The sequence below is a fragment of the Streptomyces sp. NPDC042201 genome (genome assembly GCF_055582185.1).
On the sequence record NZ_JBVJDS010000011.1, the window covers coordinates 113,159 to 170,496 of the forward strand.

Genomic DNA, 57,338 nt, shown 5'->3' on the forward strand with positions numbered 1-57,338 from the left:
GTATCTTCTTCTCCGTCTCGTTGCGGCTGCTGGCGCCGGCGCTCGTCTCCGTCCTCCTCCTGGAGATCGTCAGCGTCTGGAACAACTACTTCCTGCCGCTGATCATGCTCAACGATCCCGCGTGGTTCCCCCTGACCGTCGGGCTCAACCAGTGGAACAACCAGGCGGCCACCGCCGACGGCGAAGTCGTCACCCACCTGGTCATCACCGGCTCGCTCCTCACGATCATCCCGCTCGTGGTCATCTTCCTCGGCCTCCAGCGCTACTGGCGCTCGGGCCTGGCAGCGGGAAGCACCAAGGGCTGACACCCATCTCATCAGCAGCCACCACCGCAGCACCCGCGACCCGGCCCTGTCCCCACGGGCCGGCCGGACACACACCCTCAGCCAAGAACGGAGCAGCACCATGCTCATCGGACGACGCCGCAGAACCGCCACACTCGCCCTCACCGCCGCGCTCACCGCACTGGCCCTGACCGCCTGCGGCACCGGCACGGACGCCGCAGGACCTGGGACCGTCGGCGAGGCCGACATCGAGGCAGCCCTGGACAAGCCGACAGAACTCACCGTGTGGACCTGGTCGGCGAGCGTGCCCGACGTGGCCAAGGCGTTCGAGAAGAAGTACCCCAAAGTCAAGGTCCGCGTCGAGAACGTCGGAACGAGCGTCGAGCAGTACACGAAGCTGCAGAACGCCATCAAGGCCGGGAAGGGAGGACCGGACCTGGCGACCGTCGAATACAGCGCCATCCCGCAGTTCGCGCTCTCCGGCGCCCTCGTCGACCTCACCCGGTTCGGCTTCGACGACCTCAAGGACACCTTCACTCCCGCGACATGGGAGTCCGTGAACGTCGGTGGCAAGCTCTACGAACTGCCTCTCAACGCGGGGCCGATGGCGCTCTTCTACAACAAGAAGACCTTCGACAAGCACGGCATAGCGGTGCCGGCCACCTGGGACGAGTACCTGAAGGCGGGACAGGCGCTCCAGGCCGCCGACCCCGACACCTACATCGCGGCCGACAACGGCAACGTCGGACTCACGCAAAGCCTGATCTGGGCAGCCGGCGGACGGCCGTTCACCGCCGACGGCGACAAGGTGACGGTCAACCTCCAGGACAACGGATCCAAGAAGTTCGCCGACTACTACCAGCAGCTCATCGACGACAAGCTCCTTTCGCCCGTGGCCGGTTGGAGCACCGAGTGGTACGAGGGCCTGGCGAAGGGCAACATCGCCACGCTCCTCTCGGGCGCCTGGATGGCGGGCACACTGGAGTCCGGTGTCCCCGGTGGCGCCGGCGACTGGCGGGTGGCACCGCTGCCCTCCTTCGACGGCAAGCCCGCGAGCTCGATGAACGGCGGCGGCAGCCTCGCGCTGCTGGAGCAGAGCAAGAACCAGCTCGTCGCCGCCGCGTTCCAGCGCTTCCTCAGCACGGGCGAAGGCGCCGACATCACGCAGAAGGCCGGCTCCTTCCCCGCTCGTACCTCGGTCCTCGGGTCGCAGGAGTTCATCGGACAGAAGTCCGCGTACTTCGGCGGCCAGCAGGTCAATCAGGTCTTCGCCGACTCCCTGGACGCCGTCGGCAAGGGCTGGCAGTACCTGCCGTACGACGTCTACGCCGGAAGCATCTTCAACGACAAGGTCGGCAAGGCGTTCACCGGTGGCACGACGCTCGGCGAAGGGCTCAAGGACTGGCAGGACGCCCTGGTCACGTACGGCAAGAGCCAGGGATTCACGGTCGGTCAGTCATGATCCCGGGACGCCTGTGCTGGAGAGTAGTCTGTGAGCACTGATGAACCGTCGGCCCGGAGCGCGTCCGCCACGGTGACACCTCAGCGAAGTCCAGGGGCTGCCGCCCAGGAGCCGGACGGCCCGAAAGGCCGTCCGGCCGGTATCGAAAGGTGGCGCATGAACGGAGTGGACGAGGTCAGTCCACTGGAGCTGCTGCGCTCGGCGCTGCCCGGTCTCTCCGGGGCGAAGCTTCGCGTGGCCGAGGTGATCATGGCGAACCCGGACGTCGTGGGCCGCAGCTCGATCACCTGGCTCGCTGAGCAGGCGGGCACATCGGCGGCGACGATCACACGGCTGTCGACGTCGCTGGGCTTCGACGGCTTCCCCGAGCTGCGCGCCGCTCTCGCCCGGGAGCACGGCCGCGATGTGCAGGCCGGCTGGGAGAAGGACATCGGCTCGGCCATCACGCCGGACGATCCCGCCGACAAGGTGCTGAGCATCCTCGCGGGCAACCAGCTGACCGCGGCGCGCAACGCGATGGCCTCCGTCGACCTGGAAGCCCTGGAGTCGGTGGCGGACCGTATCGTCGCCGCCAAGCGGGTGCAGCTGTTCGCCGAGTGGGGCGACGCTCCCCCGGCCCACGAGCTGTACCTGCGGCTGTTCCGGATCGGCATCCCGGTCTGGTTCGGTGAGGGCGCCTACTTCTCGCAGGTCGGGGCGAGCCTGCTCAACGAGGGCGACGTGGCGCTCCTCGTCTCACGATCCGGCGAGAGCCCGATCGCGGCGAAGTTCGTCAGGACAGCGCGCGACCACGGCGCTTTGACCGCGGTGATCACGGGCAGCCCCGACTCCGCCCTCGCGGGCGCGGTCGATGTGGCCGTACACACCGGGACCGGCCTGGGCAACTCGTGGACGGACTACTTCGCGGGCCGGGCCAGTGACACGCTCGTGGGTGGCCTGCTGTGGGCCCTGGTCGCCCAGCGCGTGCCCGACCGGATCTACGAGCGGATCAGCGAGCACGATTTCCTTGAGCCGCCCTCGGCGAAACCGGCTCGCCGCAAGGCCCGGTGAACCGGCCCGGCGGGGGTTCCCGCCGGGCGGAACACCACAACACAACACACCACACCTCAGAGACCCAACACCCCGACGTCAGCTGCTGAGCATCTGACGCGGCGGGGCGGCTTCTCCGCGCCGTCCGCACGGCCACACCGTGCCGAGCGGCCACACCGTGCCGAGCCACCGGATACGCCAACGGGCCCGGGTTCCCGAGCCCGTTGGCGTACGCCCGTACCGCCCGCGCCCGTTGCCGTACGCACCTACCGCCCCGTTCCTGTTGGCGAACGCCCTTATGGTCCAGGCCCGTTGGCGTAAGCCCGTACGCCCGTGGCTGTCCTGACCTTGATCCCACCAGAGAGAGCGAAGAGCCTCCCATGCCCGATCTCAGCATCGCCGACGACGGCTTCCGCCTCGACGGCGAACCGTTCCGCATCATCTCCGGCAGCCTGCACTACTTCAGGATTCATCCCGGTCAGTGGGCCGACCGGATCCGCAAGGCCCGTCTCATGGGCCTCAACACCGTTGACGTATACGTCCCCTGGAACCTGCACCAGCCGCGCGAGGACGTGTTCAGGATGGACGAGGGCCTGGACCTTCCCCGCTTCCTCGAACTATGCGCCGAGGAGGGCCTGCACGTCCTGTTGCGTCCCGGGCCCTACATCTGCGCCGAGTGGGAGGCCGGCGGACTGCCGTCCTGGCTGCTCACTGATCCCGGCATCCGGCTCCGGACGTCCGATCCCCGCTACCTCGGGCCCGCCGAGCGGTACTTCGCACGGCTGCTCCCCCACGTACGGCCCCTGCTGTCGACCTCGGGCGGACCGGTGATCGCCGTCCAGGTCGAGAACGAGTACGGCGCGTCCGGCGCCGGGGACCGCGGCTACCTCGACCGCCTCGTCACCCTGCTGCGCGAAGGCGGTGTCGACGTACCCCTGTTCACCAGCGACCAGCCGGGCGACCTCGAGGACGGCAGCGTCCCCGGCGTCCTCAAGACCGCCAACTTCGGGGGCAACGTCGCCCGGAACCTCAGCGCGCTGCGCAGCCGGCGGCCGGACGGGCCGCTGATGTGCGCCGAGTTCTGGGTGGGCTGGTTCGACCGCTGGGGCGGCGCCCACCACACCCGGGACGCCGAGGAGGTCTCCGGCGCGCTGGACGAGCTGCTGGCCGCGGGAGCGTCCGTCAACATCTACATGCTCCACGGAGGAACCAGCTTCGGCTTCACCAACGGCGCCAATTTCAAGGGCCGTTACCGTCCCACCGTCACCTCCTACGACTACGGCTCCCCGCTCGACGAGGCAGGGGATCCCACCGACACCTATCGGAGCTTCCGCTCCGTCATCGGCAGGTACGCGCCGCTGCCCGCCGAACCGGTTCCGTCCCCCGGCGCCAAGCTCCGTGTGGAGGGCATCCGGCTTCCGAACAGTGCGTCGCTGCTCGGGCAGGCCGACCGGATCGGCGTCACCACACGTTCGGACCGCCCGCTCACCATGGAAGAACTGGGCCAGGCGTTCGGCTTCGTGCTGTACGAGACCGAACTGCCCGCCGCCGGGGCCGGAGTGCTGCGCGTACCGGGGATCCATGACCGCGCGCAGGTCTTCGTCGACGGACAGCCGGTCGGTGTCCTCGAACGCGAGCACCAGGAGCACGTCATGAGCTTCCGGTCTCCCGCCCCGGGGGCGCGTCTGGTGATCCTCGTGGAGAACCAGGGACGGGTGAACTACGGCCCCGCCCTCGGCGACCGGAAAGGCATCGTCGGCGACGCCACCTTCAACGAGGCCGTGCTCACCGGCTGGAGCTGCACGCCGCTGCCGCTGGAAACCCTCGACGCGCTGTCGTTCACAGAAGCCGGACCCGCGGTCGGCCCCGCGGTCGGGCCGGCATTCCACCGGGGAACGTTCGAGGTGGCGGAGCCTGCCGACAGTTTCCTCCACCTCGACGGCTGGACCAAGGGCAACGCCTGGATCAACGGCTTTTCCCTCGGGCGGTATTGGTCCCGCGGGCCTCAGCGGTCCCTGTACGTCCCCGCCCCGGTGCTGCGCGCGGGACAGAACGAGCTGGTCGTCCTCGAACTGCACGGCACAACGGCCGCCACCGCCGATCTCACGGACGTCCCCGATCTCGGGCCGGCCGAGGAGTGAGGAGCGAGGAGGAGCGGGAAAGGCGCGAGGGTGCAAAAGTTTTGCATGCATAGAATCAAATTCGTCGATAAATGATAATCTCTTTCAGATCGTTCCACCGATGACGCGCGACATGAGAAGGCGAGCAGGTATGCAACGGGTGTCGGTCGACTCCGATGTCACTGTCATTGGCGGCGGCCTCGCGGGGGTCGCGGCCGCCATCGGTGCGGCCAGGGCCGGTGCCCGGGTCGCGCTGGTCAACAACCGGCCCGTGCTCGGCGGCAACGCGAGCAGCGAGATCCGGGTCTGGGTCTGTGGTGCGACGGCACACGGCGCGCAGAAGTACGCCCGTGAGACCGGCATCATGGGCGAGCTGTTCCGGGAGAACCAGTACCGCAATCCCGAGGGAAACCCGTACCTGTGGGATCAGGTCGTGCTCGACGCCGTCCGCGCGGAGCCCGGTATCCGGCTCTGTCTCAACACCGACGTACGCGACGTGGAGGCCGACGGCCCCGACGACGACCGGACCGTGCGGGCTGTCACCGGATGGCAGATGGACGCGGAGCGGATCATCCGCTTCACCGGCCCGGTCTTCATCGACGCGACGGGCGACGGCCTGGTCGGCGCGCTCGCCGGAGCGTGGTTCCGCACCGGCCGGGAGGCCGCCCACGAGTTCGGCGAGAAGTGGGCACCCGCGGACGAGGACTCCGACATGCTGGGAAGCACGATGTTCTTCTATACGAAGGACACCGGGCAGCCCGTCACGTTCGTCCCGCCCTCCATCGCCAAGGACGTCGCGGCCACCTCGATCGTACGCAACCGCCCGATCAGCACCACGGCCAACGGCTGCGACTACTGGTGGATCGAGTACGGCGGCGACCTGGACGCCCTCGCCGACGCCGAGGAGATCCGCGACGAACTGTGGGCCGTGACCTACGGGATCTGGGACCACATCAAGAACTCGGGGAAGTTCGACGCCGACACCCTGACCCTGGAGTGGGTCGGCTCAGTGCCGGGGAAGCGGGAGTACCGACGCTTTGTCGGCGACCACGTACTCACCCAGCAGGACATCATGAACCAGACGCTCTTCACCGACGCCGTCGGGTTCGGCGGCTGGTCCATCGACCTGCATCCCGCCGGCGGGATGTACGCCGAGGCCGCCGGGTCCGAACACCTCTTCCCGGCGGGGGTGTACCACATCCCGTTCCGCAGCCTCTATTCCAAGAACGTACGCAACATGCTGCTCGCCGGGCGCGACATCTCCGCGAGCCACGTCGCGTTCGGGACCACACGCGTCATGGCGACCTGCGCCGTTACCGGGGAGGCCGCCGGTGTGGCCGCGGCCTTGTGCGCCCGGGACACACTCACACCCCGCCAACTGGCTGACAGCCAGCTCGAATTGCTCCAGCAGACCCTGCTACGCCACGACGCCTCCCTCCTCGGGGTCGAGTGGCGCGACCCCGCCGACCTCGCCTGGTCGGCCACCGCCGGCGCCTCCAGCGAACTGCGCGAACTGCGCGTGGAACCGGAGCCCGGCGAGCCGACGAGCCGTCAGCCGCTCGACGGCCATGATGTGGGGCTCCTCTTCCCGGTCGCCCCGGCGATCGACGGCGTCGACCTGCTCGTCGACGCCACGGAGCCGACTGCTCTCGAACTCGAACTGTGGGCGACGGACGGCGGCGAGAACCACATCCCGGTCCGCCTTCTCGACCGCGCCACCGCCCCACTGGTCCCCGGCGAACAGTGGATCCACGCGCCCTTCGCCCACAAGGCCCCCGGCGGAGTGAACGTGGTGGTCCTCATCAGGCGCAACCCCGCCACCGCGCTCGTGGTCGTCGACCGGCCGGGCCCGTACGGCGTGCTCGGACTGGTCAGCCGCACCCCGCGCACCGATGCCGGACGACCGCAGACCAACGCCTGGTCCGCCGAGGAACTGCGGCGCCGCTCCCCGGTGTTCCGGGTCCTGGGCGAGAGCGACGCCTACCGCGCCCACGAGGTGACCGGCCCGTTCCAGCGTCCGTACAACGGTCCCCGGCTGTGGTCGTCCCTCCCGCTCCACACCGACCCCGAGCCGTGGGTACGCCTGGACTGGACCGAGCCCCGGTCCATCAGCACGGTCGACATCATCTTCAACGACGACGTCGACCTCGACCTCATCAACCTGCACCACCACTACACGCCGTACCCCGTCATCCCCGAACTCGTCCGGGACTACCGGCTGGAGGCACTGTCGGCCGACGGCTGGCAGGTCCTCGCCCCGGTCACCGGCAACCGCGACCGGCGCCGCTCCCACACGCTGCCGGAACCCGTCGTCGCCACCGCGCTGCGGCTGACGGTGACCGCCACCAACGGATCCGCGTGGGCGACCGTCGTCGCCCTGCGCGCGTTCGACGCCGCCCAGTAGTTCTCTCACCACGACACCGGTGTCCGGGACGGACCCGGTGTTCGAGCCGCAGGAAGGGCAGAGGAAGCCATGATCCGACAAGCCATGATCCGACGCAGAACACTGCTGGCCGCCGCAGGTGGCGGCCTCCTGAGCAGCGCCCTGGCCACGGGCACCGCCCGCGCCGACGCCACGGCGACCGTAAACCCGTCGGTGACGTATGGAACTTGGGAAGGCTGGGGCACCTCCCTGGCCTGGTGGGCAAACGTCTTCGGCGAGCGGGACGACTTCGCCGACATCTTCTTCACCACCGATTCGGTGCCGTACAACGGCAGAACACTCCCCGGCCTGGGCCTGAACATCGCCCGCTACAACCTCGGGGCGTGCAGCTGGAACAGTGTCAACGGCACGAAGATGCAGTCCTCCGTCAACATTCCCGACTTCAAGAAGATCGAGGGCTACTGGCAGGACTGGAACAACGAGGACGTCACCTCATCGGCCTGGGACTGGACCGCGGACGCGACGCAGCGGGCGATGCTCATCAAGGCGACGCGGCGGGGTGCGAAATCGGAGCTGTTCGCCAACTCCCCCATGTGGTGGATGTGCAACAACCACAATCCGTCCGGCGCCTCGGGCGGCGGCAACAACCTCCAGCTCTGGAACTACCGCCAGCACGCCTCCCATCTCGCCGCCGTCGCCCTGTACGCCAGGGACAACTGGGGCGTGAACTTCAGCACGGTGGAGCCGTTCAACGAGCCGAGTGCGGCCTGGTGGAGTTCGGGCGGCAGCCAGGAGGGCTGCCACATGGACGCGTCTGTTCAGTCGGCCGTACTTCCTTACATGCGAAGCGAGTTGGACAAGCGCGGTCTGACGAGTACGAGGATCGCGGCGTCGGACGAGACGAACTACGACCAGGCCCGCGGCCACCTGGAACCAGTTCGGCCCGGCAGCGAAGGGCTATGTGGACCAGGTCAACGTCCACGGCTACCAGGGTTCCGGCGGCCGCCGCGACCTCCTCTACGCGGACGTGGTGACGACGGCCGGCAAGGACCTGTGGAACTCCGAGAACGGCGACAATGACGCCAGCGGCTGGTCCCTCGCGAACAACCTGCTCCTCGACTTCCGCTCGCTGCACCCGACCGCCTGGGCCTACTGGCAGGTGCTGGACCCGAACCCCGCCTGGGCGCTGATCGCGTACGACCGGAACACGCTGGAGGCCGGTGCCGTACAGCCGAAGTACTACGTGATGGCGCAGTTCAGCCGCCATATCCGGCCGGGCATGACGATCCTCCAGACGGCCGTGAACCACGCGGCCGCCGCCCTCGACAGGTCGGCGAACCGCCTGGTCATCGTGGCGGCCAACACATCGACATCGGCCCAGACCTTCACCTTCGACCTCTCCCGCTTCACCACGGTGGCGGGCGGCTCGGGCGGCCTGGTCCCCCGGTGGAACACGGCGTTCGGCGGGGCGGGCGACCTCTACGCCTCGTACTCGGACACGTATCTCTCCGGCAAGACGGTGAGCGTGCAGCTCGCGGCGAAGTCGGTGCAGACCCTGCAGGTGGACGGGGTGGTGGTGTGACGATGCGCCGGGGGTCAGGCGTATGAGGCCCTCGTGGGTCCGGGGCCGTACGACGGCTCGCATCGTGAACCAGGGGCCCGCAGGAACGTGAGCGTCCGAAGGCGAAGCACACCTTGGGCTGGGGGGGCTGGTCAGGCGGCGGTGGCGGGGGTGTGGAAGTAGTGGCCCTTGTCGAGGTCTTCGAGCAGGCCGGGGTGGGTCGGCTGCCAGTCCAGCAGTTCGCGGGTCAGGGTGTTCGACGCCGGCATGTCGAGGCCGAGGAAGGCACTCAGCCAGGTGAAGTGCTCGGCCGCGGCCTCGGGGGCCACGGAGGTCACCGGCACGTCGAGGTGGCGGCCGATCACCTCGGCGACGTCCCGGATCGCGACGCCCTCCTCTGCGACGCCGTGCAGCACCGATCCGGCGGGGGCCTTCTCGACCGCCAGACGGAACAGCCGTGCCGCGTCAAGGCGGTGGACCGCCGGCCAGTGGTTGGCGCCGTCGCCGATGTAGCCGGAGACGCCCTTGGCGCGGGCGATGGCGACCAGGGTGGCCATAAAGCCGTTGTCTCCGTCGCCGTGGCAGGTCGGGGAGAGCCGCACCACGGATGAGCGCACGCCGCGCGAGGCGAGGGTGAGCACTGCCTGGGCGGTGGCCGATCGGATCGACATCGGCGAGGCATCGATCGTGGGCATGTCCCGCTCGGCCGCCACACGCCCGGGCGCGAGGCCGGCCACGCCGGAGGCGAGGACAAAGGGACGGTCGGTGCCGGCGAGCGCGTCGCCGAAGGTATCGACGGCGCGGCGATCGGCCTCGGCGGCGCCCTGGAAATCGCCGGTGAAGGCGATGTCGTGCTTGAAGGCGAGGTGGATCACCCCGTCCGACGCAGCGGCCGCGTCCCGCAGGACGTCAAGATCGTCGATGGTGCCGCGGACGACCTCCGCGCCGGCGGCGGTGAGCGCGTCGGCGGAGGCGTCGGAGCGGGCGAGGCCGACGACCTGGTGCCCCGCGTTGATGAGCTCGGGAACGACGGCGGAGCCGATCCAGCCCGACGCGCCAGTCACAAAGATGCGCATGGAGAAACCCCAAAGGTGTTGATGTCAGTTACTGTCATCGACGCTACACCCGATGTCAGCCGCTGTCATCACGTAGGATCTGGGCATGGGTAGGTGGGAGCCGAACGCGCGCGAGCGCCTGGCGAAAGCAGCGCTGGAGCTCTACAGCGAGCGCGGGTTCGAGCAGACCACCGTGGCGGAGATCGCCAAACGGGCCGGGCTCACGGAGCGGACCTTCTTCCGGCACTACGCCGACAAGCGCGAGGTGCTGTTCGCCGGCTCCGGCGAGCTGCAGGAGCTGTTCGTACGGGCGGTCGCCGACGCTCTGGAGTCCGCGGCGCCGATCGACGCGCTGGCGGTGGGCCTGGACGCGGTCTCCGAGATGTTCGCCGACCGCCGTGACTACGCGCGTACGCGACAGGCTGTGATCATGGCGAACGCGGAGCTCCAGGAGCGCGAGCTGATCAAGCTCGCCTCGATGTCGGCCGCGCTCGCCGACACCCTGCGCCGACGCGGCGTTACGGAGCCGGCCGCGAGCCTGACCGCCGAGGCGGGGGTCGCCGTCTTCAAAGTCGGCTTCGAGCGCTGGATCGTGGCGACCGAGGAACGCGAGATGTCGCGGTTGATGCGGGAATCACTTGACGAGCTCAAGGCGGTGACTGCGGGCGGCTAGGTGTACGCCAAGGCCCACGCCGGGGACGATCGCTCGGTACGCACAGCGGCGTTCGACGCGATGGCGACGGGCGCGTGGGACCTCGCGCCCGGCCCCCGTCGTACGGCGGACGCCCAGGCGGGCAGCGCACGGACGCGAGCCCGAACGGGGACGGACTCACCGTAAACCGGTTGAGGTCCGGAACACCGTGGACCGGCTGCGGTCCGGCACGCCGGGAGCCGGCGCGCGGTGGTGCGCCGTGGCGCGTGGTGGTGTTCACGCCCTACCCCCCAATCAGGGCGTGAACACGGTCCCGACTCTAGGTTCCGTGCGGCGGACGGGCGAGAGTCAGACTGCACAGCCGGACCGGCCGGCGGTTTCAGAAGTTCCTGTCAGGGCTTCCGCCGTCGAGGTCCTCGAGGACCTCGACGGCCAGCCACAGGTCATGACGCGCGTTCGGAACCCGTAACAGCGACCGGCGCAGGATCTGTTCGAGCCGCGTTATTCGCTTACGGGCTCCCGTCACCGACACACCGAGGGCCTGTGCCGTCGTACTCAGCCGGGTGTCGTTCCGCAGCCAGGTGCGCAGCGTCGTCTCCAGCGCGGGCGCGTCCTCATGTACGGGCCGCAACTGCGTCAGTGCCCATTGCCGTACGGCCGGCAGGCGCAGCAGCGCCTCGAAGGGTTCCTCGGCCGGAGCCGACAGCGCCAGCCCCGCCATGCCCACCGGCTCGTGGTCCGTCACGCGCGGCAACGCTCCGATCCGCAGCGCCAGATCGAGCTTCGCCTGGTCACCCACCAGCTGCAGGTCCAGCCCGAGGAGTTCCTCGACGCGACGGAGGCGCGACGCCAGGGTGTTGCGGTGGATCTTCAGATACCGGGTCGCGGCCGACGAGAAGGCCAGCCACGACCGGACCGTGTCGGTCAGCGTGCGGCCGTCGGGGTCGGTGCCCCGGGCGGGAACGTACCCGGTCAGCGGCCCCAGCAGGTGGTCGGCCCAGACGCGGCCCTGGCGGCCCGCCACGACGGGCAGCCCCAGCGCGGCGTCGAACCGCGCCCACCGCTCGGCGCGGCCACGGGCCACCGCGAGAGCGTGGAAGGCCTGTTCGTAGCCGACGGCCGTATCACGCAGCGCCAGCGCGTCGCCGGCCCCCACGACACAGCCCTCGATCTCGGCGGCGAGCGCGGCTTCCAGGGGGCGGGCGTCGGCGGGGACGGAGGTCGCCGACGCGACCACGAGCACATGGTCGGAGTAGACGGGACACCGTACGATCCACGCCCGGCCGCCGGTGAGTTCGGCGCAGATACGGATCGTCTCGGCGCGCCGGTCGACGCCGCACTCGACGACATGGAACCGGGCCGGATCGTAGAGGCGCGGCGCGAGGACGCCCGCGATCTGGTGCGCCGTCGTAAGGTTCCCGGACATCAGCAGATGCAGCACGGCTTCCCGGCCGCGCGCGTCGGCGACCTCCACGCGCCGCCGGGTCCGTTCGGTCTCCTTCGCCGACCAGCTGACCCCGAGCAGCGGCCCCGCGTCGGCCGGGGCGGCCGTCCCGAGGGGGTCCGGTCCGACGACCACGAGGACCAGTCCGTACGGGACGGAACCGGACTGGACTGTTCCGGGCTGGACGGATCCGGACTGGTCCCCGGGTATGTCGACGGCCAGCAGCGCGCCCGAGCGGCCCGGGGACTCGCCCACCACGAACGTACGCAGCCCCCGCTCGCGCATCACGCGCAGCCCGTCGGCGACGAGCGCCATCACATCGGAGTCGTACTGCCGAGATGACGCCTCCTGTACGCCGCCGGCCAGGTCCACCAGCCCGACCCAGCACCCCGTCCGGCGCGCCAGCCACCGCAGCAGCGCCTGTACGCCGTCCGCCTTGCCGGCCAGCCGGTACATGGTCAGGATGTCGGCCGCGCGCCGGGAGTCCGGGGACGGCACCGCTCGCACATCCACGCCGTACCTCTTCGCCTCGCCGGTCAGTGTGTCGGGTCCTGGCAACCCGCCACGGAAGGACACCCATTGTCCCCGCCGCAGCGGGACTTCTACCCCGGCCCCGGAGCCCGGCCCAGCGCAGCGTCGCCCGCCTGCTCGCGACTGATCCGTCGCGCCGCTCGAAGTGCCGGGGCTTCGTGACCGTTGCTGCTTTCCGTGATGCGTTCAGTGGTCAGCTGGCATAATTTCTGCGGTCCCACGACCGGACCTCACGGAGGCTTTGATGCAGACCGCTTCGTTGCCGTACATCGACGAGCACGCGACGGTCATTGCGGCGGGGGCCGACGACGTCTGGCGCGGTCTGGGTGACACACTGGACCGGTCCTTTTCCCGTCCTGGCATGGCCCTCTACGCGAGACTGGTCGGTTCCGCCGACCGCACGGCGTCCGGGCCACGGCCCCTCGCCGAGGGCTCCACGTTTCCCGGGTTTCGGGTAGCCGCCGCGGTCCCGGGACGTGAGTTGGTCCTTGAGGGGCGCCATCGTTTCTCGTCCTACGCCCTGATCTTCCGCCTCGAACACGTTGGTCCAGGTCAATCCCGGCTGCGTGCCGAAAGCCGAGCTGCCTTTCCCGGCGTGGCGGGCCGCTGCTACCGCGCGCTGGTCATCGGGACGGGCGGACATGTGGTGGGTATGCGGCGCCTGCTCTCAGGAATCCGCCGTCGATCCGAGTAGCACCAGAGCGTGTTACTACAACCGTGGCAAGGCCCTCTGCCACCGCGTGGGCAGCAAAGACACCCCCGCCCTGGACCGCTGCGTACACCCGCGCGAACATCCCTGCTGCCCAGCCAACCCCGGCCCGCCTCTACCCCGCTGAACGACCACCCGGCCTGGCCTGCTCAATGTCGGCGGCCGGATACGGTGTCCGCTTGCCAGCAGTAAGCAGGCGGTGGTGGAACCTGTCCAGCACCATGGCAGCCCGGGCGTGCCGGTCGATGATCGCGGCGAGCGCGGGCACGACCCCCTCGGACCTTTCACCCGCGATCCAGTTGTGCAGGAAGGCCTCGTGGTCCACGTTGCCGCGCACGCCGTCGGGTAGATGGTGGCGAAGCAAATGGTTCGCGATGTAGCAGCCGTCATAGGCGAGATGGTCGCTCAGGAACTCGGCCTCGTCCTCCGAGAGTTCGAACCCGGAGCTCAGGGCGAGACCGAAGTCCGCGAAGTAGATCAACCGGCCGTCGGTCAAGACGTTGTTGAAGTGGGCATCAAAGTGGACGAGCCCGCGGGAGCTCATGAATGCGGCTCCGCGCGTCAGGACTTCCTCCACCCACGCGTACGTCGGCCCGACTTCGACTTCCGGAGCGGCCTTCCGTTGGTCGCTCAGCCATACGGAGAGTGTGTGCGGGACGTGTTCCAGGAAGATCACAAGACTGGAGGAGGACCGGCCGATGGCCTCCAGCCGCTCGCGTACGGCTGACGAGCCCTCCCAGTGCGCGACCGCCCCGTCGATACCCCCGAACGCGTCGGCGAATCCGTGGGGGTGGGAGTCCGGCAGAACTCGCCAGTGGTACATCAGCGGGAAACCCTCGTACTCGTTCCCGAGGACCCAATTGGTGGTCATCGTGTGCACGGCCAGTTCGCGCCAGGCTCCGAAGCCGGATGAGCCCACCCCGTACTGATAGAACATCGGCAGTCCAAAGAGGTTCGCCGTCGACCGTGCGTTCTCCGGCCGCATCTCGATGTCCGTCAAGGGGACTCGCTTGACGAAGACTCGGACCCCACCGACCGTGAGCTCCGCCGACCTGCCCCCGATGCCCGGCCCGAGAGGGGTAGCTGCGGCCACGACTTCGCCGAGTCGACGGTCGCTCAGCAGCGACAAGTGGGTGGAGACGGATCCGTACGTGGCCAGGCGTGCGACATACCGCGGGTCAGGGTGGTCCATCACGGCTCCTCAATGCCGGAACCATCAGCATCAGCGATCTTCCGAGTGTGATCGACCCTATCCGTGGCGGCCGGTCGGCATCCTGAGCACCGATGCGTCACGGCCCGACTGGGCCGTCCATGCCTCCGCACACACACCCGCCCGGAGGGCCAAGCGGTGCGCGCCCGGCGGTCAGGTGGTCTTGGTCTGGCCGCCGTCGATGAGGAACTCGGCGCCGGTGATGTTGCCCGCCAGAGGGGAGGCGAGGAAGACCACCAGGTCGGCCACCTCCTGGGGTTCGGTGACCCGGCCGGTGGTGATGCCCATGCTCTTCGGGATCACCACGTCGATGGCCTCCTGGGCGGTGGTGCCCGCGGCGGCGGCTGTGGTGTCGGCGAAGCCGCCGGGGGCCGTCCAGAAGGGGGTACGCACCGGGCCGGGGGCGACCGAGTTGACGCGTACGCCGCGTGGGGCGAACTCCTCGGACAGGGACTTGGTGAGGTTGGTGAGCGCGGCCTTGGCGGCGGAGTAGTCGACCACCGTGGTGAAGGGGAGCCGGGCGTTGACGGAGCTGATGTTGACGATGGACCCGCCGCCGTCGGCCAGCAGATGAGGCAGGGCCGCCCGGCTGGCGCGCACGGCGCCGAAGAGGGAGAGGTTGAAGATCCGCTGCCATTCGGCGTCGTCGACGTCAAGGAAGCTGGAGCGCGCTTTTGCGGCCCCCAGGCCGTTGACCAGGATGTCCAGCCGGCCGTGGACATCCACGGCGCGTTGCACCAGCGTCGCCGGGCCGTCGGGGGTGGCCAGGTCGGCCAGGACGACGGTCACGTCGTACCGGTCGACCAGTGCCTCCAGTTCCGGGGTGGAAGTGCGGCTGCCGGCCACCACCTTGGCGCCCTCCCGGCCGAGGGTCTCGGCGACGGTCAGACCGATGCCCTTGCTGGCTCCGGTGACCACGGCAACCTTGTCCTCCAGGTGGAGGTCCATGGGGGCATCCCTTCTTGATCGATCGGTACAGACTGAGCGTAGGCAGAGGCAGGCCCGAGGGGCCTGCTGGAGCGCCGCCGAACGAGGCGACTCCTGGCTTGCCCAATCACGTACATGCCCGATCCCTTCCCCGCCGCGTACGTGCTGGGGCGGGTGGGCACCTAGGGCAGAGCCGCTGCACGTCAAGAGCCTCGCCGTCCTCGTACGCGCCGTCCGGGACGGGCTGATCACCATCAACTCGGTCCCTGTGACCGGGTCGCAGCGCCAGTAGGTCCAGGCGACGGAGTTCACGATCATGGGGACCAACAGCGCATCGGAGGATTGCTCCGCGACCTCTATCGCGCGCTCCAGGCTCGTCAGGGCGAGATCCGCCTTGCCCATGCGCACGGCTACGTGGCCGCCGAGTCGCAGGGCTTTCACCAAGGCCGCGAACCCCGCCGAGCGGTCGTCGACGCTCCCCGACACCGTGGCAGAGCGCGCTTCGGCGATCAGGTCGGGGAGGGTCTTCATCACTGTGCCGAACTCGGCCGCGTGGTCGCCTCCAACGAGTCCTGCGGCGGCTGGACGAAGACCTTCACCGACTCCCGTCTCTGCGCGGCCATCGTCGACCGCCGTCGACCGCCTGACCTTCAACGGCACGATCATCGAGACCGGCGCCGACTCCTACCGCCTGGCTACCACCCGTGCGCGAGCCGAACAGGTTCAAGCCGGCTGACGAGACACGGCCGCAGCGGCCGTCGCCTGCTGCCGATTGAGCTTCTCCGAGACGCGGTCGCGGAGAAGCTCGTACTCCTGTCGGAGCCTGCGCCATTCGGTCAGGGGCGGGCGGGGAATCGCGATGCCTCCGGTGACGATTTCCTCCGGCCCGAACTGCTCGCGGGTGAGGTCGATCTCCATGCCCATGCCCAGGCGGTTCCACCAGTGGTAGTCCACCCGTTCGCCGTTGACGTGGACCTCTCCCCGGATCAACTCACCTCCCAGCAGGTCATTGAGCACCATGGAGGTCACCCCGCACTGATCCCGGGCCGGGTTGTCCTTGGACCAGCGCGATCGGAACTCAGGCGTGCACGTCTCGGCGCTCCAACTGCTGCGAACGGCTCGTTCGATGTCGGTGAGAAGCAACGGTCTCATGCCGGTGATCCTGTCAGCAGGCACTGACAACGGCCGGGCGCTGAGCGACACGGCAACCGCACACCCTCAAGGCGGTCGCGGGACCGACTCTCACGCGTACTCAGCGGCTCCCGCGATTGCCTGACCAGAACGGAGGGGCGGCTGAGCGAACACCGGGAATCCAGTTCGTCGAGAGAAACCGTTGATCAGTCAACTGCCCTACTCTATGGTCGCGTTAATCGAACGACCGCCCCCGGTCGGGAGTGCACCACCAGGAGCCCAGCCGTCCCCGGGCGGCGCGGAACAAGGGAGATCCATCATGGTCAAGCACTACGTCAAGTACGCGTTCAGCACGCTCACCGCGGCGATGTTCGCCAGCATGGTCTGACGCTCGGCCCCGGCCTGGACCGGGAAAACAACCCGGTCCAGGCATCAGGAGACCCCTTGTTCGGCACCGCCCTCAGTCAGCTCCGCTACGGCATGGCGATCCTGCGCAACCGTCGCATCCGCCCGCAGGACCTGGAACGCATAGCCCGCGACCTGATCGCGACCCTGGCCGAGTTCGGCGAGCCCGGGGCGGACTCGGCTCTGCTCCCCGGTCAGGCAGGGTCCGTCGACCCCGCCGTACGACGGACCGTCACGGAGCGCAGCCTGCGGGCCACCGCACGGGCCGCCGCCCAGCACACGGCCCACTACCGGCGGACCTTCGACGTCCTGGAACTCGACCCGAGCACCCTCACCCCGGAGACCTGGGACCGAATACCGGTCACACCCAAAGAGGCCCTGCGCGGTCTGCCGGCCGCCTTCGTGTCCGCCGCCTCCACTCCCGCGCTGATGGCGCTGACCACAGGGACCAGCGGCACCCCCACCACCGTCTGGTACTCCAGGGCCGAGGTGGAGATCGCGGTTGCCATGAGTACGGTCTCGGCCGTGCTCGGCCTGGGCCTGCGGCCCCGCCACACCATGGCGTACGCGGGCTGCTCCCGGGCGACCCTGCCGCTGCTCAACGTGGAGGAGTCGGTGACCCGGATCGGTGCCTCGTTCGTCCAGATCGGCACCGTGGACCCGGCCGTGGCGCTGGACCGGCTGGCCACCCCGCTCGGTCTGCGGGGCAAGGCCCCGCAGATCACCCATCTGACGGTCTCCGCGTCCTACCTCTCCGCCCTCGTCGAAGAAGCGGAGAGAAGCGGCTGGCACGCATCGGACTTCGGCCTGGAATCCATCGGCGTCGGCGGTGAAGTGCTCTCCGACCCGCTGAGGGAGCGGGCCGCAGCCGCCCTGGGCGCCCGGATCTCCACGGCGTACATGATGACCGAGACCCTCCCCTCGGGCGGTACGCCGTGCACCGAGGGACATCTGCACCACACCACCGAGTTCGGGCACATGGAGATACTCGACCCCGTGACACACGAGCCGACGCCGCCGGGCGCCGTCGGCATCATCGTGCAGACGCCGTACGTCCCTTACCGGGACTGCACCCTGCTGCTGCGCTACGCGACCGGCGACCTGGTCGGGCGCCCCGAGGCCGAGCCCACGTGCGAGCTGGCCCATCTGCCCGCGACCTCGCCCATACTCGGCCGCTGGTCGGGTCCGCGGAGCATCGCGGTACCCACCCGGTCGGTGCTGAACCTGCTGGAGTCCGAGCCGGACATCCCGCTGCCGGCGCGCTACGCCCTGGTCGACCGGCCCGGGGGCCCTGTCCTCCATGTCCTGGTCCGCCGACTGCCCGCCGCCGCCCTGCTCGGGAGGCTGGAGGAGCGGGCCACAGCGGCGGGCCTCGCGCTGGACGGCATCGTGCTCCACGATGATCCGGCCACGCTGCCGCCGACCGGCCCGGTCCGCGCCGATCTGCGCGAGCACACCTTCGAGTCGGCCCGCCCCGCCGCCGTACGCGTGACGAGCCCGGCATGAGTACCGCCCTCGCCCTCGTGGGCCTCAACTGCGCCGTCGCCGCGATCACGGTGGCAGGTGCCGTCTACTTCGCGCGGGTCCGGATGCCCCGCCCCCCGGTCGGCAAGTACGAACTGCCCGACGTCGCCGTGATGACCGCCGTCGTGGTGGCGGCTCCCCTGGCGTATCTGGCAATGCCCCGGACCGCGGTGGCCGTCGTCTTCGGCCTGGTCCTCTGCGCGGCGCTCCAGTTCACCCTCGCGCCGCTGATCGGCGGGGGGCGGGCCTGGCTGGCCGCGACGGTCTCCGTGGCCACCACCGCCGGATGCGCGTTCGCGGACCTGCCGGTCGCCGTGACGGCTCTGACCGACGTACTGCTCGCCATCGCCGTGGTGGGAGTGGCCAACATGTGGGCGCAGAGCGGGATGCGCTCCGTCCACGCGGCGTGGTTCGCGGGCATGCTCTGCTGCTACGACCTGGTGGCAACCGGACTCACCTCCGTCATGGACCGGTTCGCCGCCCAGGTCATGGGACTGCCGTTCGCCCCACTGCTGGCAGTCACCCAGGGCAGACCACCGGTGGCGCTCGGACTGGGCGACCTGCTGCTCCTCGTGCTCTTCCCGCTGGTGGCGGTCAAGGCCTTCGGGCGGGCCGCGGGTCTTCTCGCGGCCGGGGTCGGACTGGCGGTGTCCGCGAGCGTCAGCCTGCTGTTCGGCCTGGGACTGCTGACGGGGGCGTTCCCGCTCCTGACGGCACTGGGACCGCTGATCGTGGTGCAGCACGTGTTGTGGTCACGGGCCAGGTCGGGCGAGCGGACCACCGCCGAGTGGCGCGCGGGAACACCGCGCACGGCGGCGGCCGATACCCCCACGGACCCCGACCCGGCGCTGCTCCAGGCGCTCGAACCGACCGGCGTGGATGCGCTGCGGGCGGAGCTGTCCCCGGGCGACTGGCTCGCGGTTGTCGACGGCCGGGCGGTGGGCAGCGGGAAGTCGCCTGGTCAGGCACGCAGGGACGCCCGGCTCCGCGGCTGTGAATCGGTGCCTGTGGTACGGCAGAACTGATCCGGGCTCGCGGGCCGGGGCGACGACGGGCAAGACCGGAGGGGCGGCGGCGGGGGCTAGGTGGCTTCGCGGCGGTCGTTGCCGTTCTTGGAGCCGGTAGCGGCTCACGCCAACTCCGCGGCCCGGGCGCCGACATCGGAAGCGCCGACGTCTTCACCGCGAGCGAGCTGCTCGAAGCGTGCCGGCAGGGCTCCGGGCCCCAGCTCCCGGCGGGCAGCTCCAGGCCCTCCCGGCGGGCAGCGCCAGGCCCTGCGCGTGCCTGACTGTCGTGCTGTACTGGCCAGATGAAGCGCAAGCACACGCGGGCGTTCGCCACCCGCGCTGAGCGGCCCGGCAAGGCGGCTTCCGATGCTGTCCCCGCCGATCGGGCCGAAGAGGTGCGCGCCAGGGTGCGGCTCATGATCGAGATCACCGCGCGGGCCGGATCGTACCGGAAAGGCCTGGTCAAAGCCGCCGAACGCCTCAGTCCTGAGGAAGCGGTGATCCTTGACGATCTGGAGCGGCACGGACTGCAGGTACCACAGTTGCGAGACGTGCTGCGCGGCGGCCATGTGCTGGTGGACGATCCGCGGCTGTACGAGAAGTGGCGGTTCACCAAGGGCAGCCATCCGCGGCTGTCCAGCCACCACCGCGACATCGACAAGAAGCTCTACCCCGACATCGGGATGCGCGGACAGGTCGTACGGGAGAAACTGCACGGCCGCACGACACAGGGCACCTGGGTGCAGCTGGAGAAGACCCCGGCCGCGTTCGGTGGGCCCAAACTGCCCCGTCCGAGCGACCTTCGGCACCTGGTGGACTACCTGGTGTACAAATTCACCGACAGTAACGTCGGGCCCTGGGGTCTGTCGCGGATGACCGAGCGGCGCCCGCTGTATCTCTCGCCGGTTCTGGCGGTGCCCACGTCCCTGACGCCGCCGATCGCGCGGTCTCTGACCCAGGCGCTGCGCCGGATCGAGGCGAACGACGACGTCACGGCCGTGTCCCAGGAACTCGCGGCCCGGTTCCCGCCACCGGACCGGCCGGATCTGGCCGGCGAGCTGGGCCAGGCGCTGTCCGGCAGGGCCGGCCGGGGCCTGTTCGGCAACTCCGACGTATGGGTGACGCAGACCCCGTCCCGTATCGCCGCCGCCGTTCTCCGTGAGAATCGCGCGGCGCCTGCCGTGGGCGGTTGGCCGGCAGGAGGTTCGTCATGAGCGACGATCAACGCGGCACTCCTTCGGCGTCACCGCCGGGGCCGGGCGAGGCGTCCGTTCCCCCAGGGCTGATCTCGGCCGTGGTGGATCTGGTGAACACCGGGCCGGTGCTGCTCGGTGCGTACACCATCGCCGAACTCACCGCTGTGGACGCGATCGTGGACTTCCTGGAGGCCCGGCCGTCGGACGACGAACTCGCCGAGGCCGTCCGCTCGTTGGCCGCACGCCAACTGCTCTTGGCGGGCTCCTCGGGCGAGGAGGTCCAAGTACGGGGAGACCTGGGCATCGCTGTGGCGTTGCAGCAGCGGGCCAGGAAGGTGCTCGACGCCCGTACGACCGGAACGGATCCGGGCGAGCCGTGGCGGATCCTGCTGCTCCCCCAGCCCGAGCGGATCTGCCTGATGGTCCGCATCGACGCGCTCGGCGTCCACCAGGTCGGCCTGTACAAGCTCGACGAGGCACTCCGTACGCTCACCGACTGGCTGCCCCGGGGACCGTCGGCGGATACCGATCCGTCGATGGACGCCGATGCCGTGCTCACCGGGTCGGAGCGTTCCGCGCTGGTCACCGTCACCCAGTACACCGCGCAGGGATCGGCCGAGACGGCAGGCACCAGCACCGACCTGATCCTGGCCCGTAACGAGGGGCGGCTGCACGTCCTTTCCCGGGATCCGCAGCACCGGGACAGGCTGGTGCCGGCCCCGGCGGGTGGCAGGGACGGTGTCCGCGACAGGCTGGTGGACCTCCTGGCCGCGTAAGGACTGCCCGCGCACGGCCAGGTGGGGTTCTCCGTCACGCCGGGCAGCTCCTGCCGGGATCCGTCAGGTAGCGGCTGCCGGGTGTGGGTCGCCGAGGTACGGGAACCGGTCCAGGGTGTCGGTGTGCGGCGTCAGACCGGTGGGCGGCGCCTCGTTCTTGGTGAGGAACGCGATGCGGACCTCGATGACGTCTTCCGTGAACGTACGGCCGTTAGGGTACGCGGCGGGCTTGGACGGGTCGAAGTGCAACACGTCCGGCAGGATCCCGTGCCCATCGAGCGCGGCCATCGCCTCCTCACGCGTGTAGTCGCCGGTGTGGCCCAGCAGGTGGACGAACTGGTCTGTCCACCGGGCCCGGTCGTTGACGGGCTCGCTGGCGTTGTACTCCTCCTTCGTGTCGTCGGTGTTGAAGAAGCTGCTCACCGACGGGTGCCCGGCCCGGTCCGCGTGAACGAGTTCACCGTCGCGCAGGACGCTGCACCGGCCCCAGATGTGCAGCTCGGGCTGAGGCGCCAGCATTGCGGTCGGCAGCTCAATCGCCATGGAGAAGACGTTGGCCGTGCTGTTGGAGTCGACGCCGGTCCACGGGGACTGCCCGCTCAGATGCGGTGCGGTGAAGTTCCGGCTGCCGCTGGTGTCGAACAGATTTTTAACACCGTCATAGTCGAAGAAGAAGGCGTCGCTGCGGCTGCCGGCGGCCACCTTGTAGTCGCCGCTCACGACCACGTTGGCCTGGGTGTCGAAGGAGACGGCGGCGTCCGACACGATCTTGGTGCCAACCGCCTCGGGCTTGCGGGACTCCGTACCGGTTGCCATGAAGACGCTGTAGGTCTGCGAGCCGTCGACTGCCGGCGGGCTGAAGACCCAGCTGAAGGCAAGGTCGGTCAGGTAGTCGCCGTCGTTGTCGATGTTCAGGCGGTATACGGCGTCGGGGTGCAGGGCATCTGCGTTGGGATTGGCGTTGAGGATGAGAACGGTCCTGCTCGGATCGCCAGCTGCCGCGAAGGCGTACAGGTCACACAGATCGAGGCGCTGGTCGCCGAGCGGCGGCCCGAGACTCAGGCCGGTGAAGTGATTGGACATGTCAGGCTTTCCTCTGCTCACTCGCTGGAAGACCGCCAGAGCGCGCGAACGGCCGCTCCGCCGCTCGTGAGGTGCACCCTCACCCGGGCTGTGCAGCCACGCTAGCCCGCCACAGCGGTCCGACCGTCGAGGGCGAAAGCGCCGCTGTCAAATGGCCCTCGAATGGGTCACCGCAGGGGCAACGACTGACGCCTGCGATGTGGAGTCCGGCTGGGTAGATGGTTACGCGGCCGGCCACGCCACCGCCCTCGGCGACTGTTCGCCGACGCGTCGTACCCGCCCTCGGATATTTCCCCGTCCGGATGATCACCAACGGCGCCGTCGACCGCACCGTCCACGGCTGGATCGCCGACGAACAGAGCCACGCCCGCCTCTTCACCGGCCCGCGCAGCGGACGCATCTCCACCGGCGTTCTCCGCGACGCCGTCCAAGAAATACGGAAAGGCGGTACCGGATTTCTCCGATACCGCTTGCGACCTACGTAAACGCTGGTCGGGACGACAGGATTTGAACCGGCTCGTCCACCCGTTCGGCAGCAGGACGCGCCTGCGGGCCGGGGCACCCCTAAGGGCTGTCCCGTAATCCGTGGCGGGCGCACGACGACAGCTACGGCACCTCGCTGCGTTGTCGGAACGCCCGAATACATCCAGTATGCGGACGTCCCTCCGCCTTGCGATGCACCGTATCTGACGCCGTGCGCTGATCCACCACGGATTACGGGACAGCCCTTAGCATGCTGACTGTGCGACCCAATCTCCCGAAGATCGAGGGCGGCCGGGTACAGGGCCTCCTGCAGCTCATCGAGGACGGCATCCACCTCGTCGTCGCTGCGTTCCTCGTACTGCTCGCGGGGCTCCTGACCGTCGGGGTCGTCCACGACGTCATCAGGTCGATCCAGGGTCCGTACCGCGAGGAGACGGTCGTTCTCTCCGCCCTGGACAACGGCCTTGTGCTGTTCATCGTGGCCGAGCTCCTCCACACCGTCCGCCTCACCATCAGGAACCAGACCCTCGACGCGGAGCCGTTCCTCGTCGTCGGCCTGATTGCCGGCATCCGCAAGGTGCTCATCGTGACGGCCGAGGCGGAGAGGTCCTTCCGGTGGAACGTCGAGGGGATCGAACTGCTCATCCTGGCGGGGCTGATCCTCGTGATGGCGACAGCAGCGTACGTGTGGCGGCGCTCGACGCGGCCGGGAGACTACTTCCCGCTCCAGGAGGCGCGGCGCTCCCCGTCGCCGGCGCCGTCACCCACCCGGGGCGCGGGTCCTGATCCGTCACCTTCCGCCGCCACGGCCGTCCGCACCCGCTGCTCCTCGCGAGCGGAGCCGACGTCCCGTTCCAGGGGTGTGCGGCTCACGGCTGTCGCGAGGTCCTGCAAGGCCCGCTTCTGCAGTTCCGCCCCGCGCCGCACCACCGGGCTCCGGTCCCCGGCCGCGGCGCCCTCCCACGCGTGGAGCGCCTCCTCCACGCGCCCCCAGTCCGGATTTCTGTGCTCGCGCACGTCGACTGCCGCCTGCTCGGTGTCCGCCTCCAGGGCCTCGGCGAACCGCTCCGCCTCGGGGACGAAACGGCTGTCGGCCCGCGGGACGTGGCTCTCCATGAGCATCGCCGCCCGGCCGAACCCCTTGAGCGCTTCCTGCGCCTCCTCCGCCTCGCGCGACGTCAGGCCCCGGGGGCGGACCGGTTCCTGCCTTGCCCGGTCGTATGCCTCCTGCCAGGCGGCACGTGCCTCCCTGCTCGCCAGCAGTGCCTTGCGCATGTCGGCGCGATGCTCCCGGGTCGGTTCGGCATGGCTGCGGAGCACCGCGGCCGCATAGCGGCCGTTGGCGGCGAGCCAGTCCGCAAGCCGGCCCGGCAGCCGGGGCGTCTCCCATGCGGGGAACACCACGTACGCCAGCATGGCCAGGGCCCCGCCGAGCAGGGTGAGCACCACCCGCTCCGGGACCGTCTGCTCCCATGCCTGGCCGCCCATGCCGAGCAGGAAGACGACGTACGCGGCAGTGAAGCACTGGGAGTAGGCGTAGCCGGTACGGACCAGCGTGTACGACAGACCTGCCGAGACCACCGCCAGCGCGCCGGACACCTGGGCGTCCGGGCCCAGAGCCCGCACCATCCCGGTGGCAAGCGCGACCCCCGTCAGGGTTCCGGCGAGACGGGCCACCGCACGCGCGTACGTCCGGTGGAAGTCCGGCCGCATCACCATCACGGAGGCGATGGGCGCCCAGTAGCCGTGGCCCAGGGGTAGCCGGGCGGCGATCAGATAGCCGAGCGTGGCCACCGCCGCCAGGCGGACGGCGTGCCGGAACACGGGCGAGTCCCGGCGGAGCTCACGGCGGACCGCCCGGACGACGACCGGGACCAGCCGGAACAGTGTCGGGCGCACCAGGAACTGGGCGCCCGCCGGGCCGGGCGGCGTGGGCGTCTTCCCGCGCGCGCCGCCGCTCCCAGCGATCTCCAACGCCTCGCCGAGCAGTTCCACGAGCCGCTCGGCGGCCTGCCGCGCGGGCCCCTCCAGCACCTCGTGCTCCTCGTCGACGCGCAGGACGTCCGCGCTCTTGGGCGGCACCTCGGCGGGAGTGCCGCGGCGGATCGAACGGGCGGAGGCGTCCAAGACATCGGCGGCCGCGTCGAGCAACTCCCGCGCGCGGTCCCGCCCGGGGCCCTCCGCCGGGGCGCCGACGTACGGGTCGGCGAGCGCGGCGACGACCGGCCGAATGCGCTCGGCGAGCCCCCGGGGGCCGTGGAGGACGGGGGGACGGGTGCGGGCCTGTGACGGCGTCACGGAGGCCGCGTCCCGGGCCGTCATCAACGGCTCCGGGTCGAACGGGGCAGTCGGGTCGTGCCGCAGCCGGCGGGCGTAGTCCGCCACGGCGGCCAGGGCGTCGGCGAGCGCGTCACGATGCGCCCCCCAACGACGGATCGGGAACAGCAAGATCAGCACGGCCTGCGCCACGCCCCCGAGTGCGATGACCCCGGCGTGCTCCAGGGCTTGCCCGACGCTCGTGGGAAGGGTGATGGTCACCAGCATGCTGCCGACCGTCGTCGCTGCGACGATCCCAGCGGTCGATCCGACGGCCCACGCCATCCCCGCGACAAAGGCCCATACGGCCAGCAGTGGGAGGAACGTCACGAGTCGCCCCGCCGCCAGGTAGCCCACGAAGGTGCTGATCGCCAGACCCGCGCCCGCGCCGAGCGCGATCACCTTGCGTGGACGCCAGGTGCGCTGGAAGGTGGCCCCACCCGCGGCGTAGGAACCGAGGGCGGCGGACGCGGCGTACGCAGGAGAGACCAGCCACAGAGCCGGCCCGACGACCATCGCCACCCCAGCGGCCGTGCGCAGCGCGAGCAGGGGCTCCAGCCGTGTCTCCTCGATCGCGAGCCCGGATCGCACGACCTCCCCGAAAGCCCGCAGCCACGTCACGGTGTGAGACTAGCCGGAACGCCCTGCCGGGACGCGTCGGCCTGGCTGAGGTGCGGCAGCCGTCGGGCAAGGAAGCCTCCCACACGGCCCGGGAACATGCTGGCGGCCGCAGCCGCTGGGACGGGGTGCTGCCACTGCGGACACTGCTGAGCGTCCGCCGTCCGTCCTCCGGGCCGGAGCGCGGGCAATCGCCGTTGTTTCAGGTCCGACCGGAGCGCGGGCGATTGCCCCCAGCCCCGGCCGGAGGACGGGCAGATCGCCACCCGTCCCCCGGACCGGTCCGGGGGAAACAGGCGGGACGGCCGGGCCGACCCCCGCCATGGGGCACAACCTCGCGACCTGGGGCTGAGCCGCCGGGGCGAGTGCGCCACCGGGAGGCGAACCACCACGTTCGCCGAAGGGCGCCGGCAGGGGTCACGTGAAGGCCCCGACTGGTTCGGGGGATCCCCAGCCGGGGCCGATCGAGAGTGGGTGCGAAGGGCGGTCGCCTCGCGGCGGGGGCTCCATAAGGCTTCAGTCGAACGATTGTCCTCATGGGCAAAGGGTGCGGCCCGGGGACACAGTTCCCTTCACACCCATATACGGACCACCGGTGAAGCACTCTCGCATGTTCCCTGGGAGCGGCTCATACCGGGATTCTCCGGACGATCGTGTGAGCGGGGCCCGGTGACGGCGCCTGTCGCGCGGTTCCCAGCGCGATCAGGTAATCAGGAACGGTGAACAAGGACGCGACCGACCCCTTCGTGCATGTCCGGGGCGCCAGTGAGAACAACCTGCGGAACATCGATGTCGACGTTCCGCGGGACGCGATGGTCGCCTTCACCGGCGTCTCCGGTTCGGGCAAGTCCTCGCTCGCGTTCCGCACGCTCTACGCGGAGGCCCAGCGGCGCTACTTCGAGTCCGTAGCACCGTACGCCCGAAGGCTGTTGCAACAGGTCGGCGCACCGCACGTGCAGGAAATCACCGGACTGCCACCGGCCGTGGCCCTGCAGCAGCGACGCGGGTCGCCCAGCTCGCGCTCGACGGTCGGCACCATCACCACGCTGTCCAATCTGCTGCGCATGCTGTACTCCCGCGCCGGCACCTATCCGCCCCGGGCCGCACGGCTGGAGGCCGAGTCGTTCTCACCCAACACCGCGGCCGGTGCCTGCCCGGAGTGCCACGGACTGGGCGTCGTGCACGACGTCGCCGAGGACCTGCTCGTCCCGGACCCCTCGCTGAGCATCCGCGAGGGGGCAATCGCCGCCTGGCCGGGCGCCTGGCAGGGCGCCAACCTGCGCAGTGTCGTGAGCGGCCTGGGGATCGACATCGACCGACCGTGGCGCAGGCTCAGGAAGAAGGACCGGAACTGGCTGCTGTACACGGACGAGCAGCCCTCCGTGTACATCAAGCCGGAGGAGGACCGCGTCGACTACGGCTACCAGGGCAAGTTCTGGAGCGCCCGCAAGCACGTCATGCACGTCCTCGCCGACTCCAAGAGCGAGAAGATACGCGAACGGGCGCTCCGGTTCGTCAGGAGTGTGCCCTGCCCCGAGTGTCACGGCAGCGGACTGCGGCCCGAGGCGCTCGCCGTGACCTTCGCCGGACGTTCCATCGCCGAGATCAACGCGATGCCGCTCACCGAGGTCGTGGCGCTGCTGCGGCCTGTCGCGGGGCGGTCCGAGGCCGACGCCACCACGTCGACCGCCCGATCCGGGGAGACGACCGAGGTCGCGGTCCGGATCTGCTGCGATCTGGTCGCGCGGGTCGACGTACTGCTCGACCTGGGCCTCGGATATCTCAGCCTCGGGCGCCGCTCGACGACCCTGTCGCCCGGCGAGGCGCAGCGCCTGCGGATCGCCACCCAGCTGCGCTCGGGGCTGTTCGGCGTCGTCTACGTCCTCGACGAACCCTCCGCAGGCCTGCACCCGGCTGACGCGGAACCGCTGCTGGACGTGCTGGACCGCCTCAAGGCGGCGGGCAACTCGCTGTTCGTCGTGGAGCACGACATGGACGTCGTACGGCGGGCGGACTGGGTGGTCGACATCGGCCCCGGCGCGGGCGAGGGCGGCGGACGCGTGCTGTACAGCGGCCCGGTCGCCGGCCTTGAGCGGGTCGGGGAGTCGGCCACGAGCCAGTACCTGTTCGGGCGCGCCCAGCCGCTCGATCACCGCCCGCGCACACCGCACGGCTGGCTGCACCTGAGCGGCGTCTCCCGCCACAATCTGCACGACGTGTCCGTCGACGTACCGCTCTGCGTACTGACGGCGGTGACGGGCGTGTCCGGTTCCGGAAAGTCGACGCTGGTGACGCAGGTGCTCGCCGAGGTCGTCCGCGACCACCTCGGACTCGTACCCGAGGAGCCCGACGAGGCGCAGCTGGAGGTCGACGTCCAGGACGCGTCGGGGGTCGAGTCGTTCGACCGGCTGGTCCGGGTCGACCAACGGCCCATCGGCCGAACTCCCCGGTCCAACCTGGCCACGTACACGGGGATGTTCGACGCGGTGCGCAAGCTGTACGCGGCGACGGACGAGGCCAGGGCGCGCGGCTACTCGGCCGGGCGGTTCTCCTTCAACGTGCCCGAAGGGCGGTGCGAGACCTGCCAGGGCGAAGGATTCGTCGCGGTGGAACTGCTGTTCCTGCCCGGCACCTACGCGCCGTGCCCGACCTGCGAGGGCGCCCGGTACAACGCCGAAACGCTGGAAGTCACCTACCGCGGCAAGAACATCGCGGAAGTGCTGGCGCTGTCCGTCGACGCCGCCGCCAAGTTCCTGTCCGCCGTCCCGGCCGCCTCCCGCAGACTGGAGACGTTGCGCGAGGTGGGACTGGGGTACCTGCGGCTGGGCCAGCCCGCGACGGAACTCAGCGGTGGTGAGGCGCAACGCATCAAACTGGCCACCGAACTGCAGCGAGCCCGCCGCGGGCACGCGCTCTACCTGCTCGACGAGCCGACGGCGGGGCTGCACCCCTCGGACATCGCGCTGCTGCTGCGACAGCTGCACCGGCTCGTCGGCGCCGGCAACACGGTCGTCCTCGTCGAGCACGACCTGGACACGATCGCCACCGCCGACTGGGTCATCGACCTCGGGCCGGGCGGCGGGGACGCGGGCGGGCGGGTGGTCGCGGCGGGCCCGCCGGCCAAGGTGGCGAGGGCCCGCCGCAGCGCCACCGCGCCCTATCTCGCGGCCCGGCTCGCGCGCTGCCATCGGCGGAACAGGTCGTAGACCCGGCCCCACGGCCCGTACTCGACGGGCATGTCCCGCCACGGAACACCGGTACGGACCCGGAACCGTATGCCGTCGATCAACTGCCGCCGAGGCCGGACAGGCGGCCGCCCCTCCCTGGCGCCCTCGGCAACAGCGGCTCCAGCACCGCCCACTGCTCGTCCGTGAGATCTTCCCGCCCCATACCGTGATCATTCACAGCCCAAGATCCATTTTCGATTAGTTGCGCCCGGAACCTGCGGTGCACCGCGTTCAGTTGAAGGACGTGCCCGTGGGTGAAGGAGCGCAGGAACGTGCCCAGGGTGGGGGCCTGCACCCCGTGCAAGGCGACCCGTAGGTCCGCCAGTCCAGCAGTGTGCCGCAGCGTCCGCCGTTCGGCGCCGGCATGCTGCGACCCGGTGTACGGGGCCCGGCCACTGCGCCGCTACATCTCCCACGAGGTCGAGACACTGGTCGGACGCGCCCTGCTGCGCGGCGACGTCCAGGACGGCACGACGGTCCGCGTCGACGCCGAACACGGAGAGCTGGTGGTCACCTACGACCAGCCCGAGGACGTGAAGAGAGCGCGGGCGGCATGAGCACGATGCAGGCGACGACCGTCAGTTGTCCGAACTGCGGGCGCACCAACCGAGTGCCCGTGACCGCGGAGGGCCGCCCCAAGTGCGGCCACTGCAAGCATCCCCTACCGTGGATGGTGGACGCGGGCGACGGCGACTTCACCGAGGTCGCCGGGCGGGCCGACGTCCACGTCGTGGTCGACCTGTGGGCCACCTGGTGTGGCCCCTGCCGCATGGTCAGCCCCGCGCGGGAGAAGGTCGCCACCGATCCCGCCGGCCGAATCAAACTCGTCAAGGTCGACGTCGACAAGAACCCGCGGCTGTCGCAGCGTTTCGGGGTCCAGGCGGTACCGACACTGCTCGTCCTCGACCAGGGCGAGACGGTCGCCCGGCAGGCGGGGGCGGCGCCCGCCCCCGCTCTGCGCCAGTGGGTGGAACAGTCGATCACGGCCCGGGAAGGGTGATCCGGATGACCCTGCACGCAGACCCCCACCTCGCGCTTGTCCGGCCGGTCCAGCCGCTGACCCCAGAAGGGTGTCAGGAGTGTCTGCTGCTCGGCTCCCCGTGGGTCCACCTGAGGCTCTGCCTGACCTGCGGGCACGTCGGCTGCTGTGACTCCTCGCCGAACAAGCACGCGCGTAGGCACGCAGCTGCCGACGCCCATCCGATCGTGCAGTCGTTCCAGCCCGGCGAGGAATGGCGCTGGTGCTACGTTCACGAGGCGTTCGTCTGATGTCCGGCGACCAGTCGCTGCCGGGCGAAGAACCGGTGCCGGAGGAAGCGGACGAGGCCGTCTTCCGGGAGACCCCGGACATCTACGGCGCGTATCCGCGCCTTACGGAGGACCAGATAGCACGTCTGGCAGAGCACGGGCAACGCCGGAGCATGGCTCCGAACGACGTGCTGATCCAGGAGGGGGAGCGCTGCGAGACGTTCTTCATCGTCCTCAGCGGTACCGTCGCCGTCGTCGAGGACTACGGCACTCCCGAGGAGCGCGTGCTGCGCGTGCACGGCCCCGGTCGCTTCATCGGCGAACTCGGGCTGCTGCACGGACAGGTGGCCTTCTACACCGCTGTCGCCAGGGAGCCGGGCGAGGTCCTCGTCGTTTCCTTGGACCAATTGCGCCACCTGGTGTCCCAGGACTCCACCATCGGGGACGTCGTGCTGCGCGCCTGTCTGGGCCGTCGCGCGCTGCTCGTCGGACAGGGCGCCGGCTTCCGCATCATCGGCTCGCGCTACTCGCCCGACACCCGGCGGCTGCGCGAGTTCGCCATCCGCAACCGGCTGCCGCACCGCTGGATCGACCTGGAGACCGACGAGGAGGCCGAGGAGCTGCTGCGTCGCTTCGGCGTCGGCCCGGAGGAGACACCGCTCGTCATCTGGCGGGACACCACCCTGTTGCGCAACCCCAGCAACGCGGAACTGGCCCGGCTCATCGGCCTGCCGTCACTGCCCGCCGGAAACCGTTACGGCGACGTCCTCATCGTCGGCTCCGGACCCGCCGGCCTCGCTGCCGCGGTGTACGCCGCCTCCGAGGGCCTGAGCACCACCGTGGTGGAGGCGATGGCCACCGGCGGCCAGACCGCCACGTCGTCCCGCATCGAGAATCTGCTCGGCTTCCCCGCCGGCATCTCCGGCGCTGAACTCACCGAACGCGCCGTGCTCCAGGCCGACAAGTTCGGCGCCAGGATCAGCATTCCGGTGGAGGCGACCGGTCTCCATCCCAAGGACGAGGACCACTACGTGGTGGCGTTCGCCGACGGCAGCGAGATCGCCGCCCGCGCCGTCGTCCTGGCCACGGGTGCCCGCTACCGCCGGCTCCAGGTGCCCGGTATCGAACGCCTGGAGGGAACGAGCGTCCACTACTCGGCGACCGTCTACGAGGCCCAGCAGTGCCGCACCGACCCGGTGGCCGTCGTCGGCGGAGGCAACTCGGCGGGCCAGGCGGTGCTGTTTCTCGCCGGGTACGCGCCAAAGGTGCACCTGCTGGTCCGAGGACCCAGCCTTGAGGCCGGCATGTCCCGCTACCTGGTCGACCAGGTCGAGCGCCATCCGCAGGTGGAGGTCATGCTGCACACCGAGGTCACCGAGGTCATCGGCCAGGAGGTGCTGGAGGAGCTCGACGTGGTCGACAACCACACGGGCGAGCACCGCCCGCTCGCCGTACGGGGCCTGTTCGTCTTCACCGGCGCCGACCCCCACACCGAGTGGCTCGCCGGCATCATCGCCCTCGACTCCCACGGTTTCGTCCTCACCGGCCCGGAGGCCCAGGAAGCCTGCGCCTACCCCGAGGTGTGGCACGGGCGCGGGCGCTCGTGCATGACCCTGGAGACCAGCCTGCCCGGGGTCTTCGCGGTAGGGGACGTCCGTAGCGGCTCGGTAAAGCGAGTGGCCTCGGCGGCCGGTGAGGGCGCGATGGCCATCCACTTCGTGCACCGCCACCTGGGGCACTCGGCCGTACCCGGCACCACGGGCACGTCCGCTGCCGGGGGCGGCTCGGACGTCTCCCCACGCATACGTCACAAGGAGTCCGCATGGCTCGCATGACGAAGGGCGGGCGATGAGATCACGAGAAGGAAGAAGGGGGCGATGGCCGTGCCCGTCCGGCGCCACCGCGGTGGTGGTCTGCAGGAAAGGCCCGTCCGGGCACCCACCCCTCTCAGTCCCCTGGTCGAGTTCGACGAACTGCTCAACCAGATGAGCGGCCTGCTGGAGTCGACGGTGGGCGCGACACCCGCGGCCGCGTGGACGCCTCTCGCGGACGTGTCGGAATCCGAGGACGCGTTCCACATAGAGATCGGTCCTGGCCGAGGGCCCCCATCAGCCTCGCCGTCCAGCCCGCCCCCGGACGCCGCCGCTAGACCGCGTGGTCCCCAAGAAACACGGAGAGGCGGTACCGGATTTCTCCGATACCGCCTGCGACCTGCGTAAACGCTGGTCGGGACGACAGGATTTGAACCTGCGACCCCTTGACCCCCAGTCAAGTGCGCTACCAAGCTGCGCCACGTCCCGATGCCCGTCTGACCTGCGATTTCCCCTGGCCGAACGCGCATGAGAACAATACCGCACTCCGGCCGGTGGTCACGAACCGCTTTCCGGGCATGGCGGGCTTGACCTCAAGCGTGGTTGACGTTGCACGGTGGAAGGTATGACGAAGACAGCGACGACCGCCGCACCGGGTTATCCGGAGCTGAACCGGCTGCTGGCCCTGATGACCGGGGACGAGAAGCACGGGCCCGCCGCGACCTCCACCCTGGACGCGTTGTGGGTGCTGTACGACCGGGTGCTGCGGGTGTCGCCCGAGAGCGCCGACGCGGCCGGGCGTGACCGCTTCCTGCTGTCCAAGGGGCATGGGCCCATGGCGTACTACGCCGTACTGGCCGCCAAGGGGTTCCTCTCCGAGGAGCTGCTGCCTGGCTTCGGTTCGTACGACTCGCCCCTCGGCCATCACCCCGACCGGACGCTGCTGCCAGGGGTGGAGATCGGCAGCGGCTCGCTCGGGCACGGGCTGCCGCTCGCCGTGGGCAGTGTGCTCGGACTCCGGGCGCAGGGGCTCACCGGCCCCCGGGTGTGGGTGCTGATCGGCGACGCCGAACTCGACGAGGGCAGCAATCATGAGGCCATCGCCTTCGCGGGCCCGGCGGGGCTCGAACAGCTCCACACCCTGGTGATCGACAACGCGTCCGCCAGCTACGGCTGGCCCGGTGGCATCGCCTCCCGGTTCGAGGCGGCCGGCTGGTCGGCCGAGACCGTCGATGGGCGGGACCACGAGGCGATGTACGCGGCGTTCACCGCGCCGCACACGGGACGGCCCCGTGCGGTCGTGGCCCGCGTCGAGCCGAAGTCCTGACCGCACAGCATCACGAGGGGTATTCCCATGGACACCATGCGCGACCGCTTCATTTCCACCACCTCCGCGCTGCTGGACGAGGATCCACGGCTCGCGGTCGTCCTCGCCGAGATCAGCCGGGACGGCTTCGAGGCAGCGCAGCGCCGCCATCCCGACCGGGTGATCAATGTCGGCATCCGCGAGCAGCTGCTCATCGGCGTGGGCGGCGGCATCGCCCTCACCGGGCTGCGCCCGATCGTGCACACCTTCGCCAGTTTTCTGGTCGAGCGGCCGTTCGAGCAGGTGAAACTGGACTTCGGCCACCAGGGCGTGGGCGGGGTGCTGGTGAGCGCGGGAGCGTCGTACGACTGGCCGGCGGGCGGCTTCACCCATATGGCGCCCGGTGATGTCGCGCTGCTGGACACGCTCGACGGATGGAACGTACATGTGCCGGGCCACCCCGACGAGGCCGAGGCGCTGCTGCGGCACGCCGCCGCCGGGGACGGTCGGGACTACGTGCGGCTCTCGCTGCAGAGCAACGAGCGGCCGCGGCCGGTGACCGGCGCCGGGTTTCTCACCGTGCGCGAGGGAAGCACGGCGGCCGGCGGGGTGGTGATCGCCGTCGGTCCGATGCTGGACAACGTCCTGGCCGCGACGGAGGGGCTGGACACGACGGTGCTGTACGCGACGACCGTGCGGCCCTTCGACGGGGCGGCGCTGCGCCGGGCCGTCACGGGCCGGGACACGGCGGATGTCGTGATCGTCGAGCCGTATCTCGCCGGGACCTCCACGGCCGCAGCGAACGAGGCCCTGGCCGCGACGCCGCACCGGGTGCTGGGGATCGGTGTGGGCCGGCGCGAGCTGCGCCGGTACGGCGAGATGGACGAGCACCTCGTCGCGCAGAGCCTCGACCCGAGGTCGCTGCACGAGCGGATCTCCGGATTCCTGACGCGCTGACTCCCGGCAGGCATCGCGGGGCGACAGGGGGGAACCTGGACGGGACGCATGATCCGCCCGAACCGGCCCCCGCGCCGGACCGGGTTCGACGCCCGACCAGGAACCGCGCCGGGTTCCGCGCCGGGTTCCGCGCCGGGTTCCGCGCCGGACCAGGCCCCCGCGGGACCGCGTTCCCCGGCCGCCGGATCCGTCCGGCGACCGGAGCCGTACAGGAGAGAGCCGTACAGGAGAGAAGGAGAGCCAGCCATGACCGCGAGCGGTGATCTGCTCATCGACGCCTTCGGCCGTATCCGCGAGACCGTCCACGAGGTGGTCGACGGCCTCACCCCCGACGAGCTGGCCGTCCGGCTCGACGACGGGGCGAACTCGATCGCCTGGCTCGTCTGGCATCTCAGCCGGGTCCAGGACGACCACATCGCCGACGCGGCCGGGACCGACGAGGTGTGGCTCTCGGAGGACTGGTCGAAGCGGTTCGAGCTGCCGTTCTCGCGCGGTGCGACCGGCTACGGCCACTCCCCCAAGGATGTGGCCGCGCTCGGCGGGATCTCGGCGGAGCTTCTCGCGGAGTACCACGACGCCGTCCACGACCGGACGGTGGAGTACATCCGCACCTTGAAGGCCGGGGACTTCGGCCATGTTGTCGACGGGAGCTGGACCCCTGCCGTCACCCTGGGCGTACGGCTCGTCAGCGTCATCTCCGACGACCTCCAGCACGTCGGGCAGGCGGCCTTCATCCGGGGTGTGCTGGAGCGGCGCTAGCCGACGCGGTCCCGGCCGCTGAAGCAGCGGTGACCGGAGCGGCCCCCGTCGCCGGGCGCCGCAGGTACGAGAGCAGCTGCCTGGCTGCCGGGCCGGTGCGCTGGTCCTCGGGGAGAGCGGCCGAGACCTCCCAGAGATGGTCCTCCGCGCCGGCCAGCGGCACGGTGCACAAGGCTGCCGCCTGCTCCTTGCGTGCGATCGGCCGGGGCACCACCGCGATGCCCAGACCATGGCCGACCAGCTCGATCAGGCTGTGCACATCGTTGACCTCCAGGGCGACCCGCCGTTCGGTACGGGCGGCGCCGAAGGCCCGGTCGGTGAGGCCGCGGGCGCCCCAGTCCTCGTGGAAGTCCACGAACACCTCGCCGCCCAGCTCGGCCCAGTCGGCCTTCGCCGCTCCTGCCAGTGGGTGATCGGGGTGACAGAGCAGCACCATCGGCTCACTGGCCAGCGGTACCAGCCGGACGCCCTCGGGTACGGCCCCGGCCAGGGCGACGAAGGCCAGGTCGAGCCGCCCGGCCGCCACGTCCTCCACGAGCGAGGCCGATCCCGCCTGCCGCAGCCGCACCTCGACCTCGGGGTGCTCGGCCCTGAACCGCGCGAGCAGGCCGGGGACGTGCACTCCGGTGACACACTGCTCGGTGCCCACCGCCAGCGTGCCGCGCAGCAGCCCCTGCACCGCCGCGACCGCCTCCTTGGCGGCCCGTACGCTCGCCAGCGCGCGGGACGCCTCCACGAGCAGGGCGCGGCCGGCGCTGGTCAGCTCCACTCTGCGGGTGGAGCGTACGAAGAGCCGGGCGCCCAGCTCACGCTCCAGGGCGCGCACGGATGCCGAGAGCCCCGACTGCGAGACCATCAGCCGCTGGGCGGCCCGGGTGAAGTGACGTTCCTCTGCGACGGCGACGAAGTACTCGAGATGCCGGAGTTCCATGACGAACAGCGTAATTGAGAAGCCCAGTCGCTCAATGCGTTCGTTTTCTTCTATTGGACGCACCGCCGGGCAGCGGCGAAGCTGGGGAGCGCCCGCCGGAACCGGCCGGGCACCGCAGCAGGAAGGGCGCACCACACCATGAAGACTCGCCGCATCGGGACCGTCGACGTCAGCGCGATCGGTCTGGGCGGTATGCCGATGTCGATCGAGGGGCGGCCGGACGAGTCCCGTTCCATCGCCACCATCCACGCGGCGCTGGACGCCGGGGTGACGCTGATCGACACGGCGGACGCCTACCACATGAACGCCCACGACGCCGGTCACAACGAGTCCCTGATCGCCAAGGCGCTGGCGTCCCACGACCGCGGCCCGGAGGTGCTGGTGGCCACCAAGGGCGGCCATGTGCGTCCCGGCGACGGCTCCTGGACGCTGGACGGCTCCGCCGGGCACCTCAAGGCGGCCTGTGAGGCGTCGCTCGGCCGGCTCGGCGTCGAGGCGATCGGGCTCTACCAGTTCCACCGTCCGGACCCGGAGGTGCCGTACGAGGAGTCCATCGGCGCCCTCCGCGATCTGCTCGACGAGGGCAAGATCCTGCAGGCCGGTATCTCCAACGCGGACCCGGAGCAGATCCGGCTGGCCAACGAGATCCTCGGCGGCCGGCTGGCCTCCGTACAGAACCAGTTCTCGCCGGCCTTCCGGTCCAGCGAGCCCGAGTTGGATCTGTGCGCGGAGCTGGGGATCGCCTTCCTGCCGTGGAGCCCGTTCGGCGGCATCAAGCACGCCGGTGAACTGGGCACCTCCTACTCCCCGTTCGCCCGGATCGCCGAGGCCCACGGCGTGAGCGCGCAGCGCGTCTGCCTCGCCTGGATGCTGGCCAAGTCGCCCACGGTGCTGCCGATCCCCGGCTCCAGCCGCCCGGAGACCATCCTCGACTCGGTCGCCGCGGCCGACCTCGTACTCGACGCCGCCGAGGTGGCGGAGCTGGACGCGGCCTGACGGCCCCCAGTCTCGGCCTGACGGCCCACAGAGCCGCGCCCCGACGGCCCACCGACATGACCGACCCGTCCCGGCGATGCGCCGGGGCGGGTCGGTCATGTGTACAGCTACAGCGTCAACTCCCTTACAACAGAGGGCCCTTCCGACCCATTGACCCCCTGTAACAGCTGAACCTACGCTGTGCGACGTACTCCAGAAAGCGCTTTCTAACCCGCAGCCGGCTCAACCAGCACCGGGAGCGCCCATGAGAACGTCCACGAGAACCACATCACCCTTACTTGTGATCACCGCCCTGCTGGCGCTCGTACTCGGGCTGGGGATGGCTTCGCCGCCCCGCGCCGACGCGGCGCCGTTCCGCGTTCTGGTCTTTTCCAAGGTCACCAACTTCGAACACGACTCGATTCCGGCCGGTATCAAGGCCGTTGAACAGCTCGGCAGTGAGAACGGATTCGAGGTCGAGACCGCCGCCGACGCCACAGCCTTCACCGAGGAGAATCTCGCCCGCTTCCAGGCGATCGTCTTCAACAACACCAACTCCACCCCGGAGAGCGGCGATCTGCTCAATGCCGAACAGCGCTCCGCCCTCCAGGCGTTCATCCGCGGGGGCGGCGGCTGGGTCGGTCTGCACGCCGCCTCCGCCAGCGAACGCGACTGGGACTGGTACGAGGGGCTGGTCGGCGCGATCTTCGACAAGCACCCCGCCGTCCAGACGGGCCGCGTGAAGGTACTCGACCAGTCGCACCCCTCCACCCAGGGCCTTCCCGAGCTCTGGGAACGTACGGAGGAGTGGTACAACTGGCGCACCAACCCGACCGGCAAGGTGCACACACTCGCCCAGATCAAGGTGAACGACGGGATCGACGGCCTGGACGAGGGTGTCGACCATCCGTGGTCCTGGTGCCAGAACTACGACGGCGGACGCTCCTGGTTCACCGCCGGCGGACACGACTCCTCCGCCTTCCAGGAGGACGCCTTCCGCAAGCATCTGCTCGGTGGCATCCAGTGGGCGGCGGGCAACAAGCCCGGCGACTGCACCGCGACCAAGACGGGCGCGTTCCAGCGCACCGCGCTGGCCACCAACGATCTCGCCGACCCCTTCGAACTGGCCGTCGCTCCGGACCGCCGGGTGTTCTTCATCCAGCGCACCGGCAAGCTCAAGGTCATCGATCAGGAGACACTCCAGGTCTCGACCGCGCTGGACTTCGCGTACACCCCGGAGATGACGAGCCAGTCCGACGGACTCCTCGGCCTGACGCTCGACCCGGACTTCGCGGAGAACAACTGGCTCTATCTGCTGAACTCCGACAAGACCGAGAAACAGCTCAATCTGTCGCGCTTCACCGTCACCGGAAACACCGTCGACCCGGCGTCCGAGAAGCGGCTGCTGACCGTCCCGACACTGCGGGGCGAGGGCCGGGCCAATTCGCACATGGCCGGCTCGATCACCTTCGACAAGAACGGCGATCTGTACGTCGCGACCGGCGACAACACCGATCCGTTCGCCTCCGACGGCTTCAACCCGATCGACGAGCGCGAGGGACGCCGCGCCTGGGACGCCCAGACAACGGCGGGCAACACGAACGATCTGCGCGGCAAGATTCTGCGGATCACCCCGGAGGACGACGGTACGTACTCCATCCCGGAGGGCAATCTCTTCGCGCCCGGCACCGAGAAGACCCGCCCCGAGGTCTACGCGATGGGGATGCGCAATCCGTTCCGTATCACCACCGATCCGCTGAGCGGGGCACTGCTGGTGGGCGACTACGGCCCCGACGCACGGGAAGCGGTGCCTAATCGGGGGCCCGAGGGCACCGTCGAGTACAACCGGATCACCGAGGCGGGAAACTTCGGCTGGCCGTACTGCACCGGCGCCAACACCCCCTTCAACGACTACGACTTCGCCACCGGAACCCCGGGAGCGAAGTTCGACTGCGCCGAGCCGGTCAACGACTCGCCGAACAACACCGGTCTGCGGGAGCTGCCGGCGGCCAAGCCCGCGACGGTCTGGTACGCCTACTCCGCCTCGCCCGAATTCCCCGAGCTGGGCACCGGGGGCGGCGGCCCGATGAGCGGTCCGGTCTACGACTACGACCCCACGAACGCCTATCCGTCCAAGTTCCCCGAGTACTTCGAAGGGAAGTGGCTCACCTACGAGCTGACCAGGACGTACTTCAAGGCCTTCTCGTTCCAGCAGAAGGACCAGACCTTCACGGATCCGCGCTTCGATCCGGTGAAGGCGGGTGATCTCCACTCCATCAACGGTGTCTTCGGCGACATGAAGTGGAATCAGCCGTTCGACGCCGACTTCGGACCCGACGGCGCGTTGTACGTCATCGACTTCGGGCTCGGCAGCGGTACCGGCCGGGGCGGCACCAACGAGGGCTCGGGCATCTACCGCATCGACTACGTCGCGGACGGCCGGCTGCCCGACGCGAAGGTGACGGCGGACCGGGACAGCGGCGCCGTACCGCTGACCGTGAAGTTCTCCAGCGAGGGATCCGGGCTGCCCGACGACAAGCCGGTGACCTACGCCTGGGACTTCGACGGGGACGGGACCACCGACTCCACGCAGGCCAATCCGTCCCATGTCTACCAGGACAAGGGGCGGTTCACGGCCGGGCTGACGGTCACCGGTCCCGGCGGACTGACCGCGCTCTCCGTCCAGGAGATCACCGTCGGCAACACCAGACCGGTCGTGACCATCCAACAGCCGCCTGACGGCGGGATGTTCAGCTTCGGTGACACCATCCCGTTCACCGTGAAGGTGAAGGACAGCGAGGACGGGAAGACCGGGACCGGCGGCGCGATCGACTGCTCGCGGGTGGTCGTACAGTCCCAGCTCGGCCATGACAGCCATCTGCATCCGCTGGACAACTACACAGGCTGCGCGGGTGAGATCGTCACCGACGCCGGGGACAGCCACGGCCCCGGCCAGAACCTCTACTACGGCGTCACCGCGCAGTACGAGGACAAGGGCGCGGACGGCGTGCCCGCCCTGACGGGCTCGTCCTCGCTCACGCTCCGTACGACGTTCCGCGAGGCCGAGCACCGCACCACCACCGGCGGCGCGCACGATGGAGCGGTGGTCGCCGACCGCGCCGACGCCTCCGGCGGCAAGCGGCTGACCGAGATCGAGGACGGCGACTGGATCGCGTTCGACCCGGTGCATCTCCGGGGTATCACCTCGGTCACGGTCGGCGCCGCCTCGGGCGGGCTCGGCGGGACCGTCGAGTTCCGCAACGGCTCGCCGACCGGACCGCTGCTGGGCACGGCGACCGTCCCGAACACGGGTGGCTGGGGCAATGTCGTCTCGCCCACCGTCCCGCTCAAGAGTCCGGGCGGCTCGGTGAAGCTGTACGCGGTCTTCACCAACCCCGGCTGGTCGGCGGAGAAGCCGGATCTCTTCGCGGTCGACTGGCTGCACTTCAACGGGCCCGGAGTCGAGAAGAAGCCGGCGACGAAGGTCTCGGTCAAGGCCGCGCCCGCCCCGGGGAACGCTCCGCTGGCCGTACGGCTCAGCAGCACGGTGAAGCCGGCGTCCGGGCGCACCGTCGCCTCGTACCACTGGGACTTCGGTGACAACTCCGCGGCCGCCGACGCGCAGGGCCCGGAGGCGAACCACACATACGCCAGGCCGGGCCCGTACACGGCCCATCTGACCGTCACCGACGACAAGGGTGACACGACGACCGGCGCTGTCCGGATCAACGCAGGCTGAGGGGAGAGCGAAGATGAGCGGCACCCGACGATCGTTCCTGGGCAGAGCCGTGGGTCTGGCCGCGCTCGGGATGGGCGCGGCGACGACCTCGGCGTACGCGAGCCCAGGCCCGGCGACGACACCGGTGAACGCGAACCCGGGCCCGGCCACCGCGAGCGCCACCGGCCGCTGCCGGCGGCGCATCCCGCCGTCCGGGATCGGCATGCACCTCTACACCATGCGTACCCCTCTCGCGACGGACTTCAGGGGGACGCTGGAGCGCCTGGCGGAGATTGGTTACGCGACGGTCGGCGTCAGCGGCAGGCATGGCCACAGCGCCACGGACATCCGGCGGATGCTGGACGAGACCCGGCTCAGGGCGGTGCTCGAACATGTCGCCTACACCACGGTCGCCGGCAGCGGTCTGCCGCAGGCGATCGAGGACGTCGCGACGCTGGGCGGAAAGTGGGTCGTGGTGCCGAGCCTGCCGGTGGAGATGCACTCACCGGCCGGATACCGGGAAGCGGCGCGGCAGTTCAACACGGCGGGGCGCGTCGCCAGGCAGTCCGGGCTCAAGGTCCTCTTCCACAATCACGACGGTGACCACGAGGTGGTCGACGGCGAGAATCTGTACGGCATCCTGCTCAAGGAGACCGATCCGGAGCTGGTCGGCTTCGAACTGGACGTGTACTGGGCGGCGAAGGGCGGGGACGATCCGCGGCACCTCTTCGTACAGCACCCCGGCCGCTTCCCGGCGCTGCATGTGAAGGACATGGCGCCGAACGGGGACTTCGAGGATGTCGGCTCGGGTGTCCTGGACTTCCCGGCGATGTTCGACACGGCGCGCAGCGGAGGCGTACGGCAGTGGCTGGTGGAGCATGACGCGCCGGCCGATCCGTTCGCGACGGCGCTGAACAGCTACCGGTATCTGTCGGGGCTGCGCTACTGAGGTGACGGTTCCCGGCCGCCGCTCCGGGGCGGCGGCCGGGAACCGCCGGCCCGGAACTCCCTTACGGTCAGGGCATGTTCTTGTAGAAGAAGGTGGTCGGGCGGAGCGTCCCTCCGGGGTCCGCCGCGTGGCCGGGGACCACGCCGACCGCTGTCCAGCCCGCCGAGCGGTACAGCGCCTCGGCGGGACTCCCGGTCTCGGTGTCGAGCAGCAGCAGGGTCACCCCCGCCGCGGCCGCCGCCTCTTCCCCGGCGCTGAGCAGCGTCCGGCCGAGGCCCTGGCCGCGGGCGTCGCGGTGGACCATCAGCTTGACGATCTCGGCGCGATGGCGGGCGTTGGGCTTGTCCACGAACGCCACGCCGACCGTGCCGGTGATGCGGTCGCCGTCCTGGAAGACCCGTACGGACAGCCGTCCCTCCCGTACGGCAGGGGCCTGCGCCCGCCACCAGGCCGCTGCGGACGCCCGGTCGAGCGAGCTCAGAAACCCGATCGAGGCGCCGCCGGCCACGGTATCGAGCAGGAGATCGGCAAGGTCTTCCGCGGCGCAGAGCAGTTCGCCGGCGGACAGCGGCACCACGGCGCGGCTCATGACTGGACCACCACGACCGCGTACCTGACCGGCTCAGGACCCGGGCAGCGGAACCGGGTGGGGCCCCACAGGCGCATCCGCAGACAGTCCCCCGCGTACAGGGTGTGCTGCTCACGCCCCACCGTGAACTCGACCGACCCTTCGAGCACCCAGATGTGCTGCTCCATGCCCGGTACGGGAGGCCGCTCGTACGACACGTCCGCGCCCGCCCGCAACGTGCCTTCGACCACTTCCGCGCGCAGGCCCGGCTGCGGCGGCGAGACGGAGCGGCGCACGAAACCGGAGGCGGTGTCCTTCCATACGGTCTGGGCGGCCGCCCTGACCAGCTGGGCGGGCTCCGCCTCCACCTCGCTGAGCAGCTGCGACATGGTCCGCCCGTACTCCGCGCACAACCGGCCGAGCAGCGACGCGGTGGGGCTGATCTCCCCGCGCTCCGCCCGCGACAGCGTCGAGCGGCTCACGCCACTGCGCCGGGCCAGCTCCTCCAGCGACCAGCCGCGCTCGCCCCGCAGTTCGGCGAGGCGCGCGGCGAGCAGCACGTCGACGGGGTCGAGGGCGCCCTCGGGATCCTCTCTCATATCTGAGATCTTATCCCACATTCGGGACATGCTTTTCGGCCGCCGGACTTCTGGTCGGCGGCCGGCGCGGACCTCGGGTCGGCGGCCGGCCGGGCGTCAGTCCTGTGCGGAGGCCGCGCCCAGCAGACCTCTGATACGGGCGGCGGCCTCACGGAATTCAGGCCGCCCGAGCGTCTCCGTATAGTCGCGCTCGGCGGGCAGCCCCACCTCGATGATCTCGCTGATCGTGCCGGGCCGCGGGCTCATCACCACCACCCGGTCGGCCAGATAGACCGCCTCCGAGATCGAGTGGGTCACCAGCACCACGGTGGTGCCGGTCTCGCGCCAGATCCGGTTCAGCTCCCTGTTCATCTGTTCGCGGGTGAGGGCGTCGAGCGCGCCGAACGGCTCGTCCATCAGCAGGACGGGCGGCTTGTGCAGCAGCGCCCGGCAGAGCGCGACCCGCTGCTGCATACCGCCGGACAGCTCATGCGGATAGGCGTCCTCGAAGCCGGTGAGACCGGTCATCGCGATCAGTTCGTCCGCGCGCTCACGCGCCTGCCCGGCCGGCATGCGGCGCATCTCCGCCTGCAGCAGGATGTTGCGCCGGGCGGTACGCCACTCCAGCAGCGCCGCCCGCTGGAAGACGTATCCGATGTCGTGACGCGGCCCGTCGACCCGTTCGCCGTGCAGCCGTACGGCCCCCGAGGACGCCTTGAGGAGCCCCGCGACCAGCTTGAGGAGGGTCGACTTGCCGCAGCCCGAGGGGCCGACGACGGCCACGAACTCCCCCATCGCCACATCGAGCGAGACCTGCTGGAGAGCGGTGACATCACGGTTCTTCGTACGGAACCGGACGGCCACGTCCTCAAGACCGACCGCCGCCGAGCCCTGCGCCGGTGTGCCCTTCGCCGCCGCGCCCTGCGCCGGTGCGCTGTCCTTGGTCACGGCGGGCTCCCGGAGCGTCGTATCCCTGGCCATCGTCATCCCTTCAGCGCCGTGCCGCTGTCCCAGTACTCCGAGACCGCCTTGGGGCTCTTCACGAGCCCGGCCTCGGCAAAGACATCGATGGTCCGCTGCCAGTCGTCCTCGGTGTTGACGCCGGGGGCCTCGCCCCGTGTCGCGTCGGTGTGCAGCAGCGTGATCGTCGTCCTGAACTGCTCCGACAGGACGCTCTCGGGCGGCAGTTGCTCCGACGCGCCTTCCATCGCGGCGACCGCCGGCTCCGGCGCCTTCTCGGCAGCCGCCCAGGACTCGCTGACGGCCCGCACCATGCGCCCGGCCAGCTCGCTCCTGCCGGACAGGATCTTCTGACCCGCGATCAGACCGTTGGAGTAGAAGTTGAGTCCGTGCTCCGAGAAGCGCAGATACGACACCTTCTTCTTGGCCTTGTCCTGCATGGTCGGGCCCTGGTCGCTGGCGTAGCCGAGCAGCGCGTCCGTCTTCCCGGAGATCACCGCGGCGATCTTGCCCGCCGGATCGGTGTTCTGGATCTTGACGTCCGACTCCTTCAGTCCGTTCTTCTGGAGGAAGATCGGGAAGGTCTTGGTGAGCGCGTCACCGGCCGTGCCCGCGATGGTCCTGCCCTTGAGATCGGCGGGTGTGTTGACGTTCGCGCTCTCGAAGAACTGCACGGACGAGGGCGTGGTCTGCAGGAAGACGCCGAGGCTCTTCACCGTGACGCCCTGGTCCACCCCGCTGAGGACGGCGGGCGTGTCGGCCCAGCCGAAGTCGGTCTGTCCCGCGGCGGTCGCCTGCACGGTCTTCTGCGAGCCCTGGCCCGCCCGGATCGTGAGGTCGATGCCGTGCTTCTCGAAGATCTTCTGCTGCTTGCCGTAGTAGAACGGCGCGTGTTCGCCGTACGGATACCAGTTGAGCGTCAGCGTCACCTTGTCGAGCTTCTTGCCGGAGTCGCTGGTGGTGGTCTCCGAGCCGCCCTCACCACAGGCCGTGGCAAGCAGGAGCAGGGGTACGAGGCCGATCAGGAATCTGCGCGCGGACATGGCTGGCCCTTCCCGGACGGGGTCGAGTCGGTCAGTACGAGGTGGTGACGTGGGTGTCCCGGCGGCTGGCGTGCCAGGGCAGCAGCAGCTTCTCGGCGATCTCGACCAGGACGAAGAGGACGACGCCGATCAGTGACATGACGAGCAGTCCCGCGAAGAGCATCGGGGTGTCGAGGTTGCCGTTCGCCTGGAGGATCACATAGCCCAGCCCCTCGTTGGCGCCGACGAATTCGCCGACGACCGCGCCGGTGACCGCGAGCGTCACGGCGACCTTGAGACCGGAGAAGAGATGCGGCAGCGAGGCGGGGAAGCGGATCTTGGCGAAGGTCTGCCAGGGCTTCGCGCCCATGGTCGCGGAGAGCTGGAGCATCTCGGGGTCGACCGCCTTCAGCCCGGTGACCATCGAGATCACCACAGGGAAGAAGGCGATGAGCACGGCGATCAGGATCTTCGGTGTGATGCCGAAGCCGAGCCAGACCACGAACAGCGGCGCAATGGCGATCTTCGGGACGACCTGGGCGAACAGCAGAATGGGATAGAGCGTCTTCTCGACGGTCGAGGAGTACACCATCACCACCGCCGCGAGCACCCCCACCGCGACGGCGATCACAAAGCCGAGCAGCGTCTCATAGGTCGTCACCCAGGTGTGCTGCCAGAGGTAACTGGCCTTGCCCGTCAGCACATCGAGCGTCGCGCCGGGCGAGGGGACGAGATACGGCTCCACCAGCTCGGCCGCGGCGATGATCCACCAGAGGGCGAAACAGGCGACCAGCAGGGCGACCGGGCGCCAGCCCGCCTCGACCGCGCGGGTGAGCCTCTCCCCCGCTCCTGGCCTGTTCCGTTCGGCGACTCCCGCCACTTCCCCGGCCGGTGCCGGCATGACGCTCTGGCTCACAGTGAACTCCTCGGCGGTCCGGGCAGTTATAAGAGCAGTGCTCCCCTACAAGCGCTTTCAGAAAGCGCTTTCTGGTAGGGTGATCGCCACGCTAATGACTGCCCGTCCGTACGGTCAATAGGTCGTCCCGAAGTTTCGGGTCCGCCACGGACCCTGCCGCCGCCGCGACCCCGGGGGTCGAGTTGAGTGAACGGGAAACACAGGCCCATGTGACGCTGGACGCCGTCGCCCGCCGCGCGGGCGTCTCCCTGGCGACCGCGTCCAGAGCGCTGAACGGCACCGCACGCGTCCGCGAGGAGCTGCGTCAACGGGTGCGCGCGGCGGCCGATCTGCTCGGCTACATCCCCAACGCCCACGCGCAGGCGCTCGCCAGCGCCTCCAGCAACACCGTCGGTGTCATCTGCCACGATGTCGGCGACCCCTACTTCGCCGCGATAGCGGGCGGGGTGATGCGGGCCGCCGCCGAGCAGGATGTGCTGGTCATGCTCGCCAGCACCTTCCGGGAGCCGGCCAGGGAGATCGCCTATGTCTCCATGCTCCGCGCGCAGCGGGCCCGCGCCATCCTGCTGATCGGCTCCGGCTTCCAGAATCCCTCCTGGGAGCGGAAGTTGGGCGCCGAGCTCGCGCCGTACGTCCGCGCCGGCGGCCGGGTCGCCGTCGTCAGCCGGCACCGCGGCCTGCGCGCCGACGCCGTACTGCCCGAGAACCGCGCCGGGGCCACGGCGCTCGCCCGCGCCCTGCTGGCTCTGGGGCACAGGGAGTTCGGCGTGCTCAGCGGGCCTGCCCAACTGACCACGGTCGCCGACCGGTTGGCCGGATTCCGGGCGGGACTCACGGAATCCGGGATCGTCCTCGGTCCCGGATCCGTCGTGCACGGCGCCTTCACCCGCGAGGGGGGCTATGCGGCCGCCCGAGAACTGCTCGCCGGGCCGGCCCGCCCCACCTGTGTCTTCGCGGTCACCGATGTGATGGCGGTGGGCGCGCTGGCCGCGTTCCGGGAGGCGGGCGTACGGATCCCCGAGGACCTCTCCCTCGCGGGCTTCGACGACATCCCCCTCGTACAGGAGCTGACTCCCCCGCTCACGACCGTCGCCCTGCCGCTCACCGCCATGGGGCAGAGCGTGATCTCCCTCGCGCTGCGTGAGCCGCGCGGCACGCGCTCCCGGGTGCTGCGGGTCGGCGGCGAGGTCGTCCTGCGGGCCAGCACCGCGCCGCCACCGGCCAATCCCCCTGCTTTTGCGCGGTATTGAGGTCACGTCAGATACCGCGGCTTGCGACCAGGATCTTCAGTGCGGTGGGGAAAGTCTCAGAGCTGTCGTCGTAGACCATCGAGCACTGCCTCCAGCAGGAAACGGTCGGTGGGGCTTTCGAAGCTGTCGGGCGGCCGGGCGGTGATCGCCCCGCAGTCGACCAGATCGGAGAGCAGGACTTTGGCGACCGTCGAGGGAAGCCTCAGCTGCGCCGCGATCTCCGCGACCGAGGTCGGCCCCTGGCAGAGGCCGACGGCCTGGGCATGCTCCGGGCCGAGATGTTCCTGGGGCACCGCTCCCGTCGACATCACCAGCGTCAGCGGATCCAGTGCCGTCGTCGGCCGGGTCCGGCCTCCGCTCGCGGTGTACGGGCGGAGGAGCCGGCCGGCCGCCTCGTCGAGCAACGGCGCGTCCGTCGCGATCGGCACGGTCAGAGCCCCACGGGGCTGGGTACCGAGCCGGCCACTTGTCTGAGGGGGCTGACCACGTACGGCCGTACGCCCCTGACCAGCGTCGCCATCTCGTAGCCGAGGACCGCGACGTCCGCCTCCCGCTCGGCCAGCACGGCGAGACAGGTGCCCAGGCCCGCCGCGGAGACGAACAGCAGCGTGGTGTCCAGTTCCACCACGACCTGACGGACCTCCCCGCCTTCCCCGTGGTCCCCGCCCTCGCCGAAGCGCACCCCGGCGCCGCGGCCCAGGCAGTACAGGCCGGAGGCGAGGGCGGCCAGGTGGTCGGCGCTGTCGGGGTCCATGCCGTGTGCGGACCGCACCAGGCCGTCGGAGGAGAGCAGCACCGCGCTACGGGTGTACGGGACGCGCTGGACCAGACCGCTCAACAGCCGTTCGAGGTCCGGGACATGACCGGTCGGCTCATCGCTCGCCATGGTGCATCCGTTCCTTGGGGGTGGTGTCGTGGCGCTGCGATTCCGGCTGCTCCGGAAGCGGCTCCGCCAGGGGGTCCGCCGGGCGGTCCGTCATCGGGTCCGCAGGGCGGTCCGTCAGGGGGGCCGCCCGTGGGACGGCGGCCGCCACGGCGGACTGTGGTTCGGCGGACTGTGGTTCCGGCTGTCCCGCCGCCCGCGGGACAGGCTGGGACTCGGCGAGGCCGATGCCCCGCTGGAAGGCGGCCATCAGACCGGGGTCGTGGAGGGTCGGCTCGTCGGAGGGGCGGGGCGGGGGCATGTCCCGCGGCTGCGGGACCAGATGCTCCTGGCCGCGACGCTTGGGCAGTTGGGGCCGGCTCATGATGCCGCGGACCGTGCCGTCCTTGGCGAGGGCGGGGCGGTCGGCGTACTCCACTCGGGCAGCTGGGACAGGGCCGGCAGCTCCGGCGACGGGCGGCAGCACCTGGCTGTTCCGGTCCGCCGCCCGGTCGGAGCCGAGGAGCGCCTGCGGCAGGATCAGCACGGCCTGGACACCGCCGTAGATGTTGGACTGCAGACGCACCGCGATACCGTGCCTGCGCGCCAGCGCCGACGCCACGAAGAGGCCGATCCGTCCGTCCCCCAGCAGCTGCGCGACATTGACCTGGTCCGGGTCGGCGAGCAGGCCGTTCATCCTCTTCTGCTCGCCGAGCGGCATCCCGGGACCACGGTCCTCCACCTCGATGGCGATACCGGCCGCCACCTGCTGCGCCCGCAGCAGCACCTGGGTGTGCGGGGCCGAGAACAGCGTGGCGTTCTCGAGGAGTTCGGCCAGCAGATGGACGACATCGGCGACGGCGTGGCCGCGCAGGGTGCCGTCGATCGGCGGTACGAGCTTGATTCGCGGGTACTGCTCGACCTCGGCGACGGCGGAGCGCAGGACGTCGATGATGAGGACCGGCTCGCTCCACTGGCGGCGCGAGACCGCCCCGCCGAGGACAGCGAGGTTCTCCGCGTGCCTGCGGACGCGGGTCGCCAGATGGTCCACGTGGAAGAGGCCCTTGAGCAGGTCCGGGTCCTCCACCTCGTTCTCCAGCGCGTCGAGCAGCTGGATCTCGCGGTGGGCAAGGGACTGGAGCCGGCGGGCCAGATTGACGAAGACCTCCATCTTCTGTTCGTTGCCGACGCTGCTGGACAGCCGGGAAGCCCGCACCACCGCGCCGACGGCCGATTCCTGGGACCGGCCCAGTTCCTCTGCCAGAAGGTCGAATTCGTCCCCGTCGAGGGCTGCCGGCGGAGTGGGCGTACGGCGCGCGGGCACCCGTTCGCCCCGCCTGAGCTGCTCGACCACCGCCCGCAGGTCGGCCTGTCCGCGCGCGCTGGAGCGGCGCAGCGCGTTGCATCGGTCGAGGACGGACTTGGCGGTACGGTCCGCGCCCAGAGCGGCCGCGGCGACGGCGGCGAAGGCGAGCAGCGCCGTGCCGACGAGGGCGAGCCAGATCCCGGCGGTCGGTTCCGTCGCGGTGGAGCGGAGGACGAACACCACGGCGGCCGCGCCGCTCAGCGCGGCCACTATCGCCGGCAGGACCGCGGCGCGCAGGAGTTGAGGGCGTATCCGGGCGTCCAGCGGGGTCGGCGTGTCCGCCCTGTCCGTCGACGGCAGCGAGCGGGTGCCCGGCCGGCCGTGCCGTCCGCCCTCACGGCGCTCCGGCCGGACAGGTGCGCGAAGTTGAGACATCAGTGTCCTCGGTCGTGGGGCCCCAGGAATCGGCAGGGTGCTGGTGTCAGCGGTGGCGCGACGGGAGGACCGGCGCAAGCCGTGGGAACCCTCCGTTCATCACCGAGCACACACAGTAGTTGTCTCGCGTTCGGATGCGGAGCTCAGTTGGGAAACTTGCCCACAGAGCATCCCGCTCTGGTATGAGGCTTCGTACATCAGCGCGAAATGCCTCAATCGGTCGGGGACTTGGGCCGGGCTCGGGGCCGTACGGTCGCCCCACGCGACCGGCACCCGATGCCCGGCAGCCGATTGCCCTGCTACGCGGACGGGAGGATCACCGAACGGGTGAGGTGGCGCGGGCGGTCCGGGTCGAGGCCGCGCTTGTCCGCCAGGGCGAGGGCGAGCCGCTGGATCCGTACCAGCTCGGCCAGCGGGTCGAGGCGACCGGCCACCCACAGTCCGCCGGTCGCCAGGACCTGTTCACCGAGGCCCTCCGGAGCGGGCCCGAGCGCCCAGGTCACCGTTCCCTCCGTCGTGATGCTGATCGGACCGTGGCGGTACTCCATCGCGGGGTACGCCTCGGTCCAGGACAGGGACGCCTCGCGCATCTTGAGCGCGCCCTCCTCCGCGAGACCGACGGTCCAGCCCCGGCCGAGGAAGGTGAACTGGGTGCATTCGGTTACGCCCTCGGGAAGCGGATCCGCGAGGGCCTTCTCCGCGTCCGCGACCGCGGCATCGGTGTGCAGTCCGAGGTGGGCGCGGAGCAGGGTGAGGGCCGTGGTGGCGAAGCGCGTCTGGACGACGGACCGTTCGTCGGCGAAGTCCAGCACGACCAGATCGTCGGCGGCCGACCGCACCGGGGTGGCCGGGTCGGCGGTGATCGCGGTCGTCCTGGTCCCGCCCCGGACGTCCGCAAGCAGTCGCAGCACCTCGGTGGTCGTACCGGAACGGGTCAGCGCCACGACCCGGTCGTAGCGGCGCCTGGCGGGGAACTCGGAGGCGGCGAAAGCATCGGTCTCCCCCAGTCCCGCGCCTTCCCGGAGCGAGGCGTAGGCACGGGCCATGAACAGCGAAGTGCCACAGCCGACGACGGCCGTACGCTCCCCGGGCTCGGGCAGTGCGCCGCGCAGCCCTTCAGCCAGCGTCGCCGCCCGGCGCCAGCACTCGGGCTGAGTGGCCAGTTCGGTCCCCACATGCGTCATGTGCGTCTCCGCTCCCCAGAAACAGTATGATTTTTTCTGCATGGTAGATGACGTTTTCGATCACTAACAAGCAATCACCACGCAGCGTGCGCGCAGACGCACCCGCACAGCGAAGGGGACGCGGTGAATCGTCACGAACGGCACACGGCCTTGCTGGAACTGCTGACCGAGCGTCATCAGCTGGAGGTCGAGGCCGTCGCCGCGGAGCTGTCAGTGTCGGTGGCGACCGTCCGCCGCGACCTCGACCACCTCGCCGAGCAGCAGTTGCTGACCCGCACCCGGGGCGGGGCGGTGGCGCACTCCGTCTCGTACGACCTGCCCCTGCGCTACAAGGCGGTGCGGCACGCTCAGGAGAAGGAGCGGATCGCACGGGCCGCGGCGGCGATGGTCGGGCGGGGCATGGTGATCGGGCTGAACGGCGGCACGACGACCTCGGAGGTGGCCAGGGCCATCGCGACCCGCTCCGATCTGGCGGGCATGGCCACGGAACCGGCGGTCACGATCGTCACCAACGCGCTGAACATCGCCCACGAGCTCGCGGTCCGCCCGCACATCAAGATCGTGACCACGGGCGGGGTCGCGATGCCCCAGTCGTACGAACTCGTCGGACCGCTGGCCCGGCACATCCTGGGCGAGGTCAGCCTGGACATCGCCTTCCTCGGTGTGGACGCGGTCGACGCGGAGTCGGGCGCCGGCGCGCACAGCGAGCATGAAGCGAGCATCAACGCCCTGCTCGCCGAGCGGGCACAGAACCTGGTGGTAGTGGCAGACAGCTCAAAACTCACCGCCCGCGCCTTCGCCCGTATCTGCCCGACGGAGAGCATCGGAACCCTGATCACAGACTCCGGCGCACCGGAGCAGGCCGCGCCGTTCAAGGAGCGCGGAGTAACTGTCCTCCAGGTCTGACAATCTCCGGTGCCCGAGCCCAGAGGAGGGTTCCAGGGACGATGACGGAGCCCCGCGGCGCGTGCCACAGATCCGCTCCGGGCCGGCCACCCCTCCGTTAAGGGGCGCGGACTCGTCCGCGTCCGGCGCGGCATGGGAGGCGTAGGCGCTGACGGAGGAGACGTAGGTCCAGTGCCTGGCCCTGCCGCCCGGTGCGGCGTGCGCCTCGCGAACGAAGCCTGGCTGCCATGACACCTCGACGACCGCATCCCATTCGCCGTCGAGCAGTGGTTCGTGCGCAGCAGGATCGCGCTGGTCGCTCCGCTCCTGACAGAGAAGCTCCACGGAGCGAAGGCATCACCAGTAACAACTCGGCGTGTGTATGCAGGATTCCCGGTCGCGCTGTGACATTCCCCCAACCCTTCGCGCCTTCCCGCCACGCGTATCACCTGCGCATACTCCAGGACCGTCGCGTCTTGAACCGTTGACGGGCGACGGTCGATCAGATGGAGCTGATGGAATAGATGACGTCACACATGGTCTCTGCGACAGTCGCCGGTACGTGGATGCTCGGTGACCTCACGGTCAACCGGATTGGTTTCGGCGCCATGCGCTTGACCGGCAGTGCTGCCTTTAACCAAGGCACTCCCAGCGACCGCGGCCAGGCGATTGGCGTACTGCGCCGCGCAGTTGAACTCGGCGTCAACCACATCGACACCGCGGCCTTCTACTTCTCCCGGCTACGCTCCGCCAACGAACTGATCAACGCGGCGCTGTCACCGTATCCGGACGATCTCGTCATCGTCACCAAGGTCGGCCCGGCTAGGGATGCCGGCGGCGAGTGGGTCACCCCGGCGCGGCCCGACCAACTGCGCGGCCAGGTCGAGGAGAATCTGCGTCAGCTCGGCCGCGACCACCTCGACGTGGTCAACCTGCGCCTCATGGGGCAGGAATCCATCAGCGAGCACTTCGGCGCTCTCGCCGAGCTGCGCGCCGCGGGGCTCGTCCGTCACCTCGGTATCTCTGACGCCCGCCCGGAGCACCTGGCCCAGGCGCAGGAGATCGCACCGGTGGTGTGCGTCCAGAACCCCTACGGCATCGCCGCGCCCGGCGGCGACGAGATGCTCCGGGAATGCGCGGCGCACGGCATCGCGTTCGTGCCCTTCTTCTCCATCGCCGGGGAGGGACGCGAGGCCGGAGCCGTCCGGGCCGAGCACGACCAGGTCGACGCCGTGGCCCGCGCGCACGGCGTCTCGTCCGCCCAGGTCCGCCTGGCCTGGACCCTGCAGCAAGGCGCCCACGTGCTGGCCATCCCCGGGACGGGCAACCCGGAACACCTCGTCGACAACGTGGCAGCGGGCGCGCTCCGACTTACGGTGGAAGAACTCCAGCTACTCGATTCGACCGGCCGCCCCGCATCCTGATGCCGGCCACATCAACCGTGCTCAAGCACGCTCCGTAAGCCGAAGCCGCACGTGATCGAGGAGGCAGGGGCTAGGGAGGCAGGGGCTAGGAGGAGGACGCGGTCTCGGCTGTCTTTTCGGTGCCGGCGTCCGTGTCGGTGGGGTCCGGGACCGCCAGGGCGGGGGCCACCGGCCAGCCGCCCGGGGGTGTGGCCGCGACGGAGCGCCACCAGGGGGCGGTGGGCACGTCGTCCGTGGTGGGTTCGAAGGGCTGGCCCGGGCGCGGCAGTGCGATCCCCGCGCCCGCTTCGGCGGCGGCCGCGACCGTGCCCTCGCCGGGTTCGGCCCACGGGTGCGGGGCGAGGTTGAAGGTGCCCCAGTGGATCGGCAGCATCACGCCCGACGGCCGGTCGCCCTGGAGATCGAGATGGGCGCGCATGCCTTCGGCCGGGGTCATATGAATATCGGGCCAGTACTCGCTGTACGCGCCGATCTGGATCATGGTGGCGTCGAAGGGGCCGTGCTCGGCGCCGATGTCACGGAAGCCGGGGAAGTAGCCGGTGTCCCCGCTGTGGTAGATCCGGTGCTCAGGGCCCGCCACGGCCCAGGACGCCCAGAGCGTGTGCTGCTGATTGCGCAGGCCACGGCCGCAGAAGTGGCGCGCGGGGGTGGCGGTGAGCCGGATGCCGGCGATCTCGGTGGACTCGTTCCAGTCCAGTTCCCGCAGCCGGGACGCGGGCACGCCCCAGCGCTCCAGGTGGGCGCCGACGCCGAGCGGCACCGCGAAGACCGTGTCCGTGGAGACCAGGGCGCGGATCGTGGGAAGGTCGAGGTGGTCGTAGTGGTCGTGGGAGATCACGACCACATCGACGGGACCGAGCGAGGCGAGCGGTACGGGCACGGGGTGCAGCCGCTTCGGGCCCACGAAGGCGAAGGGCGAACAACGCTCACCCCATACGGGGTCGAAGAGCACACGCCGGCCGTCGATCTCGGCGAGGACGCTCGAATGCCCCATCCAGGTGAGCCGCAGGCCGGACGGCGGAGGCGCCGCGAGGTCCGCGAGGGTGGTGGAGTGCACAGGGATGGTGCCGACCGGGGCCCGCCGCGCCCGTGCTTCCTTCTGGAAGTAGACCTTCGCGAACTCCAGGCCCGAGCCGGACGGTCTGGTCCTGGCCCCCACCGGGTTCTGGAACACCCCGTCGACGAAGTTCGGCGAGCGGTGGATCCGCTCCAGCCTCTCCCCTGCCGAGTCGGCCCCGAAGGCCGCGGACCGCAGCGAGCGCAGCCGGGCGCGCAACGAAAGGGGGGAACCAGCGCCTGTCACAGCACCTCCTGGAGGTTCGGTGTCGTCCTCATTATGGCCGGGGACGTAGATCGGTGCGGGTCGAGCCGGCCGAAGCACCACCCGCCGCTGTGTCCAAGCACCATCCACCCCCCTCGTACGACCGTGCAACATCGCCCATGCCCCCGGGATTCCCGGGTACGCCCCATCCGCCGGACCGGTCTCTTTGACAGGGGCGGTCACGGTCTCGATACTGAACGACGGTTCAGTTGGTCATTCGATCATATGTACGTCGACGCGACGACGGGTCGTCGCCCCCTGGAGGCCCCCATGTCCGAGTCCGCGATGACCGGCGGCGAGGCGCTGGTGCGCGCGCTCGCCGTCCACGGCACCCGTACGGCCTTCGGTATCCCCGGGACGCACAACCTGGAGATCTACCGCCATCTCGACCGCTACCGGATCGCTCACGTGACGCCCCGTCATGAGCAGGGGGCCGGATACGCCGCCGACGCCTATGCCCGGGTCAGCGGTTACCCCGGTGTCGCGATCACGACGACCGGTCCCGCCCTGCTGAACATCGCCGCCGCCGTCGGCCAGGCCTACTCGGACAGCGTGCCGCTGCTCGTCGTCTCCCCCGGGATGCCGCTGCGGCATCCGCGGCTGTCCACCGGGCTGCTGCACGAGACGCGCTCTCAGACCGAGGCGATGCGGGGCGTCGCCGCCTTCAGCCACCGGGTGTCGTCGGTCGAGGAGATCGGCGCGGCGGTGGCGCGGGCGTTCACCCTGTTCGGTACGGAGCGGCCGCGGCCCGTACACATCGAGATCCCGCTCGACCTGCTGGAGGCGGCCGAGCCGGTGGGTGACGTACAGCTCCGGCCGCCGTATGTGCCCACGGTGCCCCATGCCGCTGTGGTCCGGGAGGCCGCGGACACCCTGCGCGCGGCGCGGCGGCCGGCGCTCGTCCTGGGTGGCGGCGCACGGCGGGCCGCCGCCGAGTGCCTGGCGCTCGCGGAGGAGCTGGGCGCCCCGGTGATCACCACGGCCAACGGCAAGGGCATCGTCGCCGAGACGCACCCGCTGTCGCTGGGCGTCTCGCTGCACAGCCCCGCCGTACAGCGGTGGCTGGCGGACCGCGACGCGGTCGTCGCCGTCGGCACCGAACTCGCCGAATCGGACCTGTGGTCGGCCGGGCCGCCCACGCTGAACGGCACGCTGGTACGGGTCGACCTCGACCCGGCGCAGATGTACGGAGGGCTCCAGGCCGGGCATCCGCTGGTCGGGGACGCCTCCGCCGCGCTGCGGGCGCTGCTCGCCGCCTGCCGGCAGCACGGCCCCGGGGCCGAGTCCGGTCCGGGGCGCGACGACGCGGCGCGTACCGACGTCGTACGGCTCCGGGGGCGGCGGGACGCGGAGACGGCCGGGCGGGACGCCCGCTGGGTGCCCTTCCTGCATGCCGTACGGTCCGTGCTGGACGCCGACGCGATCATCACCTCCGACAGCGCGCAGTGCTGCTACTACGGCGCTCTCCCGCATCTGCCCGTCGGCCCGGAGGGCAGATTCCTCCACCCGACCGGCTTCGGCACCCTGGGCTACGCGCTGCCCGCCGCGATCGGCGCGAAGACCGCGGTCCCGGGGCGGCAGGTGGTCGCCCTGAGCGGGGACGGCGGCTTCCAGTTCTCCGTCCAGGAACTGGCCACCGCCGTGCAGTCGCGGCTTTCCTTGCCCGTCGTGGTGTTCGACAACGGCGGTTACGGCGAGATCCGGGACGAGATGGCCGCACGCGGCGACGCTCCGGTCGCCGTCGACCTCGCCCCCGTCGATCTGCCCGCGCTCGCCCGTGCCTATGGAGGGCGAGGTGAGCGCGCGGACACCCCGGCGGCGCTGGCGGACGCCCTCACCCGGGCGCTGGCCGCCCCCGTACCCACCGTGATCACCGTCCCCGAGGAGACCACCCGATGACGACGAACACCCCCAGGACGGGGACGGCGACGGCGACCGGGGCTGAAACCGGGACCGGGTCCGGAACAACCGTGACCGCTCCGCTGATCTCGCTCACCTGGACGGACCACATCACCGGCCGGCAGGGCTTCCTGGTCGTGGACCGGCTGGTCCGCGGGGTCGCCAGTGGCGGTCTGCGGATGCGTGAGGGCTGCACCCTGGACGAGGTGACCGGCCTCGCCCGCGGGATGACCATGAAGGAGGCCCTGCACTTCGACGCGGAGGACCCGACGGTTCGTTATGTCCCCCTCGGCGGCGCCAAGGGCGGCATCGACTGCGATCCCCGCGACCCCGGTGCGTACGGCGTGCTGGTCCGCTTTCTGCGCGCCACGCGGCCGTACATCGAACACTTCTGGACCACCGGCGAGGACCTGGGCCTCACCCAGGACCTCGTGGACAGCGCCGCCGTCGAGGCCGGTCTCGTCTCGACCGTCCAGGCGATCCATCCGCTGCTGGACGACGAGGAGGAGGCGCGCCGGCGCCTCGCCGACGCCTTCGCCGTGGAGGTCGACGGCATCGGTCTCGATGAACTGGTCGGCGGCTGCGGGGTCGCCGAGTCGGTACTCGCCACGCTCGACCGGGCGGGGACGGCGTACGAGGGGACGCGGGTCTCCGTCCAGGGGCTCGGCACCATGGGCGGCGCCACCGCGCGCTTCCTGTCCCGGGCCGGGCTGAAGATCGTCGCCGTGGCCGATGTCCGGGGGACCATCACCCATCCGGACGGCCTGGACGTCGAAGCGCTTCTCGCCGCCCGCGACGCGTACGGCACGGTGGACCGCTCGGCGCTGCGGCCCGAGGACCGGGAAGGGCCCGGCGACGCGTGGCTGTCCGTCGACGCGGAAGTGCTGGTGCCCGCGGCTGTCTCGTACGCCATCGATGCCGGCAACCAGGCCCGGATCAAG

At 70.3% G+C, this 57,338-nt stretch carries 44 protein-coding genes, 1 tRNA gene and 6 pseudogenes (2 of these 51 running past the window's edge); 30 read left to right on the forward strand and 21 right to left on the reverse strand.

Annotated features, from left to right (window positions below):
* The 6 genes and pseudogenes from ACZ6MZ_RS25620 to ACZ6MZ_RS25645 all read left to right on the forward strand — a co-directional run.
* Positions 1-305, forward strand: partial view of a carbohydrate ABC transporter permease gene (locus tag ACZ6MZ_RS25620; protein ID WP_469354522.1) — the end only. The gene continues 652 nt to the left of window position 1, outside the view; 305 of the gene's 957 nt are visible here — the last part of the coding sequence; its start codon lies beyond the left edge, outside the window; its stop codon occupies positions 303-305.
* 100 nt (positions 306-405) lie between these two features.
* A complete protein-coding gene (locus tag ACZ6MZ_RS25625; protein WP_469354524.1) occupies positions 406-1,746 on the forward strand; it encodes an ABC transporter substrate-binding protein in 1,341 nt (446 codons plus the stop codon).
* A gap of 156 nt (positions 1,747-1,902) precedes the next feature.
* Positions 1,903-2,796 carry a MurR/RpiR family transcriptional regulator gene (locus tag ACZ6MZ_RS25630; protein ID WP_469354526.1) on the forward strand — a complete coding sequence of 298 codons (894 nt, stop codon included), beginning with the start codon at positions 1,903-1,905 and terminating at the stop codon, positions 2,794-2,796.
* Between the two features lie 359 nt (positions 2,797-3,155).
* On the forward strand, positions 3,156-4,916 hold the full coding sequence (locus ACZ6MZ_RS25635; protein ID WP_469354528.1) for a glycoside hydrolase family 35 protein: 1,761 nt from the start codon (positions 3,156-3,158) through the stop codon (positions 4,914-4,916).
* 130 nt (positions 4,917-5,046) lie between these two features.
* A complete protein-coding gene (locus ACZ6MZ_RS25640) occupies positions 5,047-7,299 on the forward strand; it encodes an FAD-dependent oxidoreductase (RefSeq protein WP_469354530.1) in 2,253 nt (750 codons plus the stop codon).
* Positions 7,300-7,383: 84 nt separating this feature from the next.
* Positions 7,384-8,860, forward strand: a pseudogene (locus tag ACZ6MZ_RS25645) (glycoside hydrolase).
* Positions 8,861-8,991: 131 nt separating this feature from the next.
* Here ACZ6MZ_RS25645 and ACZ6MZ_RS25650 read toward each other — a convergent pair.
* Positions 8,992-9,915, reverse strand: a complete 924-nt coding sequence (locus tag ACZ6MZ_RS25650; protein ID WP_469354532.1) for an SDR family oxidoreductase — start codon at positions 9,913-9,915, stop codon at positions 8,992-8,994.
* Positions 9,916-10,000: 85 nt separating this feature from the next.
* Here ACZ6MZ_RS25650 and ACZ6MZ_RS25655 point away from each other — a divergent pair, with 85 nt between their 5' ends.
* On the forward strand, positions 10,001-10,567 hold the full coding sequence (locus ACZ6MZ_RS25655; RefSeq protein ID WP_386875867.1) for a TetR family transcriptional regulator: 567 nt from the start codon (positions 10,001-10,003) through the stop codon (positions 10,565-10,567).
* Between the two features lie 358 nt (positions 10,568-10,925).
* On the opposite strand, the gene ACZ6MZ_RS25660 is transcribed toward ACZ6MZ_RS25655, so the two are convergent.
* Positions 10,926-12,548 (reverse strand): helix-turn-helix domain-containing protein, encoded by a 1,623-nt coding sequence (locus tag ACZ6MZ_RS25660; RefSeq protein WP_469354535.1) that lies wholly within the window; start codon positions 12,546-12,548, stop codon positions 10,926-10,928.
* Between the two features lie 217 nt (positions 12,549-12,765).
* Between ACZ6MZ_RS25660 and ACZ6MZ_RS25665 the strand changes: the two genes are divergently transcribed.
* Complete coding sequence (locus ACZ6MZ_RS25665) at positions 12,766-13,215, forward strand: hypothetical protein (protein ID WP_469354537.1); 450 nt, start codon at positions 12,766-12,768, stop codon at positions 13,213-13,215.
* A 130-nt stretch (positions 13,216-13,345) separates the two neighbouring features.
* On the opposite strand, the gene ACZ6MZ_RS25670 is transcribed toward ACZ6MZ_RS25665, so the two are convergent.
* Together ACZ6MZ_RS25670 and ACZ6MZ_RS25675 are read right to left on the reverse strand one after the other, a co-directional pair.
* Positions 13,346-14,422, reverse strand: a complete 1,077-nt coding sequence (locus ACZ6MZ_RS25670; protein WP_469354539.1) for a protein kinase family protein — start codon at positions 14,420-14,422, stop codon at positions 13,346-13,348.
* Between the two features lie 171 nt (positions 14,423-14,593).
* On the reverse strand, positions 14,594-15,388 hold the full coding sequence (locus tag ACZ6MZ_RS25675) for an SDR family NAD(P)-dependent oxidoreductase (RefSeq protein ID WP_469354541.1): 795 nt from the start codon (positions 15,386-15,388) through the stop codon (positions 14,594-14,596).
* Between the two features lie 534 nt (positions 15,389-15,922).
* On the opposite strand from ACZ6MZ_RS25675, the pseudogene ACZ6MZ_RS25680 reads away from it, so the two are divergent.
* Positions 15,923-16,103, forward strand: a pseudogene (locus tag ACZ6MZ_RS25680) (ATP-binding protein); the annotation flags it as partial.
* Here ACZ6MZ_RS25680 and ACZ6MZ_RS25685 read toward each other — a convergent pair.
* The gene (locus tag ACZ6MZ_RS25685) at positions 16,091-16,519 is read right to left on the reverse strand and encodes a YunG family protein (RefSeq protein ID WP_469354757.1); all 429 of its coding nucleotides are present in this window, start codon (positions 16,517-16,519) and stop codon (positions 16,091-16,093) included. The pseudogene ACZ6MZ_RS25680 and the gene ACZ6MZ_RS25685 overlap by 13 nt on opposite strands.
* Positions 16,520-16,942: 423 nt before the next feature.
* Here ACZ6MZ_RS25685 and ACZ6MZ_RS25690 point away from each other — a divergent pair, with 423 nt between their 5' ends.
* From ACZ6MZ_RS25690 to ACZ6MZ_RS25705, 4 genes are all read left to right on the forward strand, one after another.
* Positions 16,943-18,409, forward strand: a complete 1,467-nt coding sequence (locus tag ACZ6MZ_RS25690) for a phenylacetate--CoA ligase family protein (protein WP_469354543.1) — start codon at positions 16,943-16,945, stop codon at positions 18,407-18,409.
* The gene (locus ACZ6MZ_RS25695) at positions 18,406-19,452 is read left to right on the forward strand and encodes a hypothetical protein (protein ID WP_469354545.1); all 1,047 of its coding nucleotides are present in this window, start codon (positions 18,406-18,408) and stop codon (positions 19,450-19,452) included. Before ACZ6MZ_RS25690 ends, ACZ6MZ_RS25695 begins: the two co-directional genes overlap by 4 nt.
* A 284-nt stretch (positions 19,453-19,736) precedes the next feature.
* Complete coding sequence (locus ACZ6MZ_RS25700) at positions 19,737-20,648, forward strand: hypothetical protein (protein ID WP_469354547.1); 912 nt, start codon at positions 19,737-19,739, stop codon at positions 20,646-20,648.
* Positions 20,645-21,406 carry a hypothetical protein gene (locus ACZ6MZ_RS25705; protein WP_469354549.1) on the forward strand — a complete coding sequence of 254 codons (762 nt, stop codon included), beginning with the start codon at positions 20,645-20,647 and terminating at the stop codon, positions 21,404-21,406. The genes ACZ6MZ_RS25700 and ACZ6MZ_RS25705 overlap by 4 nt, the downstream gene beginning before the upstream one ends.
* 63 nt (positions 21,407-21,469) lie before the next feature.
* Here the strand turns inward: ACZ6MZ_RS25705 and ACZ6MZ_RS25710 are convergent, their stop codons facing one another.
* Positions 21,470-22,489 (reverse strand): DUF4331 family protein, encoded by a 1,020-nt coding sequence (locus tag ACZ6MZ_RS25710; protein WP_469354551.1) that lies wholly within the window; start codon positions 22,487-22,489, stop codon positions 21,470-21,472.
* Positions 22,490-23,222: 733 nt separating this feature from the next.
* Between ACZ6MZ_RS25710 and ACZ6MZ_RS25715 the strand changes: the two are divergent.
* Positions 23,223-23,660, forward strand: a pseudogene (locus ACZ6MZ_RS25715) (phosphate-starvation-inducible PsiE family protein); the annotation flags it as partial.
* A gap of 26 nt (positions 23,661-23,686) precedes the next feature.
* Here the strand turns inward: ACZ6MZ_RS25715 and ACZ6MZ_RS25720 are convergent.
* Positions 23,687-25,909 (reverse strand): FUSC family protein, encoded by a 2,223-nt coding sequence (locus ACZ6MZ_RS25720; protein WP_469354553.1) that lies wholly within the window; start codon positions 25,907-25,909, stop codon positions 23,687-23,689.
* 716 nt (positions 25,910-26,625) lie between these two features.
* Here ACZ6MZ_RS25720 and uvrA point away from each other — a divergent pair.
* A complete protein-coding gene (gene uvrA, locus ACZ6MZ_RS25725; RefSeq protein ID WP_469354555.1) occupies positions 26,626-29,112 on the forward strand; it encodes an excinuclease ABC subunit UvrA in 2,487 nt (828 codons plus the stop codon).
* Here the strand turns inward: uvrA and ACZ6MZ_RS25730 are convergent.
* A pseudogene (locus tag ACZ6MZ_RS25730) lies at positions 29,085-29,296 on the reverse strand (transposase); the annotation flags it as partial. The gene uvrA and the pseudogene ACZ6MZ_RS25730 sit on opposite strands and share 28 nt — an antisense overlap.
* Before the next feature lie 208 nt (positions 29,297-29,504).
* Between ACZ6MZ_RS25730 and ACZ6MZ_RS25735 the strand changes: the two are divergent.
* From ACZ6MZ_RS25735 to ACZ6MZ_RS25750, 4 genes and pseudogenes are all read left to right on the forward strand, one after another.
* Positions 29,505-29,690, forward strand: a pseudogene (locus tag ACZ6MZ_RS25735) (hypothetical protein); the annotation flags it as partial.
* Complete coding sequence (trxA, locus tag ACZ6MZ_RS25740; RefSeq protein ID WP_469354557.1) at positions 29,687-30,133, forward strand: thioredoxin; 447 nt, start codon at positions 29,687-29,689, stop codon at positions 30,131-30,133. The pseudogene ACZ6MZ_RS25735 and the gene trxA, both read left to right, overlap by 4 nt.
* Before the next feature lie 5 nt (positions 30,134-30,138).
* Positions 30,139-30,402 (forward strand): UBP-type zinc finger domain-containing protein, encoded by a 264-nt coding sequence (locus tag ACZ6MZ_RS25745; protein ID WP_067378125.1) that lies wholly within the window; start codon positions 30,139-30,141, stop codon positions 30,400-30,402.
* A complete protein-coding gene (locus ACZ6MZ_RS25750; protein WP_469354559.1) occupies positions 30,402-32,216 on the forward strand; it encodes an FAD-dependent oxidoreductase in 1,815 nt (604 codons plus the stop codon). The genes ACZ6MZ_RS25745 and ACZ6MZ_RS25750 overlap by 1 nt, the downstream gene beginning before the upstream one ends.
* Before the next feature lie 388 nt (positions 32,217-32,604).
* On the opposite strand, the gene ACZ6MZ_RS25755 is transcribed toward ACZ6MZ_RS25750, so the two are convergent.
* Positions 32,605-32,681 (reverse strand) — tRNA-Pro (locus ACZ6MZ_RS25755).
* A gap of 136 nt (positions 32,682-32,817) precedes the next feature.
* Between ACZ6MZ_RS25755 and ACZ6MZ_RS25760 the strand changes: the two genes are divergently transcribed.
* The 3 genes from ACZ6MZ_RS25760 (at position 32,818) to ACZ6MZ_RS25770 (ending at position 35,214) form a co-directional block, all read left to right on the forward strand.
* Positions 32,818-33,519 carry a transketolase gene (locus tag ACZ6MZ_RS25760; protein WP_469354561.1) on the forward strand — a complete coding sequence of 234 codons (702 nt, stop codon included), beginning with the start codon at positions 32,818-32,820 and terminating at the stop codon, positions 33,517-33,519.
* A 27-nt stretch (positions 33,520-33,546) separates the two neighbouring features.
* A complete protein-coding gene (locus tag ACZ6MZ_RS25765) occupies positions 33,547-34,455 on the forward strand; it encodes a transketolase family protein (protein WP_469354563.1) in 909 nt (302 codons plus the stop codon).
* A gap of 246 nt (positions 34,456-34,701) precedes the next feature.
* Positions 34,702-35,214 carry a mycothiol transferase gene (locus tag ACZ6MZ_RS25770; protein WP_386875905.1) on the forward strand — a complete coding sequence of 171 codons (513 nt, stop codon included), beginning with the start codon at positions 34,702-34,704 and terminating at the stop codon, positions 35,212-35,214.
* Here the strand turns inward: ACZ6MZ_RS25770 and ACZ6MZ_RS25775 are convergent.
* Complete coding sequence (locus ACZ6MZ_RS25775) at positions 35,186-36,145, reverse strand: LysR family transcriptional regulator (protein WP_469354565.1); 960 nt, start codon at positions 36,143-36,145, stop codon at positions 35,186-35,188. The genes ACZ6MZ_RS25770 and ACZ6MZ_RS25775 overlap by 29 nt on opposite strands.
* A 138-nt stretch (positions 36,146-36,283) precedes the next feature.
* Here ACZ6MZ_RS25775 and ACZ6MZ_RS25780 point away from each other — a divergent pair, with 138 nt between their 5' ends.
* From ACZ6MZ_RS25780 to ACZ6MZ_RS25790, 3 genes are all read left to right on the forward strand, one after another.
* Complete coding sequence (locus tag ACZ6MZ_RS25780; protein WP_469354567.1) at positions 36,284-37,141, forward strand: aldo/keto reductase; 858 nt, start codon at positions 36,284-36,286, stop codon at positions 37,139-37,141.
* Positions 37,142-37,385: 244 nt separating this feature from the next.
* The gene (locus tag ACZ6MZ_RS25785) at positions 37,386-40,859 is read left to right on the forward strand and encodes a ThuA domain-containing protein (protein WP_469354568.1); all 3,474 of its coding nucleotides are present in this window, start codon (positions 37,386-37,388) and stop codon (positions 40,857-40,859) included.
* A gap of 13 nt (positions 40,860-40,872) precedes the next feature.
* Positions 40,873-41,787, forward strand: coding sequence for a sugar phosphate isomerase/epimerase family protein (locus tag ACZ6MZ_RS25790; RefSeq protein WP_469354570.1), 915 nt, complete (start codon positions 40,873-40,875; stop codon positions 41,785-41,787).
* Between the two features lie 67 nt (positions 41,788-41,854).
* Here the strand turns inward: ACZ6MZ_RS25790 and ACZ6MZ_RS25795 are convergent, their stop codons facing one another.
* The 5 genes from ACZ6MZ_RS25795 to ACZ6MZ_RS25815 form a co-directional block, all read right to left on the reverse strand.
* Positions 41,855-42,376, reverse strand: coding sequence for a GNAT family N-acetyltransferase (locus tag ACZ6MZ_RS25795; RefSeq protein WP_469354572.1), 522 nt, complete (start codon positions 42,374-42,376; stop codon positions 41,855-41,857).
* Entirely contained in the window at positions 42,373-42,954 is a 582-nt protein-coding gene (locus ACZ6MZ_RS25800) for a helix-turn-helix domain-containing protein (RefSeq protein WP_469354574.1), read from the reverse strand. The genes ACZ6MZ_RS25795 and ACZ6MZ_RS25800 overlap by 4 nt, the downstream gene beginning before the upstream one ends.
* A 96-nt stretch (positions 42,955-43,050) precedes the next feature.
* Complete coding sequence (locus tag ACZ6MZ_RS25805; protein WP_469354576.1) at positions 43,051-43,914, reverse strand: ABC transporter ATP-binding protein; 864 nt, start codon at positions 43,912-43,914, stop codon at positions 43,051-43,053.
* Positions 43,915-43,916: 2 nt separating this feature from the next.
* Positions 43,917-44,936 (reverse strand): ABC transporter substrate-binding protein, encoded by a 1,020-nt coding sequence (locus ACZ6MZ_RS25810; protein ID WP_386875920.1) that lies wholly within the window; start codon positions 44,934-44,936, stop codon positions 43,917-43,919.
* 31 nt (positions 44,937-44,967) lie between these two features.
* The gene (locus ACZ6MZ_RS25815) at positions 44,968-45,816 is read right to left on the reverse strand and encodes an ABC transporter permease (protein WP_389790820.1); all 849 of its coding nucleotides are present in this window, start codon (positions 45,814-45,816) and stop codon (positions 44,968-44,970) included.
* A gap of 224 nt (positions 45,817-46,040) precedes the next feature.
* Here ACZ6MZ_RS25815 and ACZ6MZ_RS25820 point away from each other — a divergent pair, with 224 nt between their 5' ends.
* A complete protein-coding gene (locus ACZ6MZ_RS25820; RefSeq protein ID WP_469354759.1) occupies positions 46,041-47,081 on the forward strand; it encodes a LacI family DNA-binding transcriptional regulator in 1,041 nt (346 codons plus the stop codon).
* Positions 47,082-47,137: 56 nt separating this feature from the next.
* On the opposite strand, the gene ACZ6MZ_RS25825 is transcribed toward ACZ6MZ_RS25820, so the two are convergent.
* From ACZ6MZ_RS25825 to ACZ6MZ_RS25840, 4 genes are all read right to left on the reverse strand, one after another.
* On the reverse strand, positions 47,138-47,509 hold the full coding sequence (locus tag ACZ6MZ_RS25825; protein WP_389790790.1) for a DUF742 domain-containing protein: 372 nt from the start codon (positions 47,507-47,509) through the stop codon (positions 47,138-47,140).
* A 2-nt stretch (positions 47,510-47,511) separates the two neighbouring features.
* Positions 47,512-47,967 (reverse strand): roadblock/LC7 domain-containing protein, encoded by a 456-nt coding sequence (locus tag ACZ6MZ_RS25830; protein WP_469354579.1) that lies wholly within the window; start codon positions 47,965-47,967, stop codon positions 47,512-47,514.
* On the reverse strand, positions 47,954-49,684 hold the full coding sequence (locus ACZ6MZ_RS25835; protein WP_469354581.1) for a sensor histidine kinase: 1,731 nt from the start codon (positions 49,682-49,684) through the stop codon (positions 47,954-47,956). The genes ACZ6MZ_RS25830 and ACZ6MZ_RS25835 overlap by 14 nt, the downstream gene beginning before the upstream one ends.
* Positions 49,685-49,983: 299 nt before the next feature.
* Complete coding sequence (locus ACZ6MZ_RS25840) at positions 49,984-50,868, reverse strand: SIS domain-containing protein (RefSeq protein ID WP_469354583.1); 885 nt, start codon at positions 50,866-50,868, stop codon at positions 49,984-49,986.
* Between the two features lie 123 nt (positions 50,869-50,991).
* On the opposite strand from ACZ6MZ_RS25840, the gene ACZ6MZ_RS25845 reads away from it, so the two are divergent.
* Positions 50,992-51,774: a DeoR/GlpR family DNA-binding transcription regulator gene (locus tag ACZ6MZ_RS25845; RefSeq protein ID WP_469354585.1), complete on the forward strand. Its 783-nt coding sequence runs from the start codon at positions 50,992-50,994 to the stop codon at positions 51,772-51,774.
* Between the two features lie 99 nt (positions 51,775-51,873).
* On the opposite strand, the pseudogene ACZ6MZ_RS25850 reads toward ACZ6MZ_RS25845, so the two are convergent.
* A pseudogene (locus ACZ6MZ_RS25850) lies at positions 51,874-52,074 on the reverse strand (oxidoreductase); the annotation flags it as partial.
* 203 nt (positions 52,075-52,277) lie between these two features.
* On the opposite strand from ACZ6MZ_RS25850, the gene ACZ6MZ_RS25855 reads away from it, so the two are divergent.
* Positions 52,278-53,177 carry an oxidoreductase gene (locus ACZ6MZ_RS25855; protein WP_469354587.1) on the forward strand — a complete coding sequence of 300 codons (900 nt, stop codon included), beginning with the start codon at positions 52,278-52,280 and terminating at the stop codon, positions 53,175-53,177.
* Between the two features lie 85 nt (positions 53,178-53,262).
* Here ACZ6MZ_RS25855 and ACZ6MZ_RS25860 read toward each other — a convergent pair whose 3' ends face one another.
* Entirely contained in the window at positions 53,263-54,480 is a 1,218-nt protein-coding gene (locus ACZ6MZ_RS25860) for an MBL fold metallo-hydrolase (protein ID WP_384191120.1), read from the reverse strand.
* Between the two features lie 288 nt (positions 54,481-54,768).
* On the opposite strand from ACZ6MZ_RS25860, the gene ACZ6MZ_RS25865 reads away from it, so the two are divergent.
* Both ACZ6MZ_RS25865 and ACZ6MZ_RS25870 read left to right on the forward strand, forming a co-directional pair.
* Positions 54,769-56,397: a 5-guanidino-2-oxopentanoate decarboxylase gene (locus ACZ6MZ_RS25865; RefSeq protein WP_469354589.1), complete on the forward strand. Its 1,629-nt coding sequence runs from the start codon at positions 54,769-54,771 to the stop codon at positions 56,395-56,397.
* A 71-nt stretch (positions 56,398-56,468) separates the two neighbouring features.
* Positions 56,469-57,338: the 5' portion of a Glu/Leu/Phe/Val dehydrogenase dimerization domain-containing protein gene (locus ACZ6MZ_RS25870; RefSeq protein WP_469354761.1), read on the forward strand. The gene runs 318 nt beyond the window's last position; 870 of the gene's 1,188 nt are visible here — the first part of the coding sequence; its start codon is at positions 56,469-56,471; its stop codon lies beyond the right edge, outside the window.

Coding starts and splice junctions, on each gene's coding strand:
- ACZ6MZ_RS25655 (WP_386875867.1), top strand. CDS start 10,001: ATGGGTAGGTGGGAGCCGAACGCGCGCGAGCGCCTGGCGAAAGCAGCG.
- ACZ6MZ_RS25750 (WP_469354559.1), top strand. CDS start 30,402: ATGTCCGGCGACCAGTCGCTGCCGGGCGAAGAACCGGTGCCGGAGGAA.
- ACZ6MZ_RS25670 (WP_469354539.1), bottom strand. CDS start 14,422: ATGGACCACCCTGACCCGCGGTATGTCGCACGCCTGGCCACGTACGGA.
- ACZ6MZ_RS25775 (WP_469354565.1), bottom strand. CDS start 36,145: ATGGAACTCCGGCATCTCGAGTACTTCGTCGCCGTCGCAGAGGAACGT.
- ACZ6MZ_RS25810 (WP_386875920.1), bottom strand. CDS start 44,936: ATGTCCGCGCGCAGATTCCTGATCGGCCTCGTACCCCTGCTCCTGCTT.
- trxA (WP_469354557.1), top strand. CDS start 29,687: ATGAGCACGATGCAGGCGACGACCGTCAGTTGTCCGAACTGCGGGCGC.
- ACZ6MZ_RS25760 (WP_469354561.1), top strand. CDS start 32,818: ATGACGAAGACAGCGACGACCGCCGCACCGGGTTATCCGGAGCTGAAC.
- ACZ6MZ_RS25815 (WP_389790820.1), bottom strand. CDS start 45,816: ATGCCGGCACCGGCCGGGGAAGTGGCGGGAGTCGCCGAACGGAACAGG.
- ACZ6MZ_RS25745 (WP_067378125.1), top strand. CDS start 30,139: ATGACCCTGCACGCAGACCCCCACCTCGCGCTTGTCCGGCCGGTCCAG.
- ACZ6MZ_RS25770 (WP_386875905.1), top strand. CDS start 34,702: ATGACCGCGAGCGGTGATCTGCTCATCGACGCCTTCGGCCGTATCCGC.
- ACZ6MZ_RS25765 (WP_469354563.1), top strand. CDS start 33,547: ATGGACACCATGCGCGACCGCTTCATTTCCACCACCTCCGCGCTGCTG.
- ACZ6MZ_RS25805 (WP_469354576.1), bottom strand. CDS start 43,914: ATGGCCAGGGATACGACGCTCCGGGAGCCCGCCGTGACCAAGGACAGC.
- ACZ6MZ_RS25625 (WP_469354524.1), top strand. CDS start 406: ATGCTCATCGGACGACGCCGCAGAACCGCCACACTCGCCCTCACCGCC.
- ACZ6MZ_RS25685 (WP_469354757.1), bottom strand. CDS start 16,519: ATGAGACCGTTGCTTCTCACCGACATCGAACGAGCCGTTCGCAGCAGT.
- ACZ6MZ_RS25840 (WP_469354583.1), bottom strand. CDS start 50,868: ATGACGCATGTGGGGACCGAACTGGCCACTCAGCCCGAGTGCTGGCGC.
- ACZ6MZ_RS25830 (WP_469354579.1), bottom strand. CDS start 47,967: ATGGCGAGCGATGAGCCGACCGGTCATGTCCCGGACCTCGAACGGCTG.
- ACZ6MZ_RS25835 (WP_469354581.1), bottom strand. CDS start 49,684: ATGTCTCAACTTCGCGCACCTGTCCGGCCGGAGCGCCGTGAGGGCGGA.
- ACZ6MZ_RS25635 (WP_469354528.1), top strand. CDS start 3,156: ATGCCCGATCTCAGCATCGCCGACGACGGCTTCCGCCTCGACGGCGAA.
- ACZ6MZ_RS25695 (WP_469354545.1), top strand. CDS start 18,406: ATGAGTACCGCCCTCGCCCTCGTGGGCCTCAACTGCGCCGTCGCCGCG.
- ACZ6MZ_RS25855 (WP_469354587.1), top strand. CDS start 52,278: ATGACGTCACACATGGTCTCTGCGACAGTCGCCGGTACGTGGATGCTC.
- ACZ6MZ_RS25710 (WP_469354551.1), bottom strand. CDS start 22,489: ATGTCCAATCACTTCACCGGCCTGAGTCTCGGGCCGCCGCTCGGCGAC.
- ACZ6MZ_RS25640 (WP_469354530.1), top strand. CDS start 5,047: ATGCAACGGGTGTCGGTCGACTCCGATGTCACTGTCATTGGCGGCGGC.
- ACZ6MZ_RS25785 (WP_469354568.1), top strand. CDS start 37,386: ATGAGAACGTCCACGAGAACCACATCACCCTTACTTGTGATCACCGCC.
- ACZ6MZ_RS25780 (WP_469354567.1), top strand. CDS start 36,284: ATGAAGACTCGCCGCATCGGGACCGTCGACGTCAGCGCGATCGGTCTG.
- ACZ6MZ_RS25700 (WP_469354547.1), top strand. CDS start 19,737: ATGAAGCGCAAGCACACGCGGGCGTTCGCCACCCGCGCTGAGCGGCCC.
- ACZ6MZ_RS25705 (WP_469354549.1), top strand. CDS start 20,645: ATGAGCGACGATCAACGCGGCACTCCTTCGGCGTCACCGCCGGGGCCG.
- ACZ6MZ_RS25665 (WP_469354537.1), top strand. CDS start 12,766: ATGCAGACCGCTTCGTTGCCGTACATCGACGAGCACGCGACGGTCATT.
- ACZ6MZ_RS25790 (WP_469354570.1), top strand. CDS start 40,873: ATGAGCGGCACCCGACGATCGTTCCTGGGCAGAGCCGTGGGTCTGGCC.
- ACZ6MZ_RS25675 (WP_469354541.1), bottom strand. CDS start 15,388: ATGGACCTCCACCTGGAGGACAAGGTTGCCGTGGTCACCGGAGCCAGC.
- ACZ6MZ_RS25650 (WP_469354532.1), bottom strand. CDS start 9,915: ATGCGCATCTTTGTGACTGGCGCGTCGGGCTGGATCGGCTCCGCCGTC.
- ACZ6MZ_RS25630 (WP_469354526.1), top strand. CDS start 1,903: ATGAACGGAGTGGACGAGGTCAGTCCACTGGAGCTGCTGCGCTCGGCG.
- ACZ6MZ_RS25795 (WP_469354572.1), bottom strand. CDS start 42,376: ATGAGCCGCGCCGTGGTGCCGCTGTCCGCCGGCGAACTGCTCTGCGCC.
- ACZ6MZ_RS25865 (WP_469354589.1), top strand. CDS start 54,769: ATGTCCGAGTCCGCGATGACCGGCGGCGAGGCGCTGGTGCGCGCGCTC.
- ACZ6MZ_RS25800 (WP_469354574.1), bottom strand. CDS start 42,954: ATGAGAGAGGATCCCGAGGGCGCCCTCGACCCCGTCGACGTGCTGCTC.